This window comes from Corallococcus interemptor (assembly GCF_003668875.1).
Taxonomy (GTDB): domain Bacteria; phylum Myxococcota; class Myxococcia; order Myxococcales; family Myxococcaceae; genus Corallococcus; species Corallococcus interemptor.
Genome location: NZ_RAWM01000055.1, coordinates 1 through 50,545, shown reverse-complemented (window position 1 = coordinate 50,545; position 50,545 = coordinate 1). Strand labels below are relative to the sequence as shown.

The following is a 50,545-nucleotide window of genomic DNA, read 5'->3' as shown; positions in this document are numbered from 1 at the left end:
GGGCGGACCCCGCCACGGCTCCGCCCACCGAGGACCCGGCGAAGGCCATGGGCACGCTGCAGGTGAAGGCCAACCCCTACGCCACCGTCTTCCTGGGCGAGAAGCGGCTGGGGGACGTGCAGGGCCGCGCGACCTACAAGGTCCCGGCCGGCACCTACACCCTGTCGTTCCATCACCCGTCTGGCAAGAAGACGTACACCGTCGTCGTCCCCGCCAACGAGACCGTGACGCAGGAGTTCCGCGCGCCTCGCGGCCGCTGACGCCCCCCCGGTAGCCCCTGCATCCCCTGAAGCCCCCGGCCGCCGGCGCTGAGCGTCGGCCGGCCGACGTCCGCCTGCACGCCTGCTCGTCCTCCTTGACGAGTGACGCGCGAATCTGGCACCTATGCCATCCATTCAGTAGCCTCTATTCAATGGAATCGATGGACCTGCTCGCGCCCGAGGAACTTGAGCGAATCGAGCGAGAGAACGCGGGCGGCCTGCCCGCGAACGCGATCCTGGAAATCTTCCGGCCCCGGGGCGTGAGGCTCTCGGAGGCGACGTTCCGGAAGTACGTCCAGGCCGGGCTGCTTCCCCGCAGCCGCCGCGTGGGCCGCAAGGGGAAGCACCAGGGCAGCCTGGGGCTCTACCCGGTGGAAGCGGTGCGGCGCATCAACGTCATCAAGAAGATGATGGCCGAAGGACACACCCTGGAGGACATCCGCCGCTCCTTCGTGTTCCACCGCAACCACATCGACCAGCTCCAGAGGGACCTGTCGGAGGTGCTGGACGGGTTCCAGGAGGAGCTGGGAGGACGGCCCCTGGGAGGAGAACGCAGGAGGTCACTCGAAGCCCAGTTGGCAACGCTCAGGCAACGGGCGCAGGATCTGGTCCGCGATGTCGCCCGGTTGGGCAGCGCCGTCACGGCGCGTGAAGACGAAACGCTCCGGCCACAATAGGATGCCCCCCAGGGTCCTGTTGAACCGGGTAGACTCCACGCATCTGGAGGACGACACATGTCGGAAGTGAAGCAGCTGCAAGAGGGCGGGGAGGGGAATGAGGAGGAGCAGCCCGCGGAACGCCGGCGCTCCAAGACGATGTCGCGCAAGGAGATGGCGCGCGACCTGCGGCGGCGCAGGCTGGCCGGCCAGCTGGACCCCGAGGAGACGGAGACGCTCAAGCTCGTGGACGAGCAGCGCCCGCGCACCCGCGCGGACTGCATCAACGGCCCGCGCCCGTGCCTCTTCGTGTCCTGCAAGCACAACCTCTATCTGGACGTGAACCCGGAGACGGGCTCCATCAAGCTCAACTTCCCGGACAAGGAAATCACGGAGCTGGAGCACACCTGCGCCCTGGACGTGGCGGAGAAGGGTGGAATTACCCTGGAAGAGGTGGGGGAGATCATGAACCTCACCCGCGAGCGCATCCGCCAGGTGGAGACGCGCGGCCTGATGAAGCTGCGCGAGGCCACGGAGGCCGAGCCTCCCGTGTCCGCTCGCAAGCCCTAGAGGGCAGCGCACTGTTCCGCTTCCGGGCCTGGGGTGACGTGTTGCGTTGACACCCCAGGGGGTGGTTGCTAGGACCCGCGCCACCCCACCCATAGCGAGGCGCACACGTGCTGGCTCTCCTGAGCGTTTCCGACAAGCGCGGTCTGGTCCCCTTTGCCCAGGGCCTGGTGCGGCTGGGTTACCGGCTGCTCTCCACGGGCGGCACCCTGGAGGCCCTGAAGGCCGCGGGCATCCCCGCCACCCAGGTCTCCGAGCACACGCAGAGCCCCGAAATCCTCGGCGGCCGCGTGAAGACGCTCCACCCCCGCATCCACGGCGGCATCCTCGGCCGGCCCAACCTGGACAGCGACAAGGCGGAGATGGCGGCCAACCACATCGAGCCCATCTCGCTGGTGGTGGTGAACCTCTACCCGTTCCGCCAGACGGTGGCGTCCGGCGCGGGCGAGGACGACGTCATCGAGAACATCGACATCGGCGGGCCGGCGATGGTCCGCGCGTCCGCGAAGAACTTCCAGCACGTGGCCATCGTGGTGGACCCGGACGACTACGCGCCGGTGCTCGCGGAGATTGAGGGCCAGAAGGGCGTGGGCCTGGAGACGCGGCGCCGGCTGATGCGCAAGGCGTTCGCGCACACGGCGGCCTACGACGCGTCCATCTCCGGGTGGCTGTCCGGCGAGGCCCAGGAGCCCTTTCCGGAGGAGCTGTCGCTCGCGTTCCGCAAGGTGCAGGGGCTGCGCTACGGGGAGAACCCGCACCAGCGCGGCGCCTTCTACAAGGAATACGCCGCCCCGAAGGAGCCGTCCGTCGCCTTCGCCAAGGTGCTCCAGGGCAAGGAGCTCTCGTACAACAACATCCTGGACCTGGACGCGGCCCTGGGGCTCGTCCTGGAGTTCCCGGAGAAGCCCTGCGCGGTGGTCATCAAGCACAACACCCCGTGCGGCGTGGCGGTGGATGACGCGCTGGAGAAGGCCTACCGCACCGCCCGCGCGGTGGACGAGGTGAGCGCCTTTGGCGGCATCGTCGCCTTCAACCGCGAGGTGGACGAGGCCACGGCGAGGGCCATGGCGGAGACGTTCCTGGAGGCGGTCATCGCGCCGTCGTACTCGGCGGCGGCGCTCCAGGTGCTGGCGGGCAAGAAGAACCTGCGCCTTTTGGAGGCGGGCCCCGCGCTGGCGTCCCCCGCGGCGGCGCCCCGGCCCCAGGTGGACGCGCGCAGCGTGTCCGGCGGCATGCTGCTGATGGACCGCGACGCGGTGGAGCCGCCCCTGGAGTGGAAGGTGGTCTCCAAGCGCGCCCCCACGCCGGAGGAGGAGCGGGCCCTGCGCTTCGCCTGGAAGGTGTGCAAGCACGTGAAGAGCAACGCCATCGTCTTCGCGGCGCCCTCCCAGCTCCTGGCCCAGGGCGGCGGGCAGACGAACCGGGTGGACTCCGTGCGCATCGCCATGACGCGAGGTGGCGAGGCCCTCAAGGGCAGCGCCGTGGCCTCGGATGCCTTCTTCCCCTTCCGGGACGGGCTGGACGAGGCGGCCCGGGCGGGGGCGACGGCGGTCATCCAGCCGGGCGGTTCCGTCCGGGACGCGGAGGTGATCGCCGCCGCGGACGAACATGGGATGGCCATGGTGGTGACGGGAGTGCGACACTTCCGCCACTAACTTCATGCGCATCGTCTGCCAGAAATGCGCGGCGGCCTACGCGATCGACGATCGGTTGATCACGCCCAAGGGCGTCCGCGCGCAGTGTCCCCGCTGCCGTCACCTCCAGCTCGTGAAGCGGGAGGCGTCCGCCGCGTCCGTGACGGCTCCCCCTGAAGGGGCCGTGCCCACACCCGCGCCGCCGGTCGCGCGTGAGCCCCGGAGCAATCCGGCCGCCGCGCCCGCCCCCGCGAAGGCGGCTTCGAAGTCGGACCTCTTCGGGGACTTCGGCGAGATGCCGGAGCTGGGCCCGCCCGGGAGCGTGGACCCGTTCGCGGACCTGGGCCCGTCATCCGCGCCTCCCGCGTCCGAGCCCAGGGCCGCGCCGAAGCCCGCGCCCAGGGCCGCGCCCGCCGCGAAGCCCGGCCCGCCGGTGCCGGACGCGCCCGGGGTGGCCGCTCCCGCGGTTCCCTCAGCTCCCTCAGCTCCATCGACGCCCGCGTCCGCCGCGGCGGATCCACTGCTCGACTTCCTGGGCCCGCCGCCCGGAGGCCTGGAGCCGGAAGCCGCGCCGCCGTCCGCGAAGGCCTCCCCGGCTCCCGCCGGAGCGGTGTCGCTGGGCCGCATGTCCGCCCGGCCCCCCGCGCAGGTCCTCCCGAAGCCGGAGGTGCACACCCATTGCCGCTCGTGCGGCAAGGCCCTGGCGGACGCCTTCGATCAGGCGATGGGCATCTGCGAGGACTGCAAGCAGCGCGAGGCCGCGTTCCCCCGCGAGTCCACCGTGATGGTGGCGCCGGAGGTGGCGGCGCCCGCGTCCGGCGGCGGCTCGGTGGAGCTGCCGGTGATGAGCGGGCTGGACCCCAGCGCGTCCGGTGAAGAGTTCCGGACGGACGGGGGCGCGGCGCTGTCGCCGGACTCGCGCGTGAGCTCGGTGAAGCCCGCGCGCACGTCGCACATCACGGCCGCGCCGGTCCGCAGCGCGCAGCGTGGCGGAAGCGGTGGTGGCAGCCGGGCGGGAGTCGTGGGCCTGCTGGCGCTGGCGGTCCTCGGGGCCGGCGGTGCGGGCTACTACTTCCTCGTGCACAAGCCCCAGGAGGAGCAGCGCCTGCGGGAGGCGAAGCCCGCCGCTCCGGCCCCGGTGCCTCCGGAGGTCCTGGCCGCGGTGGGCCGCTGGAAGCTCCAGTTCCTGGAGCTGGAGGGCACCAGCGCGGAGCACCTGGCTGCCGGCCAGAAGCAGCTCGGGCTGGACCAGCGCATCGCGTACACGGAGGCCGAGGAGTCCTTCCAGCAGGCGCTCCTGCTGGACCCGCGCAGCACGGACGCCATCGCCGGGTACGTGCAGGCGCTGGCGCTCGGGCGCGGTCCGGGCATGGACGACAACTCCTTCCAGGAGGCGCGCGAGCTCCTCCAGGCCGCGCAGCGCACCGACGGAGAGACGCCCGCGCTGCTCGTCGCGCACGCGAACCTGCTGCTGGCGCGCTCGCGCCAGCCCGGCAACCTGGAGGAGGCGTCACGGCTGGCGACGGAGGTGCTGTCCCAGCCGGGCGCCGCGGACGCCTACAAGGCGGAGGCGCACCTGGTGCTGGGGCGCGCGCAGGTGGCCACGTCGCGCGAGCTGGCGAACCAGGAGTTCGACGCCGCCCGCAAGCTGGCGCCCGGCCTCAAGCGCGTGGACTACTACAGCGCGCTCGCGCACGAGCAGGCCGGCCAGTACGGCCAGGCGCTGAAGCAGCTCAACCAGCGCATGCGGCTGGACCCCCAGGACTGGAACAGCCTGGAGGCCGCCGCCCGCATCTACGTCGAGGTGGGGGAGACCGGCCGCGCGCGCAAGCTGTACGAGGACCGGCTGAAGGCGAAGGCGGGCGACGTGCGCGCCACCCTGGCGCTGGCGGTGCTGCGCTACCAGGCGGAGGGCAACGCGCGCGAGGCCGTGCGCTCCCTGAGGGCCCTGACGAAGAACGCGTCCCGCTACGGTCCGCGCGACGCGTCGGAGATGTACAGCCACCTGGCCGCGGCGGAGCGCACGGCGGGCAACGACGCCGGCGCGGTGGAGGCGGCGACGCAGGCGCTGAAGGCGGTGCCCGCGCTGCCGGAGGCCCACCTGCAGTGGTTCCTGGTGGCGCTGGCGCAGAAGGACGCGGCCGTGGCCCGCGAGCACCTGAAGGGCTTCCAGGGCCGGCTGGAGGACGCGGCGCTGGAGAAGGTGCTGGAGGGGCGGATGCTCCTCCTGGAGGGCGACGCGGGCGGCGCGCAGGAGCGCTTCCAGCAGGCGGTGCGGCTGGACGACCGCCGCCTGGACGCGAAGCTCCTGGAGGGCGTGGCGGCGGCGAGCGCGAAGAAGCGCGACGAGGCCTTCCGCCTGTTCTACCCGGTGCTGGAGGCGCGCGAGTGGGATCCGCTGCGGCTGGCGCCCCGGCCCGCGCTGACGCGCTTCTGGCTGCGGCCGGGCGACACGCTGGTGGGCGTGGAGAACGTGGTGAAGTCCCTGGGCGACCGTCCGGAGGACGTGCAGCCCCTGCTGTACGAGGCCCTGGTGCGCTTCCACCAGGGGGACCATCCGACCGCGGAGCGGCTGCTGCAGTCCGTGGTGGACGTGAACGCGAACAGCGGCGCCGCGCAGGCGTACCGGGCGCTCATCGCGCTGGACACGAATGGGCCGCAAGCGCTCAGCCTCGCGCAGCGCGCGGTGGGCCTGGAGCGGGGGCTGCCGGTGGCGCGCCTGTCGCTGGGGCTCGCGCAGGCCGCGGGCAGGGACGTGGCGGGGGCCATGCGCACGTTGCAGTCCGCGTTGGACGTGGCGCCGAAGATGCTGTCCGCGCAGACGAAGCTGGCGGAGCTGCTGGTGACGTCGAAGCCGAAGGAGGCGCGCGCGGTGCTGGAGAAGGTGGTGGGGTTGGACCCGTCCTACTTCCCGGCGAAGAAGCTGCTCTTCAAACTCGACGAGCGAGGTTGACGTGAAGGTCCTGTTGCTGGGGTCGGGCGGCCGTGAGCACGCGCTCGCGTGGAAGCTGGCCCAGAGTCCTCGTCTGTCGCGGCTCCTGGTCGGCCCGGGCAATCCGGGCACGGCGCGCTGGGGCACCAACGTGCCGCTTCAGGCGGATTCGCCGGAGGCGGTGGTGTCGCTGGCGCGCCGCGAGCGCGTGGACCTGGTGGTGGTGGGCCCGGAGGCGCCGCTGGTCGCGGGCGTCGCGGACGCGCTGGCGCAGGTGGACATCCCGTGCTTCGGCCCCGTCGCCGCGGCCGCGCGCATCGAGGGCTCCAAGGCGTTCGCCAAGGAGGTCATGGCGGAGGCCGGCGTGCCCACCGCGGCCTTCCGCGTCTTCACCGACGCGGCGGAAGCCGAAGCGTACGCCGTCGCCCAGGGCCGCATCGTGGTGAAGGCGGACGGCCTGGCCGCGGGCAAGGGCGTCATCGTCGCGCCGGACGCGAAGGCCGCGCGCGACGCGGTGCGCGCCGTGGCCCAGATGGGGCAGGCGGGCCAGCAGATGGTGCTGGAGGAGCTGCTGGAGGGCGAAGAGGTGTCCCTGATGGCCCTGTGCGACGGCGAGCGCTACGTGCTGCTGCCGCTGTCGCAGGACCACAAGCGCGTGGGTGAGGGCGACACGGGCCCCAACACCGGCGGCATGGGCGCGTACTGCCCGGCGCCGTTCCTCACGCCGGAGCAGCTGGCGAAGGTGGGCGAGCAGGTCATCGCGCCCACGCTGGCGGTGCTCAAGAAGCGCGGCACGCCGCTGCGCGGGGTGCTGTACGCGGGGCTGATGCTCACGGCGTCCGGCCCCAAGGTGCTGGAGTTCAACGCGCGCTTCGGGGACCCGGAGACGCAGGTCCTGATGATGCAGGTGGACGAGGACCTGCTGCCGCTGATGGAGGCGTGCGCGAAGGGGACGCTGGAGCCCAGGCCGCTGAAGCAGTTCCCGGGCGCGTCGGTGGGCGTGGTGCTGGCGGCGGAGGGCTATCCGGACGCGCCGAAGAAGGGCGCGCGCATCGAAGGACTGGACGCGGTGGCGCCGAACGCGCCCGTGTTCCTGGCGGGCGTGGCGAAGCAGGACGGCGCGCTGGTGACGGCGGGAGGCCGGGTGCTGACGGTGTGCGCGCGCGGCGACACGCTGGCCACGGCGCGTGAGCGGGCCCTGGCGGCGGCGGACGCCGTGCGCTTCGAGGGCAAGCACTTCCGCCGGGACATTGGCGCGCGGGGGCTGCGGGCGCGGTCGTGAAGCTGCTGGCGCGCTATCTGCTCAAGGAGCTGCTCGTCCCCCTGGGTGTCTGGGTGGCGTTCATGTTCCTGCTGCTGTTCGTGATGCAGTTCCTGCGCGGCACGGACGTGCTCCTGGGCTCGGCGGTGACGCTGGGCGATCTGGGCCGGCTCATCGCGTACCTGGCGCCGCACTTCCTGGTGATGGCGCTGCCCATCGCGTTCCTCCTGGCCATCCTCCTGGGGCTGGGGCGGCTGGGCGAGGACCGGGAGCTCACGTCGCTGCAGGCGCTGGGCATCAGCCCGCTGCAACTCCTGGCCGCGCCGCTGGGCGTGGGGCTCGCGCTGAGCGCGTTCATGGTGCTGCTCACGTCCACGGTGGAGCCGTGGGGGCTCACGGGCGTGAAGGACCTGGTGGGCGAGGTCATCCAGAAGAACGTCGCGGGCGACGTGAAGTCCGGCGTCTTCTACGAGGACCTGAGCGACCTGACGCTGTACGCGCAGAAGGTGGCGCCCAAGGGCGGCGGGTGGACGAACGTGCTGCTGCACGACGACCGAGACCCCAGCTCGCCCCTGTTGGTGCTGGCGCACAAGGGCAGCGTGGGCACGTCCGAGCGGGGCGAGGCGCTGCGGATTGAACTGAGGGAAGGCGAGGTGCACCGCGCCAACCGCTCCTCGGTGGACGCGAGCGTCGTCGCCTTCGAGAAGGCGGAGATCAACGTGGGGCTGGGCGGGTCGCTGTCGAGGCGCAACCGGTTCCGCTCGCCGAAGGAGGAGCTGACGCCGGTGGAGCTGGTGGCGGCGGCGAAGGACGCGGAGGAGCGCCGGGAGGACCCTCGCCCCTTCCTGATGGCGCTGCACAGCCGGCTGGGCAACGCGGTGGCGCCGGTGGCGTTCGCGCTGCTGGGCACGCCGCTGGCCATTGGCCGCAGGCAGGCGGGCCGCGCGTGGGGCTACCTGCTGACGCTGGGCGGCTACGTCCTCTACTACCTGCTGAGCCGCGCCTTCGAGCAGATGGGCCAGAAGGGGCAGCTGCCGGTGCTGCTCGCGGGGCAGCTGGCGAACGTGCTCTTCATGGCGGTGGGGGCGTTCGCGCTGTACCGGGTGACGCGTTCGGGGACGGTGCGATGAAGGGCACCCTGTTCCGGTACGTGGTGCTCCTGTACGTGCGCTACACGCTGGGCATCCTGGCGGGCGTGGTGGCGGTGTTCCTGGTGGTGGACTTCGTGGACCGCGCGAAGGCCTACGGCGGTGAGGGCTGGGTGCTCGATGTGCTCAAGCTCTACGGCTACAAGGCGCTGGTGACGGTGCAGCAGCTGGGGCCGGCGGCGCTGCTGCTGGCGGCGGGCACCACGGTGTCCGCGCTGCGCAAGAAGGGCGAGGTCACGGCGCTGCGGGCGCTCACCTTCGGGCCGGCGGCGCTGTACCTGCCGGTGGCCGTGTGCGCGCTGGTGGCGTGCGTGGGGCTGGTGGCCTTCGACGAAACGGTGGCCGCGCGAGCGGGCCGGCGCGTGGATGAAATCACCACGCAGCGCTTCAACCGCTGGGGCGACTGGCGGATGTATTACACGCCGAAGCAGTGGTTCCGGCGGGGCGACGCCATCTTCTTCCTGCGAGGTGGCAACCCGCAGGAGGGCTTCGAGAACGTCTCCATCTTCACGCTGACGCCGGAGTTCAAGCTGCGGCGCCGGGTGGACGCGGGGCGGATGCGCTCGTTGGAGGGCACGCGCTGGGAGCTGACGGACGTGGTGGAGCGCACGTTCACGGAGGACGGGCGCACGTCGGTGACGCAGCGGCCCACGGCGGAGTACGAGCTGGGCGTGGGCGCGACGACGTTCCGCATCCGGCCGGGCCGTCCGGAGCAGATGCGCCTGGGCGAGCTGGGCGAGCAGATTGTTGCGCGAGAAGAGGTGGGGCTCGCGACGAAGGCCTTCCAGCTCGCGTGGCACAACCGCTTCGCGTACCCGCTGGCGGGGCTGCCCGCGGCGCTCCTCGCGGTGGGCCTGGCGCTGCGCACGAACCGAAGGGGACACCTGACGGCGGCGGTGGTGGAGGGATTGCTCATCGCCGTGGCGATGTGGGGCCTGATGGTGGTGTCCCGCACGCTGGTGCTCACCGAGCGGCTGGCGCCCGCGGTGGCGGCCTGGATGCCCACGACGCTGCTGACCCTGGTGGCGGCGGCCCTGTGGCTGCGCCGCGAAGGATTGCTGCACCTGCCGCGCCGAAGCGTCACGCGGCAGGCGTAGACCCGTTCAACCGCGAAGCAGCCGGCGCGTGTGACGGGCGAGCTGAACCTCCTCATCGCTGGGCAGCACGCGCACCGGGCAGGGTGATGCATCGGTGGTGATGACCTGCGCGTTGGCCTCGTTCCGCTGCGGGTCCACGCGGACGCCCAGGTGGCCCAGCCTCGCGCACACGCCCTCGCGGACCTGCGCGCTGTTCTCCCCGATGCCGCCGGTGAAGACGAGCAGGTCCAGCCCGCCGAGCACCGCCGCGTAGGCACCCACCGTCTTCGCGATGCCGCGCGTGAAGACATCCACCGCCAGTGCCGCCGCCGCGTTGCCCGCCGCCGCGTCGCGCGTGAGGGCCTGCATGTCGCTGGTACCGTCCGACAGGCCGCGCAGCCCGGAGTCCTTGTTCACCAGCGTCTCCAGCGCATCCGCGTCCAGACCGCCCGTGCGCATCAGGAACAGCAGCACGCCCGGATCCAGGTCGCCCGTGCGGGTGCCGCTGGGAATGCCGCCGGTGGGCGTGAAGCCCATGGAGGTATCCACGGAGCGTCCACGTTCGAGCGCCACGAGGCTCGCGCCATTGCCCAGGTGCGCCACCACGGTGCGCTCGGGGATGTGGGGCGCGAGCCTTGCCACGATGGACTCGTACGACAGGCCATGGAAGCCGTACCGCTGCACGCCCTGCTCGCGCACGGAGCGGGGCAGGGGGAACGTCGACGCGACCTCTGGCAGCGTCGCGTGGAAGGCCGTGTCGAAGCAGACGAACTGGGGCACATCCGGGAGCTGCCGCTGCGTGGCCCGGATGAGCCGGAGCGCGGAGGGGATGTGCAGCGGCGCGAAGTGCGTCGCCTCCTCCAGGGCCTTCATCACCTCCGGCGTCAGCGCCTGGTGCTGGCGCAGGTGGGGGCCGCCATGCACCACCCGGTGCCCGATGGCCTGGGGTGGCTCCGCGCCCAGCTCCTTCAGGTGCCGCACGGCCTCCTGGAGGGCGTCCTCCTGCGACGGATGCCGCACGTCCAGGGCGCGCACCTGCTTCCCCGCGCCGTCCTTCACGACCAGCCGGCCCTGCTCCGCGCCAATGTGGGTCGCGCTGCCCTTGAACCGGACCGCCTCCTGGCCACCCTGTTCGACGTAGAGGCCGAACTTCAGCGACGACGAGCCGCTGTTGATGACCAGCACCGTGCCCGGGTCGCTCATCGCGCGCTCCATTTCCAGTGGGCCACCTCCGGCATGTCCTCACCGTGCTCCGACACGTAGAGCTTGTGCCGCTGCCTCACCTCGGAGAAGCGCTGCTCCGCGTCGTCCAGCCGGTGCCGCGCGGCCTTCGAGTGCCGGATGGCGTCAAGCGCCAGGGTGAAGCGGTCCATGTCGTTGAGCACCGTCATGTCGAACGGCGTCGTCGTGGTGCCCTCTTCCTTGTACCCGTGCACGTGGATGTTGGCGTGATTCGCCCGGTTGTACGTGAGCTTGTGCACCAGCGTCGGGTAGCCGTGGAACGCGAACACCACGGGCTTGTCCGTGGTGAACAGGCGGTTGAAGTCTTCTTCGTTGAGGCCGTGCGGATGGACGTGCACGGGCGCGAGCGTGAAGACGTCCACCACGTTGACCACGCGCACCTTGAGCTCCGGGGCCCACTCGCGCAGCAGCGTCACCGCGGCCAGCGTCTCCATGGTGGGCACGTCACCCGCGCAGGCCATCACCACGTCCGGGTCACCGTCGTCATTGCCCGCCCAGTCCCACGCGCCAATGCCCGCCGAGCAGTGGCGCACGGCGCTTGCCATGTCCAGCCACACGGGCGACAGCTGCTTCCCCGCGATGATGAGGTTCACGTAGTTCTTCGAGCGCAGACAGTGGTCCGCCACCGACAGGAGCGTGTTCGCGTCCGGCGGCAGGTAGATGCGCACCGTGTCCGCCTTCTTGTTGGCCACGTGGTCGATGAAGCCCGGGTCCTGGTGGGAGAACCCGTTGTGGTCCTGCCGCCACACGTGCGAGCTGAGCAGGTAGTTCAGCGACGCGATGGGCTTGCGCCACGGAAGCTCCTTCGCGCTCTTTATCCACTTGGCGTGCTGGTTGAACATCGAATCGATGATGTGGATGAACGCTTCGTAGCAGGAGAAGAAGCCGTGGCGTCCGGTGAGCAGGTAGCCCTCCAGCCAGCCCTGGCAGAGGTGCTCGCTCAGGACCTCCATCACGCGGCCGTCGACGGAGAGGTTCTCGTCCGTCGACAGCTGCTTCGCGTCCCAGCTCTTGCCGCTGACGGCGTACACGTCCTGGAGCCGGTTGGACGCGTTCTCATCCGGGGCGAACATGCGGAAGTTCTTCGCCGCCAGGTTGTGGCGCATCACGTCCCGCAGGTAGCCGCCCAGCACCTTGGTGGCGCTGACCTGCTTGGAGCCGGGGACGCCCGGGTCCACCGCGTAGTCACGGAAGCCCGGCAGCACGAGCGGCACCAGTAGCTGGCCACCGTTCGAGTGCACGTTGACGCCCATGCGCAGCCGGCCCTTGGGCGCGATGTCCGCCAGCTCCTCGCGGAAGGTGCCGTTCTCGTCGAACAGCTCGCGGGGGCGGTAGCTGTGGAGCCACGCCTCGAGGATCTTCAGGTGCTCGGGGTTGTCACGCACCTCCTCCAGCGGGACCTGGTGCGCGCGCCAGGTGCCCTCCACCGGCTTGCCGTCCACCACCTTCGGGCCGGTCCACCCCTTGGGGGTGCGCAGCACGAGCATGGGCCAGCGCGGGCGGGTGGGGTCGTTGTTCTCACGGGCGTGGCGCTGGATGCGCTGGATCTCGGCGTAGAGCGTGTCGAGCACCGCCGCCATCCGCTGGTGCATGTCCTTCGGGTCGTCGCCCTCCAGGAAGTAGGGCGTGTAGCCGTAGCCCTTGAAGAGGGCCTCCAGCTCGTCATGGTCGATGCGCGCGAGCACCGTGGGGTTGGCGATCTTGTACCCGTTGAGGTGCAGGATGGGCAGGACGGCGCCGTCGCTGATGGGGTTGATGAACTTGTTGGAGTGCCAGCTCGCGGCGAGCGCGCCCGTCTCCGCCTCGCCGTCGCCGACGACGCAGGGGACGATGAGGTCCGGGTTGTCCAGCACGGCGCCGTAGGCGTGGAGGAGCGCGTAGCCCAGCTCGCCACCCTCGCTGATGGAGCCGGGGACCTCCGGCGCGTCGTGGCTGGGGACGCCGTAGGGCCAGGAGAACTGGCGGAACAGGCGCTTCATGCCGTCGCGGTTGCGCTCGATGTTGGGATACAGCTCCGTGTAGGAGCCTTCGAGGAACGTGTTGGCGATGATGCCGGGCGCGCCGTGCCCGGGGCCAATGAGATACATCATGTTGGCCCGGTGGTTCCGGATGATGCGGTTCAGGTGGACGTAGATGAAGTTGAGGCCGGGCGTGGTGCCGAAGTGCCCCAGCAGGCGCGGCTTGATGTCCTCGCGGGTGAGGGGCCGCTCCAGGAGCGGGTTGTCCTTGAGGTAGATCTGCCCGATGGACAGGTAGTTCGCCGCGCGCCAGTAGGCGTCGATCTTCCCCAGCTCCTCGTCACTCAGCGGACCCGCCATCTTTCATCTCCCGAGGTGAAGGCCGTGCAACCCCGGGAGATGGGACTCCAGACTTCACGCGCGGTGCAACGTGATTCCGCCGCGCAATGACGGACGCATGACACGGCCTCAGTGGGAGGCGGGCACGTCGGACATGTTCACCGGCGTGCCGCCGCGCTTCACCTTGGGGAAGAACAGTCCCGCCGTGAACGCGGCGATCATCGCCGCGCACATGATCCAGAAGTTGATGGACAGGCCCGTGTTCAGGGCGCTGCCCAGCGTCTCCAGGATGGCGGGGGCCAGGCCGCGTCCGTGCTCGGGGCCCAGCAGCTCCGTGGCGGCGCTGACGGGGACGTTCGGGTCCTTCATGAGCTGCGACACCAGCACGCCGCCCATGACGCCCACGCCCAGCGACCCGCCGATGGTGCGGAAGAACATGCTGCTCGCGGTGGCCACGCCCCGCAGCTCCCAGCCCACGGTCGTCTGGACGGCGACCATCGTGGCCATGGCGGCGAAGCCCAGGCCAATGCCGAACAGCCCCATGGCGATCCGCGGCACGAGCATGGAAGCGCCCGGCTTGAGCAGCAGCGCCATCAGCACGGTGCCGATGGACGCGAGTCCCAGCCCGCCGACGATGAGCGGACGGAAGCCCGTGCGCACCATCAGCTTGCCTCCGATGAGGCTCGCCAGGGGCCAGCCGACGATCATCGGGGTGATCATCCCGCCCGCCATGGTGGCCGAGCCGCCGAGCACGCCCTGCACGTACAGCGGCACGTAGGTGGTCGCGCCGAACTGGGCGGCGGAGAAGAGGGCGCCGGCCACGTTGGAGATGGCGATGGTGGGGATCTTGAAGATGCTCATCGGGATGATGGGCTCTGCGGCGCGGAGCTCCACGAACACGAACGCGGTGAGGAGCAGGGCGGCCAGGGGCAGGGCGAGCAGCGTCGTGCCCGAACCCTGCACCCCGAACAGCAGCGCCACGACGCCCGAGGACAGCAGCGCCGCGCCCGCGTAGTCGAGCCGCGCGCGAGCCTTGGGCTGGAGCTGCTCGTGGAAGAACATGACGAGCAGCACCATGGACGCGATGCCGATGGGGATGTTGATGAAGAAGATCCAGTGCCACGTGAGGTACTTCACGATGAGGCCACCGGTGAGCGGGCCCGCGAGCCCGGCGATGCCCCACACGGCGCTGAAGGCACCCTGGACCTTCCCGCGCTGCTCCAGCGTGTAGATGTCCCCGATGATGGTGATCGCGATGGGCTGCATCGCGCCGGCGCCCAGGCCCTGGAGGACGCGGAAGGCGATCAGCATGTTCATGGACGTGGAGAACCCGCACGCCAGGGACGACAGCAGGAACAGGGCGGAGCCGAAGAGGATGATGGGCTTGCGGCCGTAGAGGTCGGCGAGCTTCCCGTAGATGGGGACGGTGATGGTGGAGGACAGCATGTACGCGGTGAAGACCCACGCGTAGTGCTGGATGCCGCCCAGGTCGCTGACCACCGTGGGCATGGCGGTGGAGACGACGGTCATCTCCAGCGCGGCCACGAAGAGGGACAGCGCCAGAGCCAGGGTGGTGAACGGTCGATGGGTGGTGCGCATGTCGGAAGAGGGCCCGGCGGGAAAGGACCCTGGGTAACGCGTGCCCGTCCGGACCGCCAACGTCAAGCGCGTGAAAAGTGGCATGGGCGCCATCGCCCCGGGATTCCACGTCCAGTCCGGAAGGGCGGAGACACACGAGGTGGGATAGGGTCCAGCGGCCTCGCGAGTCCGAGGCGCACGGCATGCTCACGGATACGAAGACGGTCGAAGCAGGGCGCTGGAGGACGGCGGTCGCCGCGGTGTTGGCCCTCTACGCGGTGGGGCTGGTGCTGGCGGAGGCGGTGCTCCAGGCCGGAGCCATCCTGGCCACGGCGCTGGCCCTGGCGCTGGCGGCGACGAAGCGGCTGAAGCTGGAGAAGGACGTGAGGGCGTTCGTGCTGGCGAGCGTCGCCCTGAGTATCTGGCAGCTGGTGTCTCCGGCGGTGGCGCTGATGACGGGAGCCGCGACGAAGTGGCCAAGGGGCGCGAGGTACGGTCAGGCGCTGGACACGGTGGCGGGAGCCGCGGTCGCGTGCATCGGGACGCTGGGAGTGCCGTGGCTGTTGCTGGGAAGCCTCATCGCGGGAGGCTGGCTCCTGGCGGCGGCGCTGGGCTTCTTCCAGCACCGGGTGCCCTGGCCCTGGGAGCCGCCGAAGTTCACGAAGCTGAACCTGGCGCGCCTGCACGAGAACTTCGGGACGGAGGAGAACCCGAGGTACGCGGCCGGAGGCTTCTTCTTCCACCGGCTGAGGTTCGCGCACGGGGCCATTGCCGTATTGGGGCCCGCGCTGGCGGTGATTGGACGGTCGAAAGAAACGCGGCGGAGGGTGCTGGCCGGGGTGATGGTGCTGGGGCTGCTGCTGTCCATCTACGGCGCGTTCGCGCGCGCAGCGCTGGGAGCGGCGCTGGGCGTGTGCGTGCTGGCGCTGCTGCTGTTGCTGCGGGGGACGCCGCGCAAGGCCGGGCTGGGCGTGGCGGTGGCGCTGGTGGCCGTGGTGTTGCTGACGCCCGCGTGGAGGGAGCGGTTCGGCAAGGCGGTGGACAACCTCTTCGGCAGCGGGGAGCGCTCACTGGCGATGTCCGTGGGTTGGCGCCTGGTGCGCGAGCATCCGTTGGTCGGTGTGGGCTTCGGCAATCACAAACCCGCGGCCCTGGCGACGCAGGCGGAGACGGGCATCACGGACCTTCTGGCCACGGACTCACACAACCTCTGGCTGACGGCGTGGGCGGAGACAGGGCTCGTGGGCCTGGTGCTGCTGGCGACGATGCACTTCCTGCTGGCGAGGGCACTGGTGCGAAGGCATCGGGCGGGGTCGATTCCAGCCACGGGAGCCCTGCTGTCCTTCGTGGGCTTCCACGTCCTGGCCCTGGTGCACTACCTGCCGTTCCACCCCAGCGTGCACCTGTCGTTCATGTTCATCTGGGGACTGGGGCTTTGCGTGTACAGTCATGAACCGGTAAAGCCTGCGTAGTTGGAAAGGAACGGCTTGACGGAGGCGAGTGAACTGGCGAGAGAGCGGCGCCATGACCCGATTCCTTCAGGTGCTGACTCCTTTCTGTCTGGGTTCCTTCCTTGCCTGTGGAGGGGCTGAGTCCCAGTCCACGCAACCCGAGACGCTGGCGACCACTTCGCAGCCCTTGGTGAAGGTGAACCAGACGTATTCCTATTGGACCGTGCCGAACGTGCCGGCGCAGGGCCTCTACAACTTCGACCTGACCATCTTCCCGTCGAACGACCCGGCCGCGGACGCGACCCACGTCGCGCCCTGGTATTTCTACTCGGCGCAGTTCGCCTTCCAGACGGGCGGCGAAGCGGGCTACATCGGCATCCAGACGGACCCCAATGGCAAACGCGCGGTGTTCTCCATCTGGGGAGCCAATGGCGCGACGTGCTCGAACGTCGCTGGCGCCATCTGTCAGCCGTTCTCGCACGAAGGGGTGGGGTACCAGACCATGGTGCCCTTCAACTGGGTGGCCGGGCAGTACTACCGCGTCCGTGTCTGGCAGAACGGAGCGGACGCGGAAGGCGAGTGGTGGCTGGGCGTCATCATCAACGACAGCACGCAGACGGAGACGGTGGTGGGACGGATCCGCGTGCCGTGGGGGCGCAACTGGCTGAGCGGCTCCATCATCAACTGGGTGGAGTGGTACGGCCCCGGCACGGACAACTGCACCCAGCTCACATCGTCCACGGTCTACTTCGGCCCGCCGAAGGGGAACGCCGGGACGCTCACCGCGCCGCCGCCCTACAACACGACTGGGCAGGGGCCGTGCGCGTCGGACATCAGCGTGTACGGCGAGTGGATGAGGCATTACAACGGTTGGTGAGCGCACGCACGGAGCCGAACGATGGTCACCCGGATCGGAGCACAAGACAGGGACTTGCAGCAGCTGCTCTGTGACTACGTACCCCAGGTGTTCCGCCGGGCGGACTTCCGTCGTTGGTGTGCCTGGGGACAGTGGAATGACGACTACCACGCGTTCGCGCTGATGGAGGCCGGACGCGTGGTAGCCAATGCCTCCGTGATGCGGATGCGCCTGGTGTTGGAGGGGCAAGAGGTGACGGCCTACCAGCTGGGCGCCGTGGGCTGTGTTCCATCGCATCGTGGGCGGGGCCTGTCACGGGTGGTGATGAGCGCCGCGTTGGACGCATGCGGGGACGCACCCGTGCTGCTCTTCGCCAACCCGACCGTGCGCCAGTTCTACCCGCGCTTCGGGTTCCAGCCGCAAAGGCAGACGTTGTTCGCCGCCGCGTACGATGCGGTGCCGGAAGGTCCACCCGCGCCCACGCTCTCATTGGATGACGCGGAAGTGCGCGCCGGACTTGTCGCGCTCTCCCGCGAGGGGCTCCCGTCAACGGAGCGCTTCGGCGCGCGTGGCTACGCAACGGCGGCGAGTTGGCCCGTGGCCAATGGCTTCGCGCGACCGTTGCGGCAGCTGGGCTCGGAGGCCTGGGTGTTCGCGGGAGTCGAGGGAGACACGCTCTACCTGGACGACGTCTTCGCCCGGGAGCCCTTCGACCTGCGAGCCTGGCTCCCCCGGTTGATCGACCGACCCATCCGGGCCATCCGCTTCGGGTTCACCCCGGAGCGTTACTGGCCCGGTGCGGTGGAGGCCGGTGAGGACACGGAGGCCGACCTGTTCGTGCGGGACCTCCGGCTCTCACCAGAGGCCCACCGGTTCCCGATCATGGCCCACACGTGACTCTGTCCCCATTCTCATGAATGGGGACAGAGGAGCGCCTTATTGGCAGAGCTTCTCGACCAATTTGATCCGCACAGCACCGTCGACGTTCGGATCGTTGGTCTGGTCGCCGATGGCGATGGTGCCGTTCGTCGTGAAGTTGTTCCGCGTGAGCTTCGCGACACCGTCAACGCTTACCGTCGCCACCTTGTCGGTGTTCACCGCCAGTTCGTAGACGTGGTACGCGCCATCGGTCACGGCGAACGCCGAGGACTGGGTGTCATCCCCCCAGCCAATCGCCGCGCTGTCCAGGTAGATCATCTGCGAGCGATCCGTTGAGTTGCCAGCCGGAGGAGCGAAGGTCCCCAGGATGGCCGCGCCGCTGTCGAGCTGATTGTGGGTGTTCACAGACTCGACCTGCATCGTCACGCGAAGCTTGAACGGCTGCGTTCCGTCAACGGAGTTCGGTCGCGCGATGAGCAACTGACCACTCGTTCGGCCACCGCTGTTCGTCGACGTCGCGAGGCGCACGTAATCCTGACCATACGTAAGCGTGCTCGGCGCCTGCGTGTACGCCGTCCAGCCCTGCGCCGCGATGTCGGTGCCGCCGACCAGCAGCGGAATGCTCTCGCGCGGAGACCACGTCGTCGTTGACGTCGCTGGCGCGCACACCTCACAGGCATTCGCCGGGTTCGGCGTGCCCTCGTCATGGAGCGTGCCGCCGATGAAGCACTTCGAGCTGCACGCGCCGGTCGAGCAAACCTGTCCCGTCCCGCACGCCGTCCCGTCCACGAGTGGCGTCCACTCGGTCGCGTACAGCTCGGGCCGGCACTGCTCGCATGCGTTCGCCGCGTTCAACGCCCCAGACTCGACCTGCTGGCCGGCAATCCGACAGACCGCGACGCAGGCACCGGCCTCACAGGCCTCGGTGGCCGTGCAGGCCTGGTCGCACCCTCCGCAGTGCGCCGGGTCGGTCGCGGTGGTCACACAGGTGTCGCCGCACTGCGTGGTGCCCTCGGTGGTGCACATCTCCACGGACGCGTCGGGTGTCCCGCCCGGGTCGGGGGAATCGTCACTACACGCGGCAAAGAAGCCGAGCACGACCACACAGGAGAGAGCGACGGAGCGAATGGAGATCATGACTGTAGGTGACTTTCCGCCCGTGTCCCGGATCGCGGGGAGGCTCCACGGCATCTTCGCTCGAATCGCGAAGGAACGGTCATTTCCATCCGCTCGGACTCAACTCCTCGCATGGACGGCATTCGGAAATTTCCATCAAGAAAGTATAGGAGTTCCACTGACCATCATGAATGTCCTCCCGGAGCGCCAGTCCGCACGCCCAATGCGCGCCTCTCCATCACGTCCCATTCGAGTCTGTGCCGCGGTGCTTGGCGCGGGGGCGCTTGCCTTGCTGTGGCAACCGCTGGGATGCGTGAGCTCAAGGAGAATGGGCCCTGATGCGGTCCGCCATCCAGACAGGCTGTACAAGGGAGAACGGCGTCTGCTGCCTCTGTGTTACAGCCCTTGTGAGGATCGCTGGGAGGACGCGGGCGGCTATTTCTGTCACTGCCCGCCAGGGTTGGAACCCCCTGATGAGAGGATGGAGTAACGGCAACGATAGATGCAGTGCGTGATGATTCGCATTAGAGCCCCAATTCCAAGCCGATGCCTGGGGCCATGGACCAGAGCGTCTTCCGGCCCTCCGTGCTCGGGTACCACTCGCCGACCAGCTGGGCGCGGAGGAACTCCAGGAAGGTGATGCCCACGAGCCCCTGGACCACCGGCCGTGAGCAGGCGGTCACATGGCTGGCGCCGCTCGTCGGGCAGCTGATCGTGCCGTATTGGTCCTTCGCGCTGAACAACCATCCGGCGCGAAGGGCCAGACGGCTTTGTGAGAGGAAGGTCTGCTCTGAGCGGGGCTGGAACTCGAGCCCCCCCGTCAGCGCCACGCCAAACGGATCGCCGCTGCTGCCCGAGGAGAAGACGTCCGCGAGGCCCCGGAACCCGAGCGCACCCGCGAACCGGAGCCCGGACGACAGCGGCATCGCGGAGGCTCCGACGCTCAAGCCCACCTCGCTCGTCGTGGGCCCCATCGTGATGTGCAGCGAAAGGCGCTGGGGCTCATAGCTGATGCTGTCCACCGCGAGCTTGCTGGCGAAGCGGACCGTCGGCTTGTCGGCAGCGGGCTGAGCCGCCGCGAGCCGGTGGGCGGCGTCCCCCAGCGCATGGCGGATGCGCAGGACGGCGAGGTCGCCTCGGCCCTTCGGCACGCCCAGGTCCTGGAAGCCGAAGCCATACGCCCCCAGCAGCCGCATCGAGTACGACAGCTCCGACTCGTCCTTGCGCTGCTTCCATTCCGGCCATTCGCCAGGCTGGAGGCCGGGGACCCTGGGCGGCGGCTGTCCCGCGAGGGCTCGGTCGCAGTGCGTGTTGCGCCAGGCACCGGCGGGAGCCGTCACTTCGGGCCTGCTGCACGCGTCGTAGAGCTGGTCCAGGGACATCTGCAACAGCGCCCGGAAGTCCGCCAGCGCTTCGCCCTGACACACCTGCTCCGCGCTGGGGAGTGCGTCATAGACGGCGCTCATGCAGGCGAAGGGTTGCCATCCGCCAATGCCATCCATCGCCGCCGCGCGGGGCTCTTCCGACGGCGTCCGTCCTTCCCGGAACGCGTCATCCATCATCCGGCGGGCGTCATACATGCCCAGGTAGAAATCAAAGACACGGAAGCTTCTTTCAAAGAAGCCCAGGAACGCGAACAGGGGCGCACCGGCAGCGGGGAAGTGTCGGCGGGGTAGGGTGAGGCGTTTGGCGATCTCCGGTTCTTCCTCCAGGAGCATGGCCAGCTCCTTCGAACGCGCTGTGTCCACGAAGGTGGCCAGGAGCCCCGCGAGGGTCGCGGGCAGGGACGTGGGACTGGCATCCGCCTGGGCAGGGGGCGCAACCGGGTACTCGGTCGCGTCCGGATCGATGAAGGCGAACGCGATACCGGGAGGCGTCGTGCGCGTGTCGGGCTGGGGAATCGGACGCCATTCCAGCTTGCCATCCGCGGTCTCGCGAAGGCCATCTCGCGCGAGTCCCACGGCCAGACGCAGGGGCGTGTTGTCGAAGACGCCGCCATCGATGAAGAGATCTCGCTTCGCCTCGGAGGGCTGACATTCCCCGGGCTTCGCGGAGGCCTTCGGCGCGCAGGTCCGCAGCGGCTGGGGCGGAAACGCAATGGGGAAGGACATGGACGCGAGCAGCAATTCGCGCAGGTTCGCGAAGGGGATTTCACCGTGTTCGTCCGTCTCCAGCAGCAGCTCCAGGCGCCGGCCCTCGCGCGTGGTGTAGTTGGTCGCGCGAGGCGGCCGATCCTTGCCACGCCCCTGGATGCGAATGGCGAACTTCTCCTCGAGTCGCGGCAGGTCGAGCCGTCCGTTCGCCGCTTGAAGGGCACGGGGCGACAGGCGCGTCGTCGAAACTCCGATCACCACGTCGCAGGCGCGATCCAGGCCTTGATTCCAAGCCTGTTCGATATGGGAGGCACGTCGTTCCAGCGCCTCTCGTGAGAACACGCCGAGCGCCGTCGTCGAGGTTGGGACGAACAGGTCGTTGAACCCGATGGGAACCCAGATGTCCCAGAACAGCGACTGGCCTGGCGTGGACGCATCCACGCCACAGGTCGCCATGATCGCCAGCAAGGCATTGAGGCTTCCCGCGGAGGCCCCCGTCACGAGCCGCAGGTCCACGGCGCGTTCTCCTTGTGACGATGTCCCCGAGTAGTACAGGAACCCCGCTTCGTATGTCCCCAGGGACACACCGCCGCTCACGGTCAGCGACACGGCCTTGGGCGCCGGGGATTGGAGAGAGGGGAGGGCCTGGGCGCTCGCGGTCGAAGTGAGCAGGAGCAGTACGCAGGCGACGCATGACTTCGCGGAGCTGATCATTGAATGTGGCTCATTCCGCTGGGTTCCACGGGGTGATGGATTCAAGAGCGCCGGAAGACCAATTCATCCCCTGGCTGCTCCGGGTGCCATCCCTTTTCGAGCGCGTCGTTGATGACCTCCTTGACGAGCCCCGGAGCGATGATTGTTCCGTGCTCCACCCAGGTCACCATGCGCTGGCCATGCCCTGATTCATGTTCCACGACGATGCCGAGCCCGGGCTCATCGTTCGGCGCCACTGTCCAGCGATAGTTCAGATCCCCAACGACAATGCGCCGCGTCCCTTTGCGCCTCAGTGTCATGGGTGCACCGGGTGTTTGTTCTGAATGGCTCGTTTGAAGACACCAAGGGTCTGTTGGGCACATCGGTCCCAGGTGAATCGGGCGGCTCGTTCGCGCCCCAGTTCCATCAGGTTCCGGCGCAGGTTCTCGTCCCTGAGAACGCGCAGCGTTGTTTCATGCCACGACTTCACATCGTCGGGCGGAACTCGCAGTGCCGCTTCGCCGACGACCTCCGGAAGTGCTGTCACATCCGCCGCAATGACAGGGCACCCGGATGCCATGGCCTCCAGCGCGGGCAATCCAAATCCCTCGTACTTCGACGGCAACAGCAACGCCGTCGCAGCCCCATAGAACAACGGCATCTCCGACTCAGGCAGTTGCTCCAGGTCGATGACGTTCTCGTGCAGTCCCACTTCGTGCGCCACGGCTCCCTTGCCCGCGAGCAGCACCAGCGGCACCGGTAGGTCCGGCGCGAACTTGCCCAGCATCGCCAGGTTCTTGAATGGCTTCGCGTTGCCCACCACCGCGATGTACCGCTCCGGCAGTTCGTGCCGCTCCCGGAACGCCTTCGCTTCGCTCGCCGTCGGCGGCTGGAACCTGGAGTCCACTCCGTTGTGGATCACCTGGAACCGGTACGGCGACATGTTCAGGTACTTCCCCAGCTCCTCCCGGGAGAAGTCAGACACCGTTATCAACGCCGTGGCCAACCGCGCCCGCGGCCCCACCACGGCCTTGTAATAAATCGCCTGCACCGGCGTGTACTGGTCGGCCAGCGCCAGGTGGTTCGCGTCGTGCAACGTGGCCACCAGGCGGCCCGGCCAGAACAGCGGCAGCGAGAACGACGTCGCGTGGAACAGGTCCGGCTTCAGCTTCGCCAACTCGTAGGCCAACAACGGCTGCTCCGTCGGCGACAGATACCCGGCCCTGGAGCGGTGCAGTGGAATGGTCGGCGTCAGCTCGCCCAGGTCGTCTGGCAGGCCCTTCGCTGGCACCAGCGCGGAGAACTCCAGGTCCGGGGCCAGGGCGGGCAGACGGCGCGCCAGCTCCAGCGCGTACCTCGCGATGCCGTGGAGCTGGCCGCGCACCATTCTCAAATCGAGCAGGACAGATGGCACGCTCCCTGGCCTACCACACGCAGCGCCGCGCCAGTGGTACAAGGCCCCCGTGAAGGTCGCCCTCGTCCACGACTGGCTCGTCACCCACCGCGGCGGAGAACGCGTCCTCGACGCCCTCTGCGAACTGTTCCCCGACGCGGACCTCTACACCCTCATCCACCAGCCAGGCAGCCAGTCCCCGCGCATCGAGAACCGGCGCATCTCCACGTCGTTCCTCCAGCACATCCCCGGGATCCACTCGCGCTACCGGCACTTCCTGCCGCTGTTCCCCCGCGCCATCGAAGCCCTTCGCATCACCGGCGACTACGACCTGGTCCTGTCCTCCAGCCACTGCGTCGCCAAGGGCATCCACGCGCCTCCCGGCGTGCCCCATCTGAGCTACGTCCACGCTCCCATGCGGTACATGTGGGACCTGTTCGACGAGTACTTCGGCCCCGGCCGCGCCCGCCTCCCCGTGCGCGCCGCCGCGCTCGCCGTGCGCCCCTACCTCCAGCACTGGGACCGCACCTCCACCCAGCGCGTGGGCCGCATCGTCGCCAACTCCCAGCACATCGCCGGGAAGATCCGCCGCTTCTGGGACCGCGACGCCTCCGTCGTCCCGCCGCCCGTCGAGCTCGAGCGCTTCACCCAGGTGCCGCTCGAAGGGGGAGGGCAGGGCGGCTACTTCCTGTGGCTCGGCGCCTTCGCTCCGTACAAGCGCCTGGACGTCGCCCTGGAGGCGTTCCGCACCCTGGACACCCCGTTGTGGGTCGTGGGCACGGGGCAGGAGGCGTCGCGCCTGACGTCCGGGCCGCTTCCGCCCCACATCCGGTTCCTCGGCAACGTGCCCGACAGCGCGCTCCCCGGCCTCTACCGCGACGCCCGCGCGCTCCTCTTCACCCCGGAGGAGGACTTCGGCATCACCCCCCTGGAGGCCCAGGCCACCGGCCGCCCCGTCATCGCCTTTGGCAAGGGCGGCGCCCTGGAGACCGTCACTCCCAGGACGGGCCTCTTCTTCCCGGAGCAGACCCCGGCGTCCCTCGCCGCCGCCGTGCGCCAGTTCGACGCCTGGGAGCCGTCCTTCCGCCCCCAGGACGCCCGCGCCCAGGCCGAGCGCTTCAGCCGCGCCCGCTTCCAGCAGGCCATCCAGGCGGAGGTGGAGGCCCTGCTGGGCATGTCCCCGTCCTCCCCAGCGGTGTGACAGCGCTGTCCGCGCCGTCCCCAGTTTCCCGAGGCCTGCCTGCCCGGTGCGCCGGGGGATGTCCGATGCCCTCCGGTGCAACCCATTGGTTTCACGGGAAAACCCGTGCTAGGACCCCGCGCCGGGGGAGGGGCTCGGGCGCTTGAGCGCGCCCGGGGCTCAGGGTGCGTGTCTTGCATCCGACGGACGGTCCTCGTCCCCCGTCAGGAGTCATCGCGGTGTTTGGTCGCCTGCAGCGCTTCTACACGTCCATCAAGGTCGCCGCCGACGCGGGGATGCTCGGGGTGGCGTTCGTGCTCGCGTACTTCACCCGCTTCAGCGGCGTGTTCCCCGTCACGGAGGGCATCCCGCCCCCGGGTGAGACGTTCGTCTCGCTGGTGATGGTGCTCGTCATCTTCCCGATGACGTTCCAGCGGGCCCGGCTCTACGCGACGAACCGCGCGCGCTCGCACATGGGCGAGCTGTTCGAGCTCTTCAAGGCCACCATCACCGCGACGCTCATCCTGGTGGCGGTGACGTACTTCATCCGCGAGCGCTACTCGCGCCTCACGCTGGCCATCTTCGTCGTCTACGCCTTCACGCTCATCGCGCTGTCGCGCATGGTCATGCGCCACCTGCTCAGCGAGGTGCGCCGGCGCGGCTACAACCTCAAGTCCATCCTCGTCATCGGCGAGGAGGAGCTGGGGCTGCGCACCATCGAGACCGTGGAGAGCCACCGCGAGCTGGGCTTCCGCGTGACGGGCGTGCTGTCACTCAAGGAGGAGAAGGTCGGCCAGTGGGTGGGCGGCGTGCGCGTGGTGGGCCACGTGGGCCAGGTGGAGGCCTACCTGGATGCCCATCCCGTGGATCAGGTCATCATCGCCGTGCCGCTGGAGGACCAGGCGCGCGTGAAGCCGCTGATGGAGCAGCTGGCGCTGCGCACCGTGGACGTCAAGGTGGTGCCGGACCTGTACCAGTACATCACCCTGTACGGCGGCCTGGAGGAGTTCGGCGGCCTGCCCATCATCAGCCTCCAGGGCGACCCCATGGACGGCTGGAGCCGCGTGGCCAAGCGCGTGTTCGACGTGCTCTTCTCCCTGGTCGCCATCGCCGTCAGCGCGCCGATGATGGTGTTCACCGCGCTGCTGGTGCGCTTCACCAGCAAGGGCCCCATCCTCTACCGCCAGGAGCGGATGGGCATGGACGGGCGCACCTTCCACATCCTCAAGTTCCGCACCATGCGCGTGGACGCCGAAGCCCAGGGCGCCACCATGGCCAGCGCCGTGGACGCGCGCCGCACGCCGGTGGGCACGTTCCTGCGCAAGTACTCGCTGGATGAGCTGCCCCAGTTCTTCAACGTGCTGCGCGGCGACATGAGCCTCGTGGGCCCGCGCCCGGAGCGGCCCGTCTTCATCGAGGAGTTCAAGCGCCAGATTCCGCGCTACCACCTGCGCCACAAGGTGAAGGCCGGCATCACCGGCTGGGCGCAGATCAACGGCCTGCGCGGCCAGACGTCCATCCAGAAGCGCATCGAGTACGACCTCTATTACATCGAGAACTGGTCGCTCCTGATGGACCTGAAGATCCTCCTGCGCACCGCGCTGGGCGGCTTCCTTTCGAAGAACGCGTACTGAGCGTCGGGCGGCCCCTGACCCCAGGTGCCGGAGCCGAGGCAGGCAGGCAGACAGGGAGGGCGTGCAGGTCGTATTCGTGCGCACCCTCCTATCGGCACCGCGAAGCCGTCTAGACTGCGGGCCGACATGGGCGACAAGCTGGGATTGACGCTGGTCCGCAAGGGCCTCCTGACGCAGGCGCAGCTCGACCAGGGCATGAGCGCGCAGCTCGTGCACGGAGGCCGGCTGGGCTCCCGGCTGGTGGAGCTGGGGTTCCTCGACATCGAGACGGTGGGCATGGTGCTGGGGGAGCTGACCCGCGCGCCCGTCGCGATGGAGGCGGACTTCGACGCCGCCACCGAGGCGACGCTGAAGCTGCTCACGGCGGATCAGGCGGAGAAGCACCAGGCGTTCCCGCTCGCGGTGGAGGGCCGGCGGCTGAAGGTCGCGCTGGCCAACCCGTTGGATCTGCAGACCACGGATGCGCTCGGGTTCATCACGGGCATGCGCATCGTCGCGTACGTGGTGCCGGAGCTGCGGCTGTTCCACTACCTGAACCTGCGCTACGGCATCGACCGGCCGACGCGTGCCTTGAAGCCCGCCATTCCGCTGCCCGCGCGCCGTTCGATGTCCATGGCGGCGGTGGCGCCGATGGCCGCGGCGCAGGTGGTGATTCCGCCGCCGGCCGTGCCGCCTCCTCCCGCGCCCGTGCGCGCGGAGCCCGAGGTCGCCGGGATGTTCGGTGGGCTCGCGCCGGGACAGTTCCTCAGTGATGACTCGGAGGAGCAGGAGGCGGAGGCGGACCTGGCCGAAGCGGCCATCGTGGGCGAGGAGCTTCCGGACATCGTGATGGGTGAGCCGGTGCGGGCTCCGCCTGTCCTTGAAGCAGCCCGGCCCGCGGTGGGTCCGCCGGTCGCGCCGCCCCGTCTGGCCCCTACGGCGCAGCCTCCGGGCATGGTGGCCCGGCAGGGGCCGGTGCCTCCGCCTGTCCTGGGGGCTCCGGGGATGGCTGGGCCCGCGACGGGTGCCGTGGCGCCGGGGGGGCTCCCTCCTGGCGCTGGAGCTCCCGCGCGCGGGGGGCCTCCGCCTGGGGCTCCGGGAGCGCAGCCTCCTGGGATGATTGGACGCGGTGGGCCCGTGCCGCCGGGGACCCGGCCTTCCGCGACGGGGATTCCCACCGTGCAGAAGGCGCCGCCTCCGGGCATGCGTCCCGTCGCGCCGGGTGCGCCTGGGGTCGCGGGGCCGCGTCCGGTGGGGCCTCCGGGCGCGCCGATGCCGCCGGGGATGGTCCGGGCAGGACCGCCGCCGGGTGCGCCGGGCATGCCTCCGGGAGCAGCGCCTCGGCCCCCGCCCGTGATGATGGCTCCGGGAGGCCCGGGGCCTGTTGCCCCGGGACAGCGTCCTCCGAACGCACCTGGGGTTCCGGGGGCCGGGGCTCCTCCGGGTGCGCGTCCGATGGGGCCTCCTGGGGTTCCGGGCGCCGTGCCGCCGAATGCCGTGCAGGGACGGCCTGTCGTCCCTCCTCCGGGTGCACCGCCAAGGCAGGGGCCTCCGTCTGGGACCGTGCCGCCGGTGGCTGTGGGTGCGCCTCCTCCCGGAGCTCCGCCGCAGCGTCCTGCCACCGTGGGGCCCGTCGCAGTGCCTCCGCCGGCCGCGATGGCTCAGGCTCCCGTGAGTGCACCGTCGACGGTGCCTCAAGGAGCCGGTGCCCCCATGGGCCTTGCGCCAGACTCAGCGCAGGCGGCCCCGGCTTCGTCCGGTAATGCTCCGCCGCCGGTGGCTCGCCGTCCGTCCGGTGTGACTCCCGCCATTGCGGCACCCACCGCGAAGGCGCCGGCGGCCAGCGGCCCGGTGTCGGATCTCGGAGGCGAGTGGGCGGACGCATTCACGGATGCCCCTTCCGCGAAGCCGTCGGCTCCAGTCGTCGCGGCCGCACCGTCGCAGTCGTCGTCCTTGTCCGAGCTGGTGCTGGATGCCGAGCTTCTCGACGACGCCGACGTCAGCCCGAGCCCCGCGTCGCCCGTCGCAGCCGCAGCCGGGAAGGCACCCGAGCTCACTGCAGTCCTGACCGGGGATGATCTCTCCGACGACATCCTCGAAGACGCGGGCTCCGTCGCCGCGCAGCCGGCCGCCGCCGACGCCACGGATGTCCTCGATGTCGAAGACGTGATGTCCGCCGAGCCGCACGAGGCCAAGGCCACCGACGCCACGGATGTGCTCGACGTCGAAGACGTGATGTCCGCCGAGCCGCACGAAGCCCAAGCCGCAGATGTCCTCGATGTCGAAGACGTGATGTCCGCCGAGCCGCAGGAGGCCAAGGTCGCGGACGTGCTGTCCTTGGAGCCGCAGGTGGCCAAGGCCACCGACGTCACGGACGTGGTGTTCGCCGCGCCGCAAGAGGCACAGGTCACTGACGACAGAGCTGCCGACAATGCCGTGGCCGTGATGTCCGCCAGTCCGGAACAGGCTCCGTCCACTCAGGCCAGGGACGCCCACGCGGATGCGGCCGTGGTATCCGCCGCGCCTCGAGAAGCCCCGGCCGCGGACGTCACGGACATCCTTGATGTCCAGCCGGACAGCCTCGAAGCCGTGGCCGTGATGGCGGCCGAGCCACAAGCAGCCAAGGCCACCGACGCCACGGACATCCTCGATGTCGAGGACGCAGTGCCCGCCGAGCCGCAAAATGCACAGGCCTCCGAAGCCAAGGAGGCTCACCCGTCTGCGCCCGCGGATCCGCAGGTGGCCAAGACCCTCGACGCCACGGACTCGATGCCGGCGGCTTCGTCGGAAGCCCATTCCATCCCGGAGGCGGAACCTGTCTGGGACGCCGTACCCGGTGCCCCCTCGACGGAGGTGACGGGCGCGCCCGGACAGGCGCCCATCCCCGCCACTGTCGCCGCGAAGAACGACGCGCCGGTGGAGACGATGGAGTTCGAGCCCCTTCCGGAAGCGCCCCTCGCGGGCGAAGCCGCGAAGCCGGACGCGTCTGTCATTGCCACTCGGGACGCCGAAGCCGACGGACTCGAATTCAGCCTGGCGGGAGACTCGCAGAAGCCCTCCGTCTCCCCAGAGGCCGAGTCCTGGCAGGTCGCCGCCGCGCCGAAGTCCGACGCCGTGCTCTCGGCCCCCCCGGAGTCCGACGTCGCCCTCGTCGCCAATCCCGACGTGCCTCCCAGGGCCAGCCCGGAGGCCTCACCCGAAGCCGGCGCCGAGCCCGTGCCTCTCCCGAAGCCGCGCCTCGTGGTCCCGCCTCCGGCCCCGGCCCGCGACCGGTCGCCCATCACGCTCGACCTGTCCACCTCCTCCGAGGAGCCCATGCAGCTCGCCTCCACGTGGGAGTTCGTGGGCTGGCAGGGCGGCGGGGAAGGGGAGGGCTCCGTGGGCCACGCTCCGGAGACCACCTGGGCGGACCGTGTCGTGGACCTGGACGTCCCCGCCGCGGCCCCCACGGCCTCCGAGGACGGCGTGGCCCTGGCCTCCGCGTGGGAGTTCATGCAGCAGCCGTGGCAGCCGGAGGCCGCCGCGCAGATGGATCCCGCCCAGGCCCTGCTCGCCGCCGCCAGCGCTTCCACCGACACGCCTCCGGACGGTCCCGCCGTGACGGCGGAGCAGGTCCTCTCCGCGCTCGACACGGCGGACTCGCAGGGCATGGTGGGCAAGGTGCTGCTGGCCTACAGCGCGGGCCGCTTCCGCCGGGCCTTCCTGCTGGGCGACAGCTTCGGCCTCGCGCGCGTGGGCCGCGCCTGGGGCCCCGGCTGCGACCGTCCGGAGGTCTCCGCGCTCAAGGTGGACCTGGACGCGCCGTCCCTCTTCACCTCCGCGATGAACGGCCCCAGCCCCAGCGTCTTCAGCGCCCCGCAGGCCCCTCAGGACGAGGCCATCTTCTCCGCGCTGTGCGGCGAGTCCGAGTCCCACCTGCTCGTCTTCCCGCTCCACTCGCGCGGCCAGCCCGTGGCCTTCTTCGTCGCCGAGCACGGCCCCGCGCCCCTGGAGGTCGCCATGCTGGAGGAGCTGGGCCGCATCGCGGACCGCGCCGTGGAGATCTGCACCCGCCTCCACCGCTTCCCCTGAAACACGAAACACGAAGGGCTCCGGAGCCATCAGCCCCGGAGCCCTTTTTCACGTCACGTCACGGCCGCGCGTCAGCTGCAGCCCGTGGTCGTGCCGCAGTTCGTGCACTTGTAGCAGGCGCCGCTGCGCACGGTGATGGCGCCGCACTGGTGGCAGGGCGGGGCGTCCGCCTGGTTCAGGTACGTGCTGCGCGAGTTCATCGCGGACAGCTGCAGCGTCCCCACCTGCGCCGGCACCGCCGCCTGCGTCACCGGCTCCGGACGGGCCTCCTCCACCGGCGTCACCTCCACGTCGTCCGCGCAGGGCTCCGTGGGCAGGAACTTCAGCGACAGCCACCGGAAGATGTAGTCCGTGATGGACTTGGCGATCGGGATGGCCGGGTTGCCCGTGAAGCCGCTCGGCTCGTAGCGGGTGTGGCAGAACTTGTCCGCCAGCACCTGGAGCGGCACGCCGTACTGGAGCGCCAGCGACACGCTGGTGGCGAAGCTGTCCATCAGGCCGCTCACCACCGAGCCCTCCTTCGCCATCACGACGAAGAGCTCACCCGGCGTGCCGTCCTCGTACATGCCCACCGTCAGGTAGCCCTCGTGGCCACCGATGGAGAACTTGTGCGTGATGGACTGCCGCTCGTCCGGCAGGCGGCGGCGCAGCGCCTTGGGCTCGGGCATCACCGCGGGGGGGGGCTCGGCCACCACGCGCTTCGCCTCCGGGGCCTTGTCCTGCGACGTGTTGAGCGGCTGCGTGCGCTTGCACCCGTCGCGGTACACGGCGACGGCCTTCAGGCCGCTGCGCCACGCCTCGATGTACGCCTTCTCGATGTCCTCCACCGTGGCGTCGTTGGGCAGGTTCACCGTCTTGGAGATGGCGCCGGAGAGGAACGGCTGCGCCGCGGCCATCATCTCGATGTGGCCCATCCAGTGGATGCTGCGCTGGCCCTTGGACGGCTTGAACGCGCAGTCGAACACCGGCAGGTGCTCCGTCTTCAGGTGCGGAGCGCCCTCGATGGTGTCGTGCTTGTCCAGGTACGCGATGATGTCCTGCGCCTGCGTCTGCGGGTAGCCCAGCTTCTCCAGCGCCAGCGGCACCGTCTGGTTGACGATCTTCAGCATGCCGCCGCCGACCAGCTTCTTGTATTTGATCAGCGCGATGTCCGGCTCGATGCCCGTGGTGTCGCAGTCCATCATGAAGCCGATGGTCCCCGTGGGCGCCAGCACCGTCACCTGGCTGTTGCGGTAGCCGTGCTCCATGCCGCGCGCCAGCGCGTCGTCCCACGCCTCCTTCTGCGCCGAGTGCAGCTCCTCGCTCACGCCGGCCACGGGCAGCTGGTACGCCGCCTTGCGGTGCTTGCGGATGACGCCGAGCATGGGCTCCGCGTTGTTGCCGTAGCCCGCGAACGCGCCCTGGCGCTCCGCGATGCGCGCGCTCATCGCGTACGCCTCGCCGCACATCAGGGACGTGATCGCACCGGCCAGGTTGCGGCCCGCGGGGGAGTCATACGGCAGGCCGGACGCCATCAGGAGCGCGCCCAGGTTCGCGTAGCCCAGGCCCAGCGGACGGTAGTCGTGGCTGTTCTTGGCGATGCGCTCGGTGGGGTAGCGGCTGAAGCCGACGATGATCTCCTGCGCCAGCAGCACCACGTCCACCGCGTGCTTGAAGGCGGCCACGTCGAAGCCACCCTCCAGCGTGCGGAAGTGCATCAGGTTCAGCGACGCCAGGTTGCAGGCCGAGTCATCCAGGAACATGTACTCGGAGCAGGGGTTGGACGCGTTGATGCGCGCCGTGCCGGAGCACGTGTGCCACGCGTTCACCGTGGTGTCGTACTGGAGGCCCGGGTCGCCGCACAGGTGCGCCGCCTCGGCGATCTCGCGGAACAGCTCGCGGGCCTTGTAGGTCTCCATCACCTGGCCGTCGCGCACCGCGCGCGTCTGCCACGGGCCGTCGTTCACCACGGCCTTCATGAAGTCGTCGGTGACGCGCACGGAGTTGTTGGAGTTCTGGAAGAACACCGACCCGTAGGCCTCGCCGTTGAAGGACGGATCGTAGCCCGCCTCAATCAGCGCCCAGGCCTTCTTCTCCTCGTTCGACTTGCAGCGGATGAACTCGAGGATGTCCGGGTGCTCGGCGTTGAGGATGACCATCTTCGCCGCGCGCCGCGTCTTGCCGCCGCTCTTGATGACGCCCGCGAACGCGTCGAAGCCGCGCATGAACGACACCGGGCCGGACGCCGTGCCGCCGCCCGCCAGCAGCTCCTTGCTGCCGCGGATGGAGGACAGGTTGGAGCCCGTGCCGCTGCCGTACTTGAAGAGCATGCCCTCCGTGCGCGCCAGCCCCAGGATGGACTCCATGTTGTCGTCCACGCTGTTGATGAAGCACGCGGAGCACTGCGGGTGCTCCTCCACGCCCACGTTGAACCAGACGGGCGAGTTGAACGCCGCCTTCTGGCGCAACAGCAGGTGCGTCAGCTCCGCGTGGAACGCCTCGCGGTCCACCGCCGACGCGAAGTAGTGCCCCTCCTCACCCCAGCGGGTGAGGGTGTCCACCACGCGCGCCACCAGCTTGCGAACGCTCGTCTCGCGCTCGGGCGTGCCCGGCGTGCCCCGGAAGTACTTCGACGCCACGACGTTCGTCGCCAGCATCGACCAGGACTTGGGGACCTCGATGTCCTTCTGATCGAAGACGACCTTGCCGTCCTCGCCCTTGATGCTCGCGCTGCGGTACTCCCACGCCAGCTCGTCCGCCGGATCCACGCCGGGCGTCGTGAAGAAGCGCTCCACGGTCAGCCCCGTGGAAGCCGTCGCCGCCTTGCCCTTCGCACGTCCTCCGCGCCGCGGCTCCCTGCCACCCACCGCCGGCTTCCCACTCAGTTCCTTCTCCATGACGCCCACCTCCAGATTCACTGAGAGTGCTGATGCAAAATTTGCAAAATGGCCAACGCCGCGAGATCCCAGGGGATCCGTTGATCACTTCCAGGCACAGGGGCGGCAGCGTTGGATGGGTCGGGGACGGGCGGAAACCCGGGGATACACCCCTGGACTCCGGGCCCGGGCCTGACTGCCCACCTGCCGGGGGGGCGGATCCATATGATCGCTGGTGGGGTCCGTCAACATCACCCACGCCCCAATATCTAGTGTCAGAGTGCTGCTTACACACTTCATTTGGTGGGCATTCCGAGGCCGTCTGATCTGCGCCCAAGGCTGATCTAATAACCCTTCCCCGGGTGGCAATGGCTGCTGTGACTGGCAACGTATCGTCATGGCCATGCAAAACCGGGGATGCCGCGAGGGGGGCCTGTCCAAGCGCTTGTGATCACTGACGGATGTTTGCTGCCAGTCCGTGCGCCGAGCGTAGGAGCGCTGTCCCGCCCACGCGACAAACCGGCCGGGCGGGGCGGGCCTGGACGGTCGCCTGCTGAACGCCGGCATCGATTTCGACGCTCGGCCGCGTTAGGAGGCGAACCATGCCGCCTCCCTTCGAACGCCACGTCTTCGTCTGCACCAACCGCCGTCCGGACGGTCACCCCAAGGGGTGCTGCGCCACGAAGGGTGGGGAGGAGGTGCGGGCCGCCTTCAAGGAGGAACTCGACAAGCGCGGGCTCAAGCGCACCATGCGCGCCAACGCGGCGGGCTGCGTGGACACCTGCGCCTTCGGCGTCTCCGTGGTCGTCTACCCGGAGGGCACCTGGTACGGCGGCGTGAAGGTGGAGGACGTGCCCACCATCGTGGAGGAGCACCTGGTGCAGGGCCGCCCCGTGGAGCGTCTGCTGATGCCCTTCAACAAGAAGGCGGAGCGCTGAAGGCGGTTGCCCGCCTCGCGCCCCGCCTTGGGGTGACAGCGTTGAACCCTGGAGCTAGTCGCGGCGGTTGCCCAGCAGGCGCAGCAGCGACAGGAACAGGTTGATGAAGTCCAGGTAGAGGGTGAGCGCGCCCACGATGCTCACCGCGGTCGCGCTCTTGAAGCCCGCGCCCGCGTGGTAGTCACGCAGCTTCTGCACGTCGTAGGCGGTGAGGCCCGCGAACACGAGCACGCCCGCGCAGGCCATCACGAACGACACGGCGCTGCTCTGGATGAAGAAGTTCACCACGCCGGCGATGACGATGCCGATGAGCCCCATGAAGAGGAACGTGCCCCAGCTGCTCAGGTCCTTCTTCGTGACGGTGCCGTAGACGGCCATCGCGCCGTAGGTCGCGGCGGTGATGAAGAACACCTGGCCAATGGAGCTGGCCGTGTAGATGAGGAAGATGACCGACAGCGTCACGCCCGTGAGCGCCGCGTAGCCCGCGAACATGAGCGCGGCCACCGGGCCGGACAGCCGGGGCGCCAGGATGGACAGGCCGAACACCACGCCCAGCTGCACCAGGAACAGGGCCATCCGGTTCTGCACCGCCATGCGGAGCAGCGTCTCATTGGCCAGCGTCACCATGGCCATCACGCCGGTGAGCGCCAGGCCCGCGAACATCCAGCCGTGCACGCGCGACATGAACGCCCGCTGCGACTCCTGCACCAGGACGTCGTCCACCGAGCCTGCCTGCCCGCCCTGCCAGCCACCTGAAGATTCCCACGCCATGTGTTCCGTTTCCTTTCGGGCCGGGGGCCGCTTCAAGCCCCAGCCTCTCTTTAACGATGACCCCTGGAGGACGCCTTAAAGGGCCTTCCAGGCCAGCAAAAGCTTCGACGCGACTTCCGTCGTGATGAGCGGTAGCACACCGCCGCCGCCCACGATGTTGACGATCTCCGACATGGACCCACGGCACACCCCGCCCCACGCGGGCTGTTTCGCCAGCCCAACAGACGCGTACGCCGAGTAGTCCACGAAGAACGAAGCCGGCAGCACCTGGTTCGTCCCGCAGAGCAGGTGGTCCTCCGGCTGGGTGTCCACCACCTCCTGCACCACGAAGCCGCCGCCCTGCGTGTCCGTCGCGGCGCGCTCGCACAGCTGGGCCCACGTCTTGGACTCTCCGTAGGCGCCCTTCACACGCTCCTCGTAGGGCACGGTGCCCACGGAGCGGCCCAGGAACACGGCCTTGCCGCCGTAGTCCCACGCGCGCTTGAGCACGAACCGCGCGGGCTCCTCCACCACCCGCGCGACGATGTCCTCCACCTTCGCGCCGTCGGGGGCCACGCCGGGCCCGTGGCGGAAGGGGCGCGTCCACGGCACCGACTCGCGCACCGCCTCCAGCTCCTCCGGCGACAGGCCCGCGCGCTCCGCGAGCGACGCGTCCGTCAGCGCCTGCGACAGGAGCGCGAACGTCGTCTTCACCTCCACCTGCGAGGCGGGCGGGTTCAGGAACACGGCCTTCTTGCCCGGGACGACGGAGAGGAAGTCCTCCACCCAGGGGGCGGGGTTCTGCTCCAGCCGGCGCACGAAGAGGTGGCGGTACACCAGGTCGTACGCCTTGCCGTTCACCGTGAACGTGTCGTCGCCGGACACGTCCTCCGGGTGCACCACGTCCGCGTCCGCGCCGAACTCGCGGAAGCGCTCGCACAGCCAGCGCAGCTCCGTGATCTGCGCGTCGTTCTTGCGGCACAAGAGGGCCACGGTGTCCGGCATCTTCCCGTTGCGCTCGGCCGCGTAGCCGTCCAGCAGCGCGCGGTAGAGCGGCAGCGCGTTGCTGCCGTTGAGCGTGAGCAGCGCCGGCAGCGCCTTCTCCGGGTAGCGCACGTGCCGCGCCACGACCTCGATGAAGGTGCGCGCCGCGATGTCCGAATAGCCCTGCATGGCCGGGATGGTGGCGTTGACCTCCAGCGCCCAGGGCCGGCCGCCGGACACGAAGTAGTCCACGCGGGTGGTGGCCAGCTTGCGGCTCGCCTCCCAGGTGCCTTCCGCCAGGCGGCGCTCCAGCGGGGACAGCGCGCCCAGCAGCGTCTCCGCGTCCGGGCCGCCCAGGATGCCGCGCGCCATCTTCAGGGTGGCGGAGGCCAGCTTCGCGGACAGCAGCGCGCGGCGTTTGATCTCCTCGGCGTCCAGGATGACCGGCGTGGCGGTGATGGGGATGGGCTGGGTGCTGCCATCCGGCTTCGTCACCGCGAGGCCGCGCTGGTAGGCGGTCTTCGCCAGCTCCGGTCCGAAATAGTGTGCCTGCCTGCGCAGGACATCCATGAGCTCGTGCACGCGCGGAACCTACGACCGCAGGGGCGGGTGGGTCCACCACCCGCGACAGGCGTCCAGGCTCGCGGTGTCCGCCACCTCGCTTCCCGGCCCCCCTCCCGGCTTGCACCAGGAGGGGAGGTCGCTTAAAACAACTCAGTTGCTTTTTCCCACCGAGTGGACGTGAGCCGCCTCCGACGCCACCCCAGAACGCCTCGCTCCCTGCCGCGCCTCCTGGCGCTGCCGTGGGTGCTCGTGTGCGTGCTGGTGTATGTGGGCAGCGTGCTCCACTTCGCGCTCGTGCAGCACACCACGTGCCTGGAGCACGGGGACGTGATGCACGTGAGCGACGCGGCGTCCCACGACGGCCCGTTGGAGGAGGCGCTCTCCTTCGACGACGCGCGCGTGGCAAAGGCGCCGGTGTCGAAGGCCACGCCCCACGGTGGTGAAGCCCACTGCCACCATGCCTTCTTCCGCCGTGAGGTTCCGCCTCCGGCCGGGTCCGCGCCCGTCGTGGCCGCGGTCTCCACGCGCTCCAGCCCCGCGCTGGCGGTGTTCCGCTTCCACGCGGCGCCCGTCGCGCTGTTGAGGCTCGCGCCCAAGTCGTCGCCTCCGCGCGCCTAGTCTTCCGCCGCCGAAGCCCGCCGTCCCTGCCCCACGTGTGTTCGCGGGGTGGGGTGCGCCGTGGCCACCGGAGTCCAGGCCGTGGGCGTTCCTGTTCGCTGAACGGATCCGCCATACGCGCCCGGTCGCTCCGGCCACGCGCTTCGTGCCGCGGTCCCTCCTTCCAGTCCCGTCCGGGCTCGCGCCGCCACTCCGCTTGAGGAGCGGTGTGCGTGCGGCCCATGCGGCTGGAGTTCCCGCAGTCCCCCCATGTCCCTGGAGTCCCCATCATGAAGAAGAAGCTTCTGTCCGCCCTGCTGCTGTCCACCGCCCTCCTCGCCGCCGGTTGTGGCGGTGACGAAGAAGAGGAAGGCCACGCTGACGAGGAGGGCTGCGAGCACCTGCAGAAGGGCCCCGGCGCCGCCGTCACCGCCGCCGCCAGCGGCGTGGGCCCGGCCGTGAGCAACGACCACAAGCGCTACGACATCGCGCTGGTGGACGTCGCGGGAGGCAAGGGCGGCGCGGTGTCCTTCGCCGTCTCCGAGGCCACCGACTACGTCCTCTACACGAGCGCCACGGTGCCGGTGACGGTCACCAACGGCAGCGGCGCGACGGTGGCGTTCGAGGAGAGCGCCACCAGTTCCACGCTCTGCACGGACATCCAGGGCCGCTACGTCGTGCCGCTCACCGTGGGCACGCACACGCTGACCTTCGGACCTTCGACCCTCTCCTCCGTGTCGCTCGTCATCGAAGAAGCCGGCGAGCACGACCACGACCACGACTGACCCCCACCTTCACCGGAGTTCCCCATGGGTACCTTCCAGCAGTTCATCGACAGTCAGAAGATCTCCCCCGCGGTGCTGCTGCGCCGCTCCCAGCAGCTCGAGGCGCACACGGACGAGGACCGCACGCTCAAGCGCAAGCGCGCCACGCGCCGTCGTGACAAGGATCAGCAGCAGAAGCCCTACGCGGAGCTGGGCCTGGGCAAGCCGCGCAGCGGCCGGGGTCTGAGCGAGCAGCAGCTCACCGCCGCCCGCGAGGACAAGCCGTTGTCCCCGCGCGTGCGCGCCAAGCTGGTGCGCGCGGTCAACGCGCTGCTCACCAGGGCGGGCGCAACGGCCGTGGACGCGAAGGCGCTCTTTGGCGACGTGCCCGCACGCGTGGGTCCCACCGTGAAGAAGGCCGCTTCGTAGCGGAACGGGAGGCGCCCCATGTCCAAGGTCTCCGCTGGCGGTTCCAGTTCCCTGCTTCCCTGCGACGTGCGCCGCGACGGCGACCGTCTGTTCGACGTGGCCATGTGGTGCCTGGGCCAGGACGTGCGTTGCCCGGACGGCAACGTGCTGCTGCGGCGCGGCCTGGTGCGCGAGCCGCGTCCGCCGGGCGTGGAGGGACAGAGCGCGTACCAGGGGCAGCTCTTGGATGGGGGGCGCCTCACGCTGTGGGGTTTCGGCGCGCTGTGTGAGTCGTGCGGCGCCGCCATCTTCGTGCCGCGCGACGGCTTCGTGCCCCGGTGGGTGGAGGGCGCGCGAGGCAACGCGTTCCGCGTGGAGGACGTGGGTGTCCGGCGCGAAGTGGCCACCGGGCCGGAGCGCAGGGCGGCGCGGGCAGGGCTCGCGCGGCTGGCGGACTGGCTCGCCGAGTACGAGGCGTGGGTGGCCCATGACGTGGGCCTGGCCTGGCGGCGCGAGTGCCTGGCGGCGCGGCGCAAGGCGTCTCCCATCCCCGCGGAGGAGCTGTCCACCGCCTGGAAGCGGTTGGCCGTGCGCGTGCGCGCGACCGATGCAGCAGTGCAGCACCATGCCGCTCCGATGACCGGAGCGTGAGGAGGACACCATGCTGGCACGTCTGTTCAGAGCCGATGCCCCGTCGGTCCACTCCCACGTCGCGTGGGAGGACCTGCCGGATGAAGCCCTTCCCACGCCGCCGCTCCAGGACGGACTGGGAGATGCGCACCTGTCCGTGACGACACAGGTTCCCCTGGCGCAGGCGTACTTCAACCAGGGCCTGCGCCTCCTGCACCTGGGCTGGGCGCTGGAGGCCCGGCGCGCCTTCGCGGAGGCCGCGAGGCAGGATCCATCCCTCGGCATGGCGTGGTGGGGGCTCGCGCTCGCGCGAGGCGTGGGGCAGCGCTTCACCGCGGACCGGACGGAGGCCATCCGCAAGGCGCTGACGCTGGCGGAGGGCACCACCGACATGGAGCAGCGGCTGGTGGTCGCGGCCAGCCTCCTCGCGGACAAGGGCCCCGCCAACGGCCGGCACGCCTTCGTGCGCGAGATGGAATGCCTCATCGACCGCTATCCCCAGGAGCCCGAACCGCGCCTCTTGCTCGCGGGCTTCCTGCTGGACGGCTACGAATCCGACGGCCGCCCCGGTCAGGGACAGCCATACGCGCAGCTCCTGTTGCGCGACCTGTTGCGCACGCACCCGCGCCACGCGGGCGTGCACGTGGCGTGGGTGCAAGCGTGGCTGCCCAGCGCCCGGCCGGAGACGGCGCTGGAGAGCGCGGAGCTGCTTCCGTCGCTCGTGCCCTCGGGAAGTCCCGCGCTGCTCGCCGCCGGACGCCTGCTCCTGCGCATGGGCAAGGCCACGGACGCGAACCGCATCCTGGAGGCCGCGGTGACGGCGGACGACGCGTACGTCGCGCGTGAGTCGCTGCCCATCGAAGTCGCGCCGAGCGCCGACACCGCCCTGCGCCTGCTCAGCGAAGGCTGCATGGAGGTGGGGCAGTACCGGGGCGCGCAGGCCTGGGCCCGCAAGCTGCGGCAGCGCGTGGAGGCCGCGGGAGGCCAGCCACAAGCAGTCCTCTTCGCGGCCACCACGCTCGTCGCCGCGCACCTGCGCTTCGGCTTCAGCCGGGCAGCGGCGGAGGTCCCCATGGAGCTGGGGGCCACGGTCACCGTCGCGGAGGCCGGACTGCGCGACGCCGTGCGCCTGTACGCGCGAGGCGTCTGTGCCCTCGAAACGGGACGGCTGGGCGACGTGGAGCGCGCGTGCGGCACGCTGGATGCGCTGGTGATCACCCTGTCGGAAGCACCGCGCTCCGAGGGGCGGGCCCTGTGCCCTCGTGACGTGGCTCGCACGGTGGAGGTCGCCGCGCAGGAGCTGCGAGGCACGCTGGATGCGCGACGGGGCGACTGTGGCCGCGCGGAGGCCGCGCTCACGCGGGCGCTGCGCCTGGAGCGCCGCCTGCGCCCCGTGGGCCCCGCGCTCTTCTGCCGGCCGCCCCGGGAGACGCTGGCCCGCGTGCGCCTGCGCTCCGGCCGCGAGGAGAAGGCCCTGGAGCTGGCGCTGGAGCGGGCAGGGGAGCGGCCCGGTTGTGGCCACTGCATGCTGCTGGTCGCGGAGGCCCACGTCGCCTGCGAGTGCATGTCCGAGGCGGAGCACGACTTCGCCGTGGTGCTGGACCTGTGGCGCGACGCGGATCCGCACCTCCCAGGCCTGCAACGCGCGCGCGGCTTCGCGGCCCGGGGCCACCGGGGCCGCACGGCGCTCCGTCGGGTGCCGGACGTGGCCTCGGTGGACACCGCGCCCGTCCCCCAGGGTGGAGAAGCGCCCTGGACCGTTCATGGAGCCTGAGCCCGCACGCCGCCGCCGCTTGACGGACGCGCGGCGTTCGCGGCACGTGGGGGCATCCTCGACGAGCAGGTTCGTGCCGGGCGTCGATGCGGACGCCACGTTGAAGCCGTCCGTCACCGTCGCTGTCGTCGAGCCCCCGCCCGGGGTATCGATTCGCGCCCACGCCTTCACGATGGACTTCGGCGTGATGACGTTCGTCATGGCCACGCTGCTGTTGACGTCGGTGGGCATGGAGCCCAACGCCTGGAAGCCAATGTCCCCGGTGGTGGCGACGATGGCGTACGTTCGGGTGGACGCCGTGGCTGCGGTGCCGAGCCGGGCCAGCACACTCACACCCCCAGTGCTGCCCACGGCCTCGATGCCCCGGCCCGTGCCCATGCCGATGGCGGCCATGCCGTAACCGTTGGGGGCACCGCCGGTGCCGCGCACGCCCAGGCCGCTGGAGGCGCCGTTGGTGGCCGCCAGCCCGTCACCGCCTCCGGCGCCGGTGGCGATGGCGCCCACGCCGTTGGAGGCCCCGCCCGTCGCCTGCAGGCCGTAGCCACCGCTGGCCCCTTGCACCGTCACCGTCGGGTTGCCGTTGACGGTGCCCGTGAGGACGGTGGCGCCGGTGACGGCCATGGTGCTGCCCAGGGGAGGCGCCCGACACCGTGGCCGGACCGGTAATGGTGGCGGCGCCGTTGATGTAAGTGCCCGCGTCCGCACCCGTCTGCCAGCGCTGAATCTGCGTCGCGTCGACGGAGACGGCTGACGCCAGCGCTCGGCCGGTACAGCCCCGTGTCCGGTTCGACGTCGTAGGCAAGGCCCGGCGCCGCCAGCGTCCCGGAGTTGAGCTTCAGATGCGCCAGCATGGCCCCGCTGCCGCTGCGCGAGAGGCTGTCGGTCAGCTCCGTGGAGATGTCCCCAGGGTGCTGTTGGCCCACGTGCTGGAGATGGTGGTGCCGGGCACCACCGGGTTGCTCGTGGGCAGCGTGTACGTGCCGGAGGAGTTCCGGGACGTGTCCGCGGCGGGGTGAAGGAGACGGCGAGTCCGAGGGCGGCGTCGACGGCAACCGCGAGGACGAGGTGCTTGCTCATGCCCGGCAGCGTCTGGCCGGGTGTGGACTTCGTACGCTATGGGAAGTCGGTCATTCCCCGCGAGTCAGGGCCCCCATGGGCATGGTTTAGAGGGGGCCACGTCCCCTGGAGGGTGCCTCAGAGGTGAATCGTTTCGGGGACCGCTTCCTCTAACGGCGGCGCAGGCTTGCTCTCCGGGGTGGGGCAGATGACGCGCACCTCGGGGGGCTTGGGGCGCCCGAGAAGCCCGGTTTTGTCGATGAGGGTGGCGAGGGCAGTGATCAGGCCGACCGACACGCCCAGCATCGCAATCGTGATGGACCTCACGTGCTCGGAGCGTTTGTCCTTGCGTTCCTGGATACGCTCAAGCCTCGCCAAGGTGCTGTCCCGCTCCTCCTTGGTGTCTTTGACCGCCACATCCATGTCGGCGAGGCGCTCGCGCATCATCGCGAGGTGCGCCTTCATGTGCTCGTGATGCTCCGAACCATGAAACATGTGCGGAACGTCGCGGACCTTTTCCTCGAAGGCGTGGATCGCCTTGAGTTGCTTGCTGCGGATCTCCCGCTGGCCCTTGAGGTACTCCTCACTCGCCGCGAGCGACTGCTCCAACTGCGCCGTGAGCGACGCCGTGTCCTTTGGGCGGCGGACGAGCTTGAGGAACTTTTCGGCCCGCGTTGGGGCCTGCGGCGGAACGAGCGTAATGGCGTCCGGGGCTTTTACCGGCGTCTCCTCCGTGGGCTTCTCTTCGTTCTGGTCGGCCATCCGGTGCTGTAACCACGGGCCATCCCCCCACGCAAACGGGTTAGAACCGCCACCAAATTTCTCCCGTACATCCCCCATCCGGGGAGGTGGCGGGCTCCCAGGGCCTGCCGTAGGGTGCTGCCCTGTCCACGGCGCCACCACCGCGCGCCAGGGCGCGGGGGACTCCATGGCGAAATTCACGGTACGGCAGCGTCCAGATGCAACCCCTCTTGGAGAGGGCGTTGCCCGGTTTCCGGAGTACCCTCACGCGGAGGCTGCTCGCGCGACGTTGATGACGGGTCTCTACGCCAAGATGGGGGGTGACCACCCGGACGTCGCAGCGGCCATCAACGCAGGGCTCTTGGCAAAGCCTCAACTCACCCAGCAAATCGAGCAAGACCGCTCGAAGTGGGAATTTGTCTATACGCTCGGAGAGGCGACCGAGGACAAGAACGGTTCCTCTGTACGGTTCGCTGTCTTCGCCCAGCCGACGGGGCCTCTCCAGCGCCCGGGGAGCGGCGGATGAACATCGACCCTAGCCGTTGCGCCAAGTGCGAGAAAGAGTTCCCAACGCCCTTCCAGCCGGGGATGGCGATGGAGAACAGCACGCGCCATGACGTCACTGGGCCGGTGAAGAATCCGGCGACGGGTAAGGAGGAAGTGAAGGTCCTCTTCGTCTGTCAGCCCTGTCGCGTTGCCATCGGCGGCTGGCGCGAGTCCGAGAAGTTCGTGCAGGACTACTACGCGAAGCACTACGCCGGGCGAGGATGACGAAGCAATGTGGCCCGCTCCTACATTGGACGGGCCGCTACCCCACATGCCTCCACGAGGGGCGCGGACGATGCGGCTCTCTACTTCAGGTGCCACAGCGCCGCGATGACCTGCCACGCCAACGATGCGCACGCGACGATGAGCGCGGTTCTCGGCACCCACCGCGCGACTGGCCGATCGAGAAGTCCCTCTAACACGGCATGCTCGGCAATCAGGTCGTTCGTGAGTGCTCGCAGGCGTCGGAACTCCTTCACGTTGTCGTTGTAGGCGAAGACGTCCTCCTCCGCCAAACGGTCAGAAAGGTCCATCTCGTCAGCAGCGGTGATGATCTTCGGGATGAGCGCTTCGATTTCCTCAAGACGCGCTCCAACGACGGAACGGAGTTTCGCGCGGCGCTCCTCGTCCGCGTGCAATTTGTCGACTTCGTCCACGGGCCCCTCCTTACCGAGCCGATGAAGCCTATTCCACGTGCTTTCACGTGGAGCGCCAGCCGATGCGGCTCGCACCGGCTTCGGAGTTGGCCGCTCGCACGGCTACTTGAAGAGCGCCACGTATGTGCTGAGCAACAGCGACAGAAGCGAAATGCCGATGGCGGCCCGAGGTACCCAACTGTTGCGCTTCATCTCGGCGAACTGCCTGTCGTGACGCTGCGCGTCCTCCCTCCGTTTGATCTCCCAGACGAGAGAGGCTTCGTATCGCTCAAGGTTCTGCAACTCAGCTTGGACGCGGCGGCCGTCGCGCTCCATGAACTTCTTTGAGGCCGCCGAAAGCATGGTGCGGAGCTGCGGAATTATCACCTGTGTGACGTGATACCGGATCTCGGTGTCCATCGCTTCGAGTTGCTCGGGCGTCCTCCCATTGGCGAGGAACGTCGGGCGCATGTCCTCAACAACGGTGTCCACGACAGCAATCCAGGGCTCGTCAGGCGCTGGAAGCTTGACGCCAGGTTTCTTGCTGGTTCCCGCGCCGCCGGATTCGCTCATGGGCACCTATCCTATCTCGCCACTTCAGGTTCCCCGCTAAGCGTCCTCTGCCGCGCGCGAAAGCCCTTCCTGCCGCTTCTTCTTCTCCGGGGCGGCGATGGCTTCCTCGACGAGCCGCACAGCGACCTCATCAGGGGTGAGGCGCTCGCTGGCTGCAAGGGCGCGAACCGTGTCGGAGTGCTTGGCGAGGCAGGCGTACACGTTGAAGCCTAGCAGCATCGCCTTGGGGGCCCACTCAGTGGGCCCCCTGCGCTGCGCACGCAACTTACCCGCCCGCCCCTCCTACCATCGTCAGCAGTTCGTCCTGGACGGATTGGACGGGCGTCGCGAAGTGGCCGTACTTCTTCGACAGCCACTCCGCTCCGGCCGCAGTCACCATTGTCTGGCCGTAGGACTTCGCCGTGGTGCTGGACCTGTGGCGCGACGCGGATCCGCACTTGCCGGGCCTGCAACGCGCGCGAGGCTTCGCGGCCCAGCGGGGCCGGGGCCGCGCCGCGCTCCGGAAGGTGCCCGACGCACCGGTGGACACCGCGCCCGCACCCCGGGGCGGGGAATCGACCTGGACCGTTCACGGCGGCTGAGCGCGCATGCCGCCGCGCTTGACGCAGGCTCAGCCTTCACGTCACTAGGGGGCATCCTCCAAGGAGCCCCCCATGCCGTCGTCCCGCCTGAAGCCCGAGCAGGCCGCGCTGCTCGTCGTCGACATCCAGGAGCGCCTGTGCGCCGCGATGGACCGCGACGCCCTGGACCGCATGCTCGCGCGCACCGGCGCCGCGGTGGAGGGCGCGCGGGCCCTGGGCATTCCCGTCATCGTCACGGAGCAGTACCCGCAGGGGCTGGGCCGCACGCACTCGCTGCTCAAGCTGCGCCTGGGGGAGTTCAAGCCGCTGGAGAAGCTGGAGTTCTCCGCCGCCACGCCGGACGTCCTGTCCGTGCTGGGCGACCGCAAGCAGGTGCTGATCACCGGCATGGAGACGCACATCTGCGTCTTCCAGACGGCGCGCGACCTGGCGGACAGCGGCCGCGAGCCGTGCCTGCTCGCGGACGCCGTGCTGTCCCGAGCCGAGGAGGACCGCCGCGTGGGCCTGGAGCTGTGCCGCGACGCGGGCGCCCGCATCCTCACCGTGGAGGCGGCCCTGTTCGACATGCTGGGCCGCGCGGGCACCCCCGAGTTCAAGAAGGTGTCCGCCGCCGTCCGCTGATCAAGCCCTGCGCTTGAAGGGCACCTGCACCAGGCGGATGAGCATCATCAGCAGCACCAGGACCCCGGACAGGACGGTCTGCGAACCGCCCACCGGGAAGTCGTAGAAGTACGCGAACAGGTATCCGCCCGCGCCCGCGATGCCGCCCAGCACGGTCGCCGTGAAGAAGGTCCACGGCAGCCGCAGGTCCAGCACCAGCGCGGCGATGGCCGACAGCGTGGAGAACGCGAAGACGGGCAGGGCGCCCAGCGCCCGCGCGCACACGCCCACCATGATGCCGATGGACACCATCAACACCGTGTCCAGCAGCTTCACCGGCAGCCCCTGCACGGTGGCGCCCACGCGGTCGAAGCTCACGAAGGCGATGCCCCGGAACCACCACAGGTGCAGCACCATCAGCACCGCGCCGGCCACCGCCACCGCCTGGAGCTGATCCGGCGTCACCAGCACCGCGGTGCCAAAGAGGATGCCCTGGATGTCGTGCGCCTCCTGCGCGATGCGGTCACCCACCAGGATGGCCGCGCCGCCCGCGAAGGCGAACGCGCACCCCAGCAGGCTCTCGCGTGACAGCCGCAGCCGCGCCGGTTCAATCATCAGGAGCAGCGTGGCCGCGACGGACAGCACCACCGCGCCCACCAGCGGATCCACGTGCACGCCCAGGTGGATCTCCGCGAAGAAGGCCAGCGCCACGCCCAGGCCCGCGGTGTTCGTCACCGCGGCGCTGACGAACACCATGCGCCGCAGCACGACGTAGACGCTGAGGAAGCCCAGCACGCACCCGGCGATGAGCGCGCAGAGGATGGGGTCCCGGAACAGCTCCCAGCCGGCCTGGAACTGCTCCCACTTCGAGGGCTCAAGCAGGGTTGTTTCCACGGTGGGGTCCCTGGGGCGCGGTGTGGCAGTAGTCGTCGCCGTACTGGCGGCGGAAGGCCGGGTGGCAGAACACGGTGCGTGCATCGCCCATGACGAAGGTGCGGTGCTCGCGGTCCACGAAGAGGATGACGTCGGCGTGCTCGGCGGCGACGGACATGTCGTGGCTCACCACCACCACACCCAGGCCCCGGTCGTGCGCCAGCGCGCACAGCCGCAGCATCGTCTGCTTCTCCGCCACCGCGTCCATCGCCGCGGTGGGCTCATCCAGCAGGACGACGTCCGCCTCGGTGGCGATGACCCGCGCCAGCAGCGCGCGCTGCTTCTCGCCGCCGGACAGGTCGCGGAAGGGGCGCTTCGCGATGCCGCGCGCGCCCGCCGTGTCGAGCGCTGCCTCCACCTTTTGCCGGTCCGCCTTGCTGGGGAAGGGCCGCAGGAAGTTCCACCCGGACAGCCGCCCCCAGCTGGTCAGCTCCCGCGCGTGCACGGGCAACAGCGAGTCGATGGACGACATCTGCGGCACGTACGCGCTGCGGATGTTTGGCGACGCCAGGGTGATGCGGCCGGACACCGGGGGAATCAGCCCCAGCAGCGTCTTGAACCAGGTGCTCTTGCCGGAGCCGTTGCGGCCCACCACCGCCACGAACTGGCGGCGGCGCACCACCAGGTCCATGGGCGGCAGGATGTCCTTGCCCCCGTAGCCGATGACCAGTTGCTCGCACTTGAGCAGCGGCTCGCCCGGCTCCGGCGGCGGAGCGGCGCGGTGCCCCCGGTCCAGCTCCGTCTCGTGATCACCGTGAGCCACGGCTCACCTCCGCGGTGGGGCTCAAGCCGGCCACCTTCTCCAGCAGCGCGGCACGCACGGCCGCGTGCGCGGGATCATCCAGGTCGATCACGCCATCCGCGCCCGGCGGCACGGCGGACCAGTCCACCGCGTCGAAGAGGGCCGGCGTCAGCTCCAGCTTCAGGCCCAGCGTCACGCGCGGATCGTTCTCGCGGTCGGACGGCACGTCCAGGTCCCCGGTGAGCACCGCCACCGGTTTGGCCTCCGCGCCCATCATCGTCGCGGTGAACCGGAAGGGCAGGGCGCCCGTGAAGCGCGCCGGCACGCGGCCATCGCGCACGCTGCCCGTCATGCGCAGGCCGGTGACGGCCCAGCGCCCGCTCGACAGGGTCGTCTTGCCCAGCTCGCACGCGGGCTCGCAGGTGAGGCCGCGGGCTGCGGGCGCCAGCAGGTCCAGCTCCGCGTCCACGGGCAGGTTGGCCACCGTGACGGTGCTGCTGCCGCCACCACCGGCCAGCTCCGCCTCGATGTCCTCGTAGTCCACGAGCGCGCCGTCGTCGCCGTGGCAGTGCCCGTTGTGGCACAGCGAGTAGCCCGGCGGCGGCGAGGACGGATCAAACGTCGTGCTGCCACCGCCGCCCGCGCTGGCCAGCAGGTCGATGGTGCCCAGGCTCACCGTGCCCGTGTCCATGCGCAGCTGGAAGTCGGACGCGAGCGCCTGGTAGCCGTCGCCCGCGTCGCGGCGGGGCAGGGGCGAGTACGCGGCTTCGACGGAGGGCTCCAGCACCGCGAAGCTCTCGCCCGCGTCGAACGCGCACCCGGACAGCAGCGCGACAGGGAGCATCCAGGCGTTGGCTGAGATGCGGGAAGCAATACGCTTCATGGTGTCAGCTCCCCTTCCCGGCGAGGCCCTGCTCCAGCCGGGTCACCATCAGCTCCATGCGCTGCACGTACGTCTGGCCGCCGCGCGCATCGGTGCCTCCGGGCAGGGTGACGAGCGGCGCGGGGATCTTCGACGCGAGGAACCTCGCGTTGGTGTCCGCGTAGTAATCCTCCTTGAGGACCATCTTCGCCTTGTTCGTCCGGGCCAGCACCAGCACCTGCGCGACGTGGGACGCGGTGGGAGGGATGCCCGGCTTGGGCTCCAGGAAGGCGATCGTCTTGAAGCCCAGCCAGTTCTGCAGGTACGCCGTCGTGCGGTGGAACGCGACCACGGGCACGCCCTTGAGCGCCGCGAGCCGCTTCTCCCAGCCCTCCTGCGCCGCCTGCACCTCCTGCGTGAACTTCGCGAGGTTGGCCTTGTAGGTGGCCGCGTTCTTCGCATCCAGCTGCGCCATGCGCGCCTCGATGGCGGCGGCCACCTTCAGCGCCTGCCGCGGATCATAGAGATAGTGCGGGTTGCCGCCGGGGTGCACGTCGCCCTGGCTGCGGTCCACCGGCGCGGAAGGCACCTCCAGCAGGTCCACGGACCGCGACGCGTCCAGGTAGCCCGTGTTGCCCGTCAGGATGCGGTTGTTGCGCGCACCGGTCTGGAGATTCGGCAGCCAGCCAATCTCCAGGTCCAGGCCCGCGGCGATGAGCAGGTCCGCGCGGTTGAGCGCGAGCGCCAGGTTGGGCTTCGCGTCCACGAAGTGCGGATCCTGCGTGGGCAGCGCGAGCGCGATGACCTCCACCTTGTCTCCGCCCACGGCCTTGGCCAGCGCGGCCAGGTCCGGGAGGGTGGCGACGACCTTCAGGTCCGCGCGAGCGGGAACGGCGGTGAGGCTGATGACGGCGGCGCACAGGGCCGCGAACAGGCGAAGGGAACGCATGGAAGGGCTCCGGAAGATGAGGTCAGAACGCATGGGCACCGTGGGCGCCGGTCACGACTTCAAGGGCGAGGAAGGCCGAGTAGTCCGGCGACGCGCGCCAGCCCGCTCGGTCCGTGGCGGCCTGCAGGCGCAGGCGGGAGAACTCCGTGGGCCAGTACGTCAGCGACGCGGTGATGCGCTGGCGCTCGGCCGTCCACTCGGGGTCGAGCGGATCCGTCGCGACGCGGCCCTCCTGCGTCTTCGCGGCCGTGCCGAACTCGTAGCGCACGCCCGTGGCCCAGCGGTTGGAGAAGCGCCACACCGTCTGCGCGTAGCCGCCCCAGTCCGAGAGCACGTCCTCCGGCACCTGGCGGCGCCGGTAGAGCACCTCCGCCTGGAGCGTCACCTGCTGCGAGCTCGCGGACGTGATGGGCCGGAACTTCAGGTACACGTCCGTGCCGTAGATGCTGGTGTGGTTGCGGTAGCCCGTCGCGTTGGGGCCGGTGGCGGCGGACAGGCCCCACAACAGCGATATGTCGTCCGACAGCGGGAAGAACTGCTTCAGCGCGCCGGTGAGCTGGAAGTCCAATGGTGACAGCACGCGCTCGGCGTCCGCGCCGAAGAAACTGCGCGCGGTGGCCTCACCCACGGCGTCCGTGGCGCTGCCCACCACCTCCACGTACCAGGGCAGCGGCGTGAGCCACGAACCCTCCACGCCCAGGCCCCGGTTGCCCTCCGCGCCGAAGTAGCGGCTCATCACGAAGGGCTGGTCCACGAAGGCCCACGCGTGCGGGTGCGTGGCGTTGATGCGCCCGAAGCGGGTGAGGAACTGGCCCGCGCGCACCTGGAGGCTCGCGGGCAGGTCCAACGTGGTGACGTACGCCTCCTCGATTTCGACGCCGAACTGGCTGAAGACGATGTTGCTGTCGAAGCGGAAGTACGGGTCCACCACCGAGCCGATGGACAGCTCCAACTGCTGGAGGTTGAAGCCGTTCTTCGTCGGGTCGTGCGCGCCCTCCTGCAGGGGCTCCTTGCTGGAGAAGGCCGCCAGGGCCATGTCCAGGATGAAGCTCAGGTTGAGGAAGTTGGTGCCGCCGGAGATGGCGTTGGGCAGCTTGAGCGGCGTCACGCCGGAGTCGTTCGTCGCGGTGGGCGACGCCGGAGACGTGTCGCCGTTGGGACGCGCGCGCTCCTTCTCGTCCGCCGCCAGCGCCTTCTCGATTTCCTCCATCTCCTCCGGAGTCACCGCCGCCGGCGCGTCCTCGGCAGGGGCAGGGGATTCAGAGGACGGGGGGGACTGCTCCTGAGCCCACGCGGCGCTCGCGGACAGCTGCGCTGCGAGCACGACGGCGAGGGCGCGGGGATGCCTGCGCGGATGGGATGACACGGATGGTGGCTCCTCGAAACCGGCCGCCCGGGGAGCATGCGCGTGCGCACTCCGCGACGACCGTCGACCTGATGACCTGCTTCACGGACACGACACGCGGGAACTACGCGTGCGTGGGCGGTGAGGCCTTGGGAGCGATGTCGAGAACGGCGAGCGGCGCGAAGGAGCGGGGCGGCGCGGTGGCGGGGTGGTTGCTCTCCACGCACGCCGAGCCGTAGGCGACGTCCGCCCCCTGAAGGGCCTCCACCTGCGGGGCGGCCGTGAGCAGCGGGCACGTCTCGTGGTTGAGGCCCATCGCGTCCGCCACGGCGGGCGGGACGGACGCGATGACCGGGGCGCGCTCGGAGAAGCGGGACAGCGCCGGGTTCGTCCTCCGGGCGTCCTCCTCGAACGTCTGGTGCTGCGGACAGAACCGGTGCGCGTGCTGCTCCACGTGCAGCGCCAGACCCAGCGGCTGGGCACCCCAGAGCGCGACGAGCAGCATCGCGGTGAGGCGGGCAAGGGTGTGGGCGCGCGAGAGCATCAGAGGGTCCCGGCTGGCTTACTGTCGCCCCCCGGGAGTGTCAAGGCAGGCAGGATTACAAGGGAACGTTGTCTTCATTCCGGACGTCCCGCTTCACCGCATCGGTTAGGTTGGACGAGCACCCCACGTCACGCCGTTCGCGCCAGGAGTTCCGTCGCCCGTGCCAGCCTCCCGCCCC

The 50,545-nt window shown here is 69.9% G+C and carries 43 protein-coding genes and 1 pseudogene; 24 read left to right on the top strand and 20 right to left on the bottom strand.

The window, feature by feature from the left end; all coding sequences use genetic code 11:
* The 8 genes and pseudogenes from D7X96_RS40025 to D7X96_RS20465 form a co-directional block, all read left to right on the top strand.
* A pseudogene (locus D7X96_RS40025) lies at positions 1 to 260 on the top strand (serine/threonine protein kinase); the annotation flags it as partial.
* A 152-nt stretch (positions 261 to 412) separates the two neighbouring features.
* Entirely contained in the window at positions 413 to 937 is a 525-nt protein-coding gene (locus D7X96_RS20495) for a MerR family transcriptional regulator (RefSeq protein ID WP_014397953.1), read from the top strand.
* Between the two features lie 57 nt (positions 938 to 994).
* Positions 995 to 1,486 (top strand): sigma factor-like helix-turn-helix DNA-binding protein, encoded by a 492-nt coding sequence (locus tag D7X96_RS20490; protein ID WP_120549345.1) that lies wholly within the window; start codon positions 995 to 997, stop codon positions 1,484 to 1,486.
* A gap of 107 nt (positions 1,487 to 1,593) precedes the next feature.
* Positions 1,594 to 3,138, top strand: a complete 1,545-nt coding sequence (gene purH / locus D7X96_RS20485) for a bifunctional phosphoribosylaminoimidazolecarboxamide formyltransferase/IMP cyclohydrolase (RefSeq protein ID WP_121722775.1) — start codon at positions 1,594 to 1,596, stop codon at positions 3,136 to 3,138.
* A gap of 4 nt (positions 3,139 to 3,142) precedes the next feature.
* The gene (locus D7X96_RS20480) at positions 3,143 to 6,070 is read left to right on the top strand and encodes a zinc-ribbon domain-containing protein (protein WP_121770511.1); all 2,928 of its coding nucleotides are present in this window, start codon (positions 3,143 to 3,145) and stop codon (positions 6,068 to 6,070) included.
* 1 nt (position 6,071) lies between these two features.
* Entirely contained in the window at positions 6,072 to 7,331 is a 1,260-nt protein-coding gene (gene purD, locus D7X96_RS20475; protein ID WP_120549342.1) for a phosphoribosylamine--glycine ligase, read from the top strand.
* The gene (locus D7X96_RS20470; RefSeq protein ID WP_120549341.1) at positions 7,328 to 8,440 is read left to right on the top strand and encodes an LptF/LptG family permease; all 1,113 of its coding nucleotides are present in this window, start codon (positions 7,328 to 7,330) and stop codon (positions 8,438 to 8,440) included. Before purD ends, D7X96_RS20470 begins: the two co-directional genes overlap by 4 nt.
* Entirely contained in the window at positions 8,437 to 9,555 is a 1,119-nt protein-coding gene (locus D7X96_RS20465; RefSeq protein ID WP_120549340.1) for an LptF/LptG family permease, read from the top strand. The genes D7X96_RS20470 and D7X96_RS20465 overlap by 4 nt, the downstream gene beginning before the upstream one ends.
* 6 nt (positions 9,556 to 9,561) lie before the next feature.
* Here the strand turns inward: D7X96_RS20465 and D7X96_RS20460 are convergent, their stop codons facing one another.
* The 3 genes from D7X96_RS20460 to D7X96_RS20450 all read right to left on the bottom strand — a co-directional run bounded on the left by D7X96_RS20460 (position 9,562) and on the right by D7X96_RS20450 (position 14,672).
* Positions 9,562 to 10,737 carry an acetate/propionate family kinase gene (locus tag D7X96_RS20460; RefSeq protein WP_121722787.1) on the bottom strand — a complete coding sequence of 392 codons (1,176 nt, stop codon included), beginning with the start codon at positions 10,735 to 10,737 and terminating at the stop codon, positions 9,562 to 9,564.
* Complete coding sequence (locus D7X96_RS20455) at positions 10,734 to 13,094, bottom strand: phosphoketolase family protein (RefSeq protein WP_121770510.1); 2,361 nt, start codon at positions 13,092 to 13,094, stop codon at positions 10,734 to 10,736. Before D7X96_RS20455 ends, D7X96_RS20460 begins: the two co-directional genes overlap by 4 nt.
* Before the next feature lie 108 nt (positions 13,095 to 13,202).
* Positions 13,203 to 14,672, bottom strand: a complete 1,470-nt coding sequence (locus D7X96_RS20450) for an MDR family MFS transporter (RefSeq protein ID WP_121770509.1) — start codon at positions 14,670 to 14,672, stop codon at positions 13,203 to 13,205.
* Between the two features lie 182 nt (positions 14,673 to 14,854).
* Between D7X96_RS20450 and D7X96_RS20445 the strand changes: the two genes are divergently transcribed.
* From D7X96_RS20445 to D7X96_RS20435, 3 genes are read left to right on the top strand one after another with little or no spacing between them, the layout of a single operon-like run.
* A complete protein-coding gene (locus tag D7X96_RS20445; RefSeq protein ID WP_121770508.1) occupies positions 14,855 to 16,123 on the top strand; it encodes an O-antigen ligase family protein in 1,269 nt (422 codons plus the stop codon).
* Positions 16,124 to 16,175: 52 nt separating this feature from the next.
* On the top strand, positions 16,176 to 16,979 hold the full coding sequence (locus D7X96_RS20440; protein ID WP_147442783.1) for a DUF3472 domain-containing protein: 804 nt from the start codon (positions 16,176 to 16,178) through the stop codon (positions 16,977 to 16,979).
* 54 nt (positions 16,980 to 17,033) lie between these two features.
* Complete coding sequence (locus D7X96_RS20435) at positions 17,034 to 17,855, top strand: GNAT family N-acetyltransferase (RefSeq protein WP_244219666.1); 822 nt, start codon at positions 17,034 to 17,036, stop codon at positions 17,853 to 17,855.
* A gap of 39 nt (positions 17,856 to 17,894) precedes the next feature.
* On the opposite strand, the gene D7X96_RS20430 is transcribed toward D7X96_RS20435, so the two are convergent.
* From D7X96_RS20430 to D7X96_RS20415, 4 genes are all read right to left on the bottom strand, one after another.
* Positions 17,895 to 18,974, bottom strand: coding sequence for a hypothetical protein (locus tag D7X96_RS20430; RefSeq protein WP_121770506.1), 1,080 nt, complete (start codon positions 18,972 to 18,974; stop codon positions 17,895 to 17,897).
* Between the two features lie 503 nt (positions 18,975 to 19,477).
* Complete coding sequence (locus D7X96_RS20425; RefSeq protein ID WP_120549333.1) at positions 19,478 to 21,760, bottom strand: patatin-like phospholipase family protein; 2,283 nt, start codon at positions 21,758 to 21,760, stop codon at positions 19,478 to 19,480.
* 41 nt (positions 21,761 to 21,801) lie between these two features.
* Positions 21,802 to 22,059, bottom strand: coding sequence for a hypothetical protein (locus D7X96_RS20420; protein ID WP_147442782.1), 258 nt, complete (start codon positions 22,057 to 22,059; stop codon positions 21,802 to 21,804).
* Positions 22,056 to 23,126, bottom strand: coding sequence for a glycosyltransferase family 4 protein (locus D7X96_RS20415; RefSeq protein ID WP_244219665.1), 1,071 nt, complete (start codon positions 23,124 to 23,126; stop codon positions 22,056 to 22,058). Before D7X96_RS20415 ends, D7X96_RS20420 begins: the two co-directional genes overlap by 4 nt.
* Positions 23,127 to 23,202: 76 nt before the next feature.
* Between D7X96_RS20415 and D7X96_RS20410 the strand changes: the two genes are divergently transcribed.
* The 3 genes from D7X96_RS20410 (at position 23,203) to D7X96_RS20400 (ending at position 29,996) form a co-directional block, all read left to right on the top strand.
* Entirely contained in the window at positions 23,203 to 24,333 is a 1,131-nt protein-coding gene (locus D7X96_RS20410; protein ID WP_121770503.1) for a glycosyltransferase, read from the top strand.
* Between the two features lie 218 nt (positions 24,334 to 24,551).
* Complete coding sequence (locus D7X96_RS20405; protein ID WP_120549330.1) at positions 24,552 to 25,946, top strand: undecaprenyl-phosphate glucose phosphotransferase; 1,395 nt, start codon at positions 24,552 to 24,554, stop codon at positions 25,944 to 25,946.
* 126 nt (positions 25,947 to 26,072) lie between these two features.
* Positions 26,073 to 29,996, top strand: a complete 3,924-nt coding sequence (locus D7X96_RS20400) for a GspE/PulE/PilB domain-containing protein (protein ID WP_121770502.1) — start codon at positions 26,073 to 26,075, stop codon at positions 29,994 to 29,996.
* 71 nt (positions 29,997 to 30,067) lie between these two features.
* Here D7X96_RS20400 and D7X96_RS20395 read toward each other — a convergent pair whose 3' ends face one another.
* Positions 30,068 to 32,872: a vitamin B12-dependent ribonucleotide reductase gene (locus tag D7X96_RS20395; RefSeq protein WP_121770501.1), complete on the bottom strand. Its 2,805-nt coding sequence runs from the start codon at positions 32,870 to 32,872 to the stop codon at positions 30,068 to 30,070.
* A gap of 581 nt (positions 32,873 to 33,453) precedes the next feature.
* Here D7X96_RS20395 and D7X96_RS20390 point away from each other — a divergent pair.
* Positions 33,454 to 33,789, top strand: a complete 336-nt coding sequence (locus D7X96_RS20390) for a (2Fe-2S) ferredoxin domain-containing protein (RefSeq protein WP_120549327.1) — start codon at positions 33,454 to 33,456, stop codon at positions 33,787 to 33,789.
* Positions 33,790 to 33,843: 54 nt separating this feature from the next.
* On the opposite strand, the gene D7X96_RS20385 is transcribed toward D7X96_RS20390, so the two are convergent.
* Together D7X96_RS20385 and D7X96_RS20380 are read right to left on the bottom strand one after the other, a co-directional pair.
* Positions 33,844 to 34,560, bottom strand: coding sequence for a Bax inhibitor-1/YccA family protein (locus D7X96_RS20385; protein WP_120549326.1), 717 nt, complete (start codon positions 34,558 to 34,560; stop codon positions 33,844 to 33,846).
* Positions 34,561 to 34,635: 75 nt separating this feature from the next.
* On the bottom strand, positions 34,636 to 36,093 hold the full coding sequence (locus D7X96_RS20380; protein WP_370450135.1) for a hypothetical protein: 1,458 nt from the start codon (positions 36,091 to 36,093) through the stop codon (positions 34,636 to 34,638).
* 171 nt (positions 36,094 to 36,264) lie between these two features.
* Here D7X96_RS20380 and D7X96_RS20375 point away from each other — a divergent pair, with 171 nt between their 5' ends.
* From D7X96_RS20375 to D7X96_RS20350, 6 genes are all read left to right on the top strand, one after another.
* Positions 36,265 to 36,705 (top strand): hypothetical protein, encoded by a 441-nt coding sequence (locus tag D7X96_RS20375; RefSeq protein WP_167510864.1) that lies wholly within the window; start codon positions 36,265 to 36,267, stop codon positions 36,703 to 36,705.
* 269 nt (positions 36,706 to 36,974) lie between these two features.
* Complete coding sequence (locus D7X96_RS20370; protein ID WP_121770500.1) at positions 36,975 to 37,469, top strand: hypothetical protein; 495 nt, start codon at positions 36,975 to 36,977, stop codon at positions 37,467 to 37,469.
* A 24-nt stretch (positions 37,470 to 37,493) separates the two neighbouring features.
* Entirely contained in the window at positions 37,494 to 37,877 is a 384-nt protein-coding gene (locus D7X96_RS20365) for a hypothetical protein (RefSeq protein ID WP_121770499.1), read from the top strand.
* Positions 37,878 to 37,895: 18 nt separating this feature from the next.
* The gene (locus D7X96_RS20360; protein ID WP_121770498.1) at positions 37,896 to 38,507 is read left to right on the top strand and encodes a hypothetical protein; all 612 of its coding nucleotides are present in this window, start codon (positions 37,896 to 37,898) and stop codon (positions 38,505 to 38,507) included.
* Between the two features lie 10 nt (positions 38,508 to 38,517).
* Entirely contained in the window at positions 38,518 to 40,260 is a 1,743-nt protein-coding gene (locus D7X96_RS20355) for a hypothetical protein (RefSeq protein ID WP_121770497.1), read from the top strand.
* Positions 40,261 to 40,333: 73 nt separating this feature from the next.
* Positions 40,334 to 40,660, top strand: a complete 327-nt coding sequence (locus D7X96_RS20350; RefSeq protein WP_147468356.1) for a hypothetical protein — start codon at positions 40,334 to 40,336, stop codon at positions 40,658 to 40,660.
* Positions 40,661 to 41,454: 794 nt separating this feature from the next.
* Here the strand turns inward: D7X96_RS20350 and D7X96_RS20345 are convergent.
* Entirely contained in the window at positions 41,455 to 42,078 is a 624-nt protein-coding gene (locus D7X96_RS20345) for a hypothetical protein (RefSeq protein ID WP_121770495.1), read from the bottom strand.
* A gap of 501 nt (positions 42,079 to 42,579) precedes the next feature.
* Between D7X96_RS20345 and D7X96_RS20335 the strand changes: the two genes are divergently transcribed.
* Positions 42,580 to 42,828 carry a hypothetical protein gene (locus D7X96_RS20335; RefSeq protein WP_147468355.1) on the top strand — a complete coding sequence of 83 codons (249 nt, stop codon included), beginning with the start codon at positions 42,580 to 42,582 and terminating at the stop codon, positions 42,826 to 42,828.
* Between the two features lie 80 nt (positions 42,829 to 42,908).
* On the opposite strand, the gene D7X96_RS20330 is transcribed toward D7X96_RS20335, so the two are convergent.
* From D7X96_RS20330 to D7X96_RS40020, 3 genes are all read right to left on the bottom strand, one after another.
* Positions 42,909 to 43,259: a hypothetical protein gene (locus D7X96_RS20330; protein ID WP_121770492.1), complete on the bottom strand. Its 351-nt coding sequence runs from the start codon at positions 43,257 to 43,259 to the stop codon at positions 42,909 to 42,911.
* Between the two features lie 102 nt (positions 43,260 to 43,361).
* Positions 43,362 to 43,811, bottom strand: coding sequence for a hypothetical protein (locus tag D7X96_RS20325; protein ID WP_147468354.1), 450 nt, complete (start codon positions 43,809 to 43,811; stop codon positions 43,362 to 43,364).
* A 36-nt stretch (positions 43,812 to 43,847) separates the two neighbouring features.
* Positions 43,848 to 44,030, bottom strand: coding sequence for a hypothetical protein (locus D7X96_RS40020; RefSeq protein WP_158626606.1), 183 nt, complete (start codon positions 44,028 to 44,030; stop codon positions 43,848 to 43,850).
* Positions 44,031 to 44,212: 182 nt separating this feature from the next.
* Here D7X96_RS40020 and D7X96_RS20315 point away from each other — a divergent pair, with 182 nt between their 5' ends.
* Together D7X96_RS20315 and D7X96_RS20310 are read left to right on the top strand one after the other, a co-directional pair.
* Positions 44,213 to 44,392 (top strand): hypothetical protein, encoded by a 180-nt coding sequence (locus tag D7X96_RS20315; RefSeq protein ID WP_208647343.1) that lies wholly within the window; start codon positions 44,213 to 44,215, stop codon positions 44,390 to 44,392.
* A gap of 72 nt (positions 44,393 to 44,464) precedes the next feature.
* Positions 44,465 to 45,013 (top strand): isochorismatase family protein, encoded by a 549-nt coding sequence (locus tag D7X96_RS20310; RefSeq protein ID WP_120549322.1) that lies wholly within the window; start codon positions 44,465 to 44,467, stop codon positions 45,011 to 45,013.
* Here the strand turns inward: D7X96_RS20310 and D7X96_RS20305 are convergent, their stop codons facing one another.
* From D7X96_RS20305 to D7X96_RS20280, 6 genes are all read right to left on the bottom strand, one after another.
* Positions 45,014 to 45,886 (bottom strand): metal ABC transporter permease, encoded by an 873-nt coding sequence (locus tag D7X96_RS20305; protein WP_120549321.1) that lies wholly within the window; start codon positions 45,884 to 45,886, stop codon positions 45,014 to 45,016.
* Positions 45,867 to 46,688, bottom strand: coding sequence for a metal ABC transporter ATP-binding protein (locus tag D7X96_RS20300; protein WP_370450134.1), 822 nt, complete (start codon positions 46,686 to 46,688; stop codon positions 45,867 to 45,869). The genes D7X96_RS20305 and D7X96_RS20300 overlap by 20 nt, the downstream gene beginning before the upstream one ends.
* Positions 46,675 to 47,550, bottom strand: a complete 876-nt coding sequence (locus D7X96_RS20295; protein WP_120549320.1) for a hypothetical protein — start codon at positions 47,548 to 47,550, stop codon at positions 46,675 to 46,677. The genes D7X96_RS20300 and D7X96_RS20295 overlap by 14 nt, the downstream gene beginning before the upstream one ends.
* 4 nt (positions 47,551 to 47,554) lie before the next feature.
* A complete protein-coding gene (locus D7X96_RS20290) occupies positions 47,555 to 48,478 on the bottom strand; it encodes a metal ABC transporter substrate-binding protein (RefSeq protein ID WP_120549346.1) in 924 nt (307 codons plus the stop codon).
* A 22-nt stretch (positions 48,479 to 48,500) separates the two neighbouring features.
* On the bottom strand, positions 48,501 to 49,844 hold the full coding sequence (locus D7X96_RS20285) for a zinc-regulated TonB-dependent outer membrane receptor (protein WP_121770489.1): 1,344 nt from the start codon (positions 49,842 to 49,844) through the stop codon (positions 48,501 to 48,503).
* 103 nt (positions 49,845 to 49,947) lie between these two features.
* Entirely contained in the window at positions 49,948 to 50,367 is a 420-nt protein-coding gene (locus D7X96_RS20280) for a hypothetical protein (RefSeq protein ID WP_120549318.1), read from the bottom strand.
* Positions 50,368 to 50,545: the final 178 nt, after the last annotated feature.

Coding starts and splice junctions, on each gene's coding strand:
- D7X96_RS20495 (WP_014397953.1), top strand. CDS start 413: ATGGAATCGATGGACCTGCTCGCGCCCGAGGAACTTGAGCGAATCGAG.
- D7X96_RS20490 (WP_120549345.1), top strand. CDS start 995: ATGTCGGAAGTGAAGCAGCTGCAAGAGGGCGGGGAGGGGAATGAGGAG.
- D7X96_RS20480 (WP_121770511.1), top strand. CDS start 3,143: ATGCGCATCGTCTGCCAGAAATGCGCGGCGGCCTACGCGATCGACGAT.
- D7X96_RS20465 (WP_120549340.1), top strand. CDS start 8,437: ATGAAGGGCACCCTGTTCCGGTACGTGGTGCTCCTGTACGTGCGCTAC.
- D7X96_RS20460 (WP_121722787.1), bottom strand. CDS start 10,737: ATGAGCGACCCGGGCACGGTGCTGGTCATCAACAGCGGCTCGTCGTCG.
- D7X96_RS20455 (WP_121770510.1), bottom strand. CDS start 13,094: ATGGCGGGTCCGCTGAGTGACGAGGAGCTGGGGAAGATCGACGCCTAC.
- D7X96_RS20450 (WP_121770509.1), bottom strand. CDS start 14,672: ATGCGCACCACCCATCGACCGTTCACCACCCTGGCTCTGGCGCTGTCC.
- D7X96_RS20445 (WP_121770508.1), top strand. CDS start 14,855: ATGCTCACGGATACGAAGACGGTCGAAGCAGGGCGCTGGAGGACGGCG.
- D7X96_RS20440 (WP_147442783.1), top strand. CDS start 16,176: ATGACCCGATTCCTTCAGGTGCTGACTCCTTTCTGTCTGGGTTCCTTC.
- D7X96_RS20430 (WP_121770506.1), bottom strand. CDS start 18,974: ATGATCTCCATTCGCTCCGTCGCTCTCTCCTGTGTGGTCGTGCTCGGC.
- D7X96_RS20425 (WP_120549333.1), bottom strand. CDS start 21,760: ATGATCAGCTCCGCGAAGTCATGCGTCGCCTGCGTACTGCTCCTGCTC.
- D7X96_RS20420 (WP_147442782.1), bottom strand. CDS start 22,059: ATGACACTGAGGCGCAAAGGGACGCGGCGCATTGTCGTTGGGGATCTG.
- D7X96_RS20415 (WP_244219665.1), bottom strand. CDS start 23,126: ATGGTGCGCGGCCAGCTCCACGGCATCGCGAGGTACGCGCTGGAGCTG.
- D7X96_RS20400 (WP_121770502.1), top strand. CDS start 26,073: ATGGGCGACAAGCTGGGATTGACGCTGGTCCGCAAGGGCCTCCTGACG.
- D7X96_RS20395 (WP_121770501.1), bottom strand. CDS start 32,872: ATGGAGAAGGAACTGAGTGGGAAGCCGGCGGTGGGTGGCAGGGAGCCG.
- D7X96_RS20390 (WP_120549327.1), top strand. CDS start 33,454: ATGCCGCCTCCCTTCGAACGCCACGTCTTCGTCTGCACCAACCGCCGT.
- D7X96_RS20385 (WP_120549326.1), bottom strand. CDS start 34,560: ATGGCGTGGGAATCTTCAGGTGGCTGGCAGGGCGGGCAGGCAGGCTCG.
- D7X96_RS20380 (WP_370450135.1), bottom strand. CDS start 36,093: ATGGATGTCCTGCGCAGGCAGGCACACTATTTCGGACCGGAGCTGGCG.
- D7X96_RS20370 (WP_121770500.1), top strand. CDS start 36,975: ATGAAGAAGAAGCTTCTGTCCGCCCTGCTGCTGTCCACCGCCCTCCTC.
- D7X96_RS20365 (WP_121770499.1), top strand. CDS start 37,494: ATGGGTACCTTCCAGCAGTTCATCGACAGTCAGAAGATCTCCCCCGCG.
- D7X96_RS20360 (WP_121770498.1), top strand. CDS start 37,896: ATGTCCAAGGTCTCCGCTGGCGGTTCCAGTTCCCTGCTTCCCTGCGAC.
- D7X96_RS20355 (WP_121770497.1), top strand. CDS start 38,518: ATGCTGGCACGTCTGTTCAGAGCCGATGCCCCGTCGGTCCACTCCCAC.
- D7X96_RS20345 (WP_121770495.1), bottom strand. CDS start 42,078: ATGGCCGACCAGAACGAAGAGAAGCCCACGGAGGAGACGCCGGTAAAA.
- D7X96_RS20335 (WP_147468355.1), top strand. CDS start 42,580: ATGAACATCGACCCTAGCCGTTGCGCCAAGTGCGAGAAAGAGTTCCCA.
- D7X96_RS20325 (WP_147468354.1), bottom strand. CDS start 43,811: ATGAGCGAATCCGGCGGCGCGGGAACCAGCAAGAAACCTGGCGTCAAG.
- D7X96_RS40020 (WP_158626606.1), bottom strand. CDS start 44,030: ATGCTGCTAGGCTTCAACGTGTACGCCTGCCTCGCCAAGCACTCCGAC.
- D7X96_RS20310 (WP_120549322.1), top strand. CDS start 44,465: ATGCCGTCGTCCCGCCTGAAGCCCGAGCAGGCCGCGCTGCTCGTCGTC.
- D7X96_RS20295 (WP_120549320.1), bottom strand. CDS start 47,550: ATGAAGCGTATTGCTTCCCGCATCTCAGCCAACGCCTGGATGCTCCCT.
- D7X96_RS20290 (WP_120549346.1), bottom strand. CDS start 48,478: ATGCGTTCCCTTCGCCTGTTCGCGGCCCTGTGCGCCGCCGTCATCAGC.
- D7X96_RS20280 (WP_120549318.1), bottom strand. CDS start 50,367: ATGCTCTCGCGCGCCCACACCCTTGCCCGCCTCACCGCGATGCTGCTC.